The organism is Streptomyces chromofuscus (assembly GCF_015160875.1).
Lineage (GTDB): Bacteria > Actinomycetota > Actinomycetes > Streptomycetales > Streptomycetaceae > Streptomyces > Streptomyces chromofuscus.
Genome location: NZ_CP063374.1, coordinates 7,059,275 through 7,114,960, shown reverse-complemented (window position 1 = coordinate 7,114,960; position 55,686 = coordinate 7,059,275). Strand labels below are relative to the sequence as shown.

Below are 55,686 nucleotides of genomic sequence, written 5' to 3'. Positions count from 1 at the left end.
TGCCCAGCCGCACCAGATCGGCCCAGATCATCAGCTTGCGGGTGCTGAAGCGGTCGGCGACGACCCCGCCGAAGACCACCAGCCCGGCGAACGCCCCGGCCGTCGCCGCCATGGCGAGGCCGACCGCGCCGGCGCCGTACCCGTGCTGGAGCAGGCCGGCGGCCAGGGCCACCGGCAGCATGGTGTCGCCGAGGCGGGCGACGGCCCGGCCGACGAAGAACAGCGCGAAGTCGCGTGACCAGACCGGTGGCGCGCCCGGTCCGCCCGCCTCCCCGCTGCCGGCCCGCCCCTCTTCGGCCTCCCGCGACTCGGCAACGTTGTCCGGCGTCCCGCCCATCCGCTCGCGCTCCCCTCCCCACGGCTCCACGAGAGCCCCCGGCCGCCTCAGCGACCGGGGCCCCACCCCCCTCACCCCTGCGGATCATGCCACCTCCCACTGACAACGCCGGGGGAATTTCATCCCCCTGAAAGCGGGGGCCGCACGTCTCACTCCCCGGCCGGCAGCCCCAACTCCGGGTACGCCTCCAGGAGCCGGGTCGGCGCCGCCTGCCGCCAGGAGTCGGCGAGGATGTCCCGCAGCTCCTCCTCGTCCTCCAGCGCGGCCAGCCGTGCCCGCACCCAGGCGAACTGCGCCTCGTGGTCGGCGATCCAGAACTTCTCCGGCTCGGCCATGACCAGTTCGTCGCGCTCCTCCTTGGGGCAGCGCACGGCGAGGGAGGTCTCGTCCTCCGGCAGCGTGGCGAACATCTTGCCCGCGACCCGGAACGTGGGCATGCTCCAGGCGATCTTCTCGGTCGTGTCCGGCAGGGACAGGGCGATACGGCGTACGTCTTCGGCGTCCGGCATGAGACGCAAGGTAGCGCCTCCCACTGACAGTCACGCGGCGCGAGCGCCCGCTCCGACCTGCTTGTAGTAGATGGTGGTCGGCCGCAGCACGCCCGCCGGGCTCGCCGCGTAGTCGGGGATCTCGCCGAGCCGGGTCCAGCCCGCAGCCCGGTAGAGGTGCTCGGCGGGGCTGTCGGTCTCGGTGTCCAGGTGGAGCAGCGTGACACCGGCCGCGACGGCCGCCCGCTCGGCGGTGTCCAACAGGCGCCGCCCCAGACCGCGCCCGCGTGCCTCGCGGTGCACCATCAGCTTCACCAGTTCCGCCCGGTGCCGGCTGTTGGGCTTGTCCGGGAAGACCAGGCTCACGGTACCGACCACCCGCGTCCCCTCGTACGCCGCCCAGACGGCGAGCTCGCCCGTGGCCATCGCGGCGGCCCGTCCACGCCACCAGGCCAGCGCCTGCGCGGCGTCGAGCGGCGCGAGGAAGCCCACCGACGCGCCGCCCTCGACCGAGTCGACCAGCAGCGCCGCCAACTCCTCGGCACGATCGAGCAGTCGGGCCTCGTCCAGCGGTTCGGTGATCACGGCAGCACCACCGCCAGCAGGTACCGAGCCTCCTCGTCCCCCGCGCACCGGAACAGCGTCGCCCCCCACACCCGCATCCGCAGACAGTCCCCGGCGTCCAGGCGGTGCTCGACGCCCCGCACGGTCACCGCGAGGGCGCCGTCCAGTACCCACACGTGCTGCTCCAGACCGGGCACGGGCGGCCGGTCGTAGGCGATGTCCGCGCCCACCGCGAGCCGCGCCTCGACGAGTTCGCCGCGCAGCCCGGTGTGCGGCGGCGACACGGACCGCCGGACGAGTCCGGAGGCCCGGTCCTGCCACACCGGCTGCTCAGCCGGCCGCACCAGCAGCGGGGACTCCCCCTCGACCTCGCTGAGCAGCTGGGACATGGTGCGCCCGAAGACGGCGCACAGGCGGTTCAGCGTGGATGCCGTGGGACTGATCTCCGCCCGCTCCGCGCGGGACAGCGTCGACCGGCTCACCCCGCTGCGCTCCGCCAACTCGCCCAGCGACCAGCCGTGTTCGGCGCGCAGTTCGGCGAGCCGCGCACCGAGCCGGGCGTCGACGCCCTCCAGGGCGTCGAGTTCCTCGTGTTTCACATCCGGGAGGCTATCCCGGATATGAGACAGCGTGGTGACGGAAGGCTCACGCCCGTGCCGCCTGCTCCAGCGCCTGGAGCACCGGCCGGATCAGCGGATGCCCCTCCGCGCCCCGGCGCACGGCGGCGAACACCCGGCGCGTCGGCGCAACTCCGTCCACCGGCCGGACCACGACACCGGTGAGGTCGGTCCCGCGCAGCGCGGAGCGGGGCACGAGGGCGACTCCCACGTCGGCACCGGCCAGCGCCACGACCGCGCGGAAGTCGTCCGAGGAGTGCTCCATGCGGGGCTGGAACCCGGCGCTCTCGCAGGCCAGCACCACCACGTCATGGCAGGGGTTGCCGGGGTAGGGGCCGATCCACGGGTCCTTGGCCAGCTCCGCCAGCGGCACCTCGCTCACGTCGGCCAACCGGTGACTGACCGGCACGACCGCGTCGAACGGCTCGGCGTACAGCGGGACGTGCGCCAGCCGCGGATCGTCGGCGGGCGGAGCCCCGCGGTACTCGACGGCGACCGCGACGTCGACCTGCCGGTCCAGCACCATGGGCAGGCTGGCGTCGCCCTCGGCGTCCCGGACGCGGATGCGTATGCCGGGCGCGCTGTGCGCGAGACGGGCCACGGCCGGCGCGACGACCTGGGCGATGCCGGTCGCGAAGGACGCGACGGTGACCGTGCCGGCGGCGCCCGAGCCGTACGCGGCGAGCTCCGCCTCCGCCCGCTCCAGCTGGGCGAGGACCGCGTTGGTGTGGCCGAGCAGGATCTCGCCGGCCGGGGTGAGCCGGACGCCCTTGGCGCCGCGCTCCACCAGCCGGTGCCCCGTCTCCTGCTCCAGGGCGGTCAGCTGCTGGGAGACCGCGGAGGGCGTGAGGTACAGCGCGGCGGCAGCCGCCGTCACCGTGCGGTGGTCGGCCACCGCACGGAGGATGTGGAGCCGCCGCGCCTCGATCATGCACCCGATTGTCTCAGGTCAGGCGTCCAGCTCCGCGCGGGCGGCGACGAAGGCGTCCACCGCCCGGTTCACGTCGTCCGTCGAGTGCGCGGCAGAGAGCTGCACCCGGATCCGGGCCTGGCCCTGCGGCACCACCGGGTACGAGAAGCCGATCACGTACACACCGCGCTCCAGCAGCAGCTCGGCCATCCGGCCGGCCGTCGACGCGTCGCCGATCATGACCGGGGCGATGGCGTGGTCGCCGGGGAGGATGTCGAAGCCCTCCTCGGTCATCCGGCGGCGGAACAGCGCCGTGTTTTCGGCGAGGCGGACCCGCAGGTCGTCGGCGGACTCCAGCAGGTCGAGGACCTTCAGGGAGGCGGCGGCGATCACGGGGGCGAGGGTGTTGGAGAACAGGTACGGCCGGGAGCGCTGGCGCAGCAGGGCGACGATCTCGGCGCGAGCGGCGACGTAGCCGCCGGAGGCGCCGCCGAGTGCCTTGCCGAGGGTGCCGGTGACGATGTCGACGCGGTCCATGACACCGTGCAGCTCAGGGGTGCCGCGGCCGCCGGGGCCGACGAAGCCGACGGCGTGCGAGTCGTCGACCATGACCATGGCGTCGTAGCGGTCGGCGAGGTCGCAGATCTCGGCCAGCGGGGCCACGTAGCCGTCCATGGAGAAGACGCCGTCGGTGACGATCAGGCGGCGGCGCGCGTCGGAGGCGTCCTTCAGCTGCCGCTCCAGGTCGGCGAGGTCACGGTTGGCGTAGCGCAGGCGGCGGGCCTTGGACAGGCGGATGCCGTCGATGATGGAGGCGTGGTTGAGGGCGTCGGAGATGACCGCGTCCTCGGGGCCCAGCAGCGTCTCGAAGACGCCGCCGTTGGCGTCGAAGCAGGAGGAGTACAGGATCGTGTCCTCCTGCCCGAGGAACGCCGACAGCCGTGCCTCCAACTCCTTGTGCACCTCCTGCGTGCCGCAGATGAAGCGGACGGACGCCATGCCGTAGCCCCAGCGGTCCAGGGCCGCGTGGGCGGCGGCGATCACCTCGGGGTGGTCGGCGAGGCCCAGGTAGTTGTTGGCGCAGAAGTTGAGGACCTCGCCGGGGCGGCCGCCCGCCGAGACGTTGACGGTCGCGGACTGCGGGGTGTCGATGACGCGTTCGGGCTTGTGCAGGCCGGCGGCGCGGATCTCGTCGAGGGTGGCGCGCAGGTCGTCGCGCACGGAGTCGAACATGGGAAGCTCCTGGAGAATGCGGGTGAATGTCGCGGGTGACTTACGCGGCCCAGTCGAGGATGACCTTGCCGCCCTTGCCGCTCGCGGCGTCCGCGAACGCCGCCTCGAAGTCGCGGTAGCCGTAGCGGCCGGTGATCACGGGGGCGAGGTCGAGGCCGGCTTCCAGCAGGACCGACATGGCGTACCAGGTCTCGAACATCTCGCGGCCGTAGATGCCCTTGATGGTGATCATCGAGGTGACGATCCGGGCCCAGTCGACCGGGAACTCCTGCGCCGGCAGGCCGAGCATCGCGATCCGTCCGCCGTGCGTCATGTTCGCGATCATGTCCTGGAGGGCCTCCGCGCGGCCGGACATCTCCAGGCCCACGTCGAAGCCCTCCCGCAGGCCGAGCGCCCGCTGCCCGTCCGCGATCCGCGCGTCGCGCACGTCGAGCGCGAGGCTGACGCCGATCTTTCGGGCGAGGTCGAGCCGCTCCTCGCTGACGTCCGTGATGACGACGTTGCGGGCGCCCGCGTGCCGGGCGACGGCGGCGGCCATCAGCCCGATCGGGCCGGCGCCGGTGATCAGCACGTCCTCGCCGACCAGCGGGAACGACAGCGCGGTGTGCACGGCGTTGCCGAACGGGTCGAAGATCGCGGCGACGTCGAGGTCCACGGGGACGCGGTGCACCCAGACGTTGCTCGCGGGCAGCGCGACGTACTCGGCGAAGGCCCCGTCGCGGCCGACGCCGAGGCCGACCGTGGCCCGGCACAGGTGGCGGCGGCCGGCCAGGCAGTTGCGGCACTTGCCGCACACGAGGTGGCCCTCCCCGCTGACCCGGTCGCCGACGGCGATGTCGGTGACGTCACGGCCGGTCGTCACGACCTCGCCGACGAACTCGTGCCCGAGCACGAGCGGGGTGCGGATCGCCTGCTGCGCCCAGCCGTCCCAGGCGTGGATGTGCAGGTCGGTGCCGCAGATGCCGGTGCGCAGCACCTTGATCAGTACGTCGCCGGGTCCGACCTCGGGGTCGGGGACGTCCATGAGCCTCAGTCCCGGCTCCGCCTTCTCCTTGACCAGCGCCTTCACGCTACGGCTCCTGACGGTGAGATCCCTGCCGCGGGCATGCCGAAGGAGCCCCCGGACGGGGAGAGCAGTGGAATCGGACAGCAATCTGCCGTACCCCGCCGTGCTGGTCCATCGAGACTTTCTTAACCGCCGCCGCAGCTTTCCTTCACGCCCGCCGACCCGGGCTCCGCCCTGCGCGGGCTGCTCGGAACGCACGACCGCACGGACCTCTCAGAGCGGGAGCCCGCCGGTCTCGGGCGCCTCGAGCCGTACGACGAGATCCGCGGCCGTCGCCTTGATGCTCTCCAGGCCGGACCGTCCCCAGGCCCGGGGTGAGACGTCGGCGACGCAGACGGTGCCGAGCACCATGCCCGTGGTGTCGATCAGCGGCGCGCCGAGGTAGGAGTGGATGCCGTACTCGTCGACGACCGGGTTGCCAGCGAACCGCGGATAGTCGCGCACGTCCTCCAGCACCAACGCCTTGTGCCGGACCACCACATGGGGGCAGAACCCGTGGTCGCGGGGCAGAAAGCGGCCCATCACCGGCCGCGTCCCGTCCTCCCTCGCGACGAGTCCGACGACGGGCGCGTGCAGGCCCGCGAAGAACTGGCCGTGCTCGCCGAGGAAGTTGACCATGGCGTACGGCGCACCGGTCAGCGACGCCAGCCGGCTCGCGAAAGCGTCGAGGGCGGGCTCAGGGCGCTCCCCCAGGCCCAGGAGGCGCAGTCGCCGCGTCCTCTCGGGCGCCTGCTTGTCCTCGGGGGTGAGCAGCAGCCGACCGGCCGGGCGCGGCGGGTCGTACCTCATGGCCGGGTCCCGTCGCTGTGGGCGTACGTCATATGCGGCTCCGGTGCGGTGTGTGCGGGTGTCACATGTGGGCGCCGTGGCTGGGCGCGGGAGTGACGGGTGCGTGGGCGATGAGATGGCGGACGAGGGTGAGCAGGGTCTGCACGCCGGAGGCGGAGATCCGGGCGTCGCAGCGCACGACGGGGATCTGGGGGTCGAGGTCGATGGCGGCGCGCACCTCGTCCGGGTGGTAGCGGTGTGCGCCGTCGAACTCGTTGACGGCGACGATGAATCCGAGTCCGCGCTCCTCGAAGAAGTCGACGGCCGCGAAGCAGTCCTCCAGGCGGCGGGTGTCGGCGAGGATCACCGCGCCGAGGGCTCCCTCGCAGAGCTCGTCCCACATGAACCAGAACCGCTCCTGTCCGGGTGTGCCGAAGAGGTACAGGACGTGGTCCTGGTCGAGGGTGATGCGGCCGAAGTCCATGGCCACCGTCGTCTCGACCTTGTTCTCGATCCCTTCGAGGTCGTCGGTGGCGGCGCTGACCGTGGTGAGCAGCTCCTCCGTGCTGAGCGGCGCGATCTCGCTGACGGCGCCGACGAAGGTCGTCTTGCCGACCCCGAACCCGCCCGCGACCAGGATCTTGAGCGCGGTGGGGAACGGGTCGGCGCCGTCGTCGTGGTCGCCGTCGTAGCCGTGATCAGAGCTGTCGTCGTAGTCCATCGAGCACTGCCTCCAGAAGGGCCCGGTCCGTCGGATTGTGGTGGAACTCCGGGGGTTTGGTGGTGAGCGCCCCGCAGTCGACGAGGTCCGCCAGCAGCACCTTGGTGACCGCCGCCGGCAGCTTGAGGTGGGCGGCGACCTCGGCGACCGAGACGGGCGCCCGGCACAGGTCCAGTGCCTGGGCGTGCTCGGGGCCGAGGTAGCCGAGGGGGGTGGCCCCGGTGACCATCACCTGGGAGATGAGGTCGAGCGCGACGGTGGGGCGGGTGCGACCGTTGCTGACGGTGAACGGGCGCACCAGCCGTCCGGCCGCGTCGTCGAGCCAGGGCCCGTCGCCGGCCGCCGTCACGCTCAAGGCCTCATCGCCGTGGGTTCGACGGACTGCTGCCGGGGAGCGGTGACCAGGTAGGGGCGGACGCTCTTGACCAGCATGGCCATCTCGTAGCCGAGCACCGCGGCGTCGGCCTCGCGGCCGGCCAGCACGGCGAGGCACGTGCCGGAGCCGGCGGTGGTGACGAACAGCAGGGTCGAGTCGAGTTCGACGACGACCTGCCGGACCTCACCGCCGTCGCCGAAGCGGACTCCGGCGCTGCGGCCGAGGGAGTACAGACCGGAGGCCAGGGCGGCCATGTGGTCGGCGCTGTCGGGGTCGAGGCCGTGGACCGATTTCACGAGCCCGTCGCACGAGAGGAGCACCGCGCTGGTGGTGTGCGGTACGCGCTGGACGAGACCGCTCATCAGCCAGTCGAGATCGGAAACATGGCCGGTGGGGGCATCGGTCGCCATGGTGGATCGACTCCTTGGGGTACGTGGGTTCGCGGGCGCGCCCGTGGGTGCGCCGGCGGTCATTGCGGTGGGGGTGGCGGCGGCGGCAGCTGCGGTGGTCATCCGGCTGGTCCGCTCCCGTCGTGCCGGGCGGGGTGGTCCGGGGGCACGGGTGCGGCTTCCCTGTGCGAGGGCGCGTCCGCGTGGGTCCCGTCCCGGTGAAGGGGGACAGCCCCGCGGGTCCCGTCCATGTGCTGTACGCCCGCCTGCGGTACCTCCCTGTGCGGTCCGTCCCTGTGCGATACGGCCAGGGGGACTTGTGTCGGCATGGGGGTCGGGTCTGTGCGGTGGGCATCCGGCGAGGAGGCCGACGGGGTGTGCATGCGCTCCATGTGCGAAGGGTCCACGTGCGGGTGCTCCATGTACGGAGGCTCCACGTGCCGGCGCTCCGCGTGCGGTGGGGCCACGTGCGGTGGGGCCGCGTGCGGTGGGGCCGCGTGCGGTGGGGCCGCGTGCGGGCGCTCCGTGTAGGCGGCATCCGCATGCGGGGGGTCCGTATGCAGGGGCTCCATGTGCGAGGGCGCGACGTGCGCGTGCTCCGCGTGCGGGGGCGCGACATGCACGGGCTCCATGTGCGGGGGCGCGACATGCACGGGCTCCATGTGCGGGGGCCTCACCTGACCGGAGTCCGCATGTGCCTGCGAGGGCTGCGCATGCGCCTGCGGGGGTTCCACCCGCGTCGGCGTCGGCTGGGCGGACTGTGCCTGCTGCTGGGCCTGGTGCTGGGCCTCGGCGAGGCCGATGCCGCGCTGGAACGCCGCCATCAGGCCGGGGTCGTGGCCGACGGGGTGCTCGGCTTCCGGGCGCGGGGCCGGCCCACCGCGCAGCTGGGGCACGATGTGCTGCTGGGCACGGCGCCGGGGCAGTTGGGGCTTGTCCATGGTGCCGCGGACGACGCCGGCGCGCGGGGCGAGCGGCGCGGCGGTGTGCTCCTCGACGACCGGCCGGTCGTCGGGCCGGATGCCGGGGACGGCCTCGGCCGGGTTCGGCCGCTCGGCGTGACTGTCGCGCACCGGCAGGGACGTGGGTCCGGGGCCGACGGGAGCCGGTGACGTCGCGGCGCCGGGTGCGGGCGGCTGGTGCTGCGGGGACGCGACCGGGCGGTCGGCGTCGGGCCGGCTGCCGAGCAGGGCCTGCGGCACGACGAGGACGGCCTGGACACCGCCGTAGATGTTGGTCTGCAGGCGGACGGTGATGCCGTGCCGCCGGGCGAGCTGGGAGACGACGAACAGGCCGATGCGGCCGTCGGCGAGCAGACGGGCGACGTTGACCTGGTCGGGGTCGGTGAGCAGGGCGTTCATCTTGTTCTGCTCGGCGACGGGCATGCCGAGGCCGCGGTCCTCGACCTCGACGGCGAGCCCGGAGGTGACGAGGTTGGCGCGCAGCAGCACCTGGGTGTGCGGCGCGGAGAACACCGTGGCGTTCTCGACGAGTTCCGCCAGCAGGTGGATCACGTCGGCGACGGCGTGGCCGCGCAGGGTGCCGTCGATCGGCGGCACGAGACGCACCCGGGAGTACTGCTCGACCTCGGCGATGGCCGAGCGCAGCACCTCGGTCATGGAGACCGGGTTGCTCCACTGGCGCCGGGAGACGGCGCCGCCGAGCACGGCGAGGTTCTCGGCGTGGCGGCGGATGCGGGTGGCGAGGTGGTCGACGTGGAAGAGGCCCTTGAGCAGGTCGGGGTCCTCGATCTCGTTCTCCAGCTCGTCGAGGATCGCGATCTCGCGGTGCACCAGCGACTGGAGGCGCCGGGCGAGGTTGACGAAAACCTCCAGCTTCTGCTCGCTGCCGGCCTGGCTGGAGAGCTGGGCGGCCTGCACGACGGCGGTGACGGCGCCGTCGTGCGCGCGGGCAAGGTCGGCGGCGAGCAGCTCGAAGTCGTCCGCGTCCTCGGGCGGACCGCCGCGCGCCTTGCGCTGCGGTGGCGTCTCGCCGCGGCGCAACGCCTCGACGAGCGTCCGCAGATCGGCCTCGCGGCGGGCGCTGCTGCGGCGCAGCGCGCCGACACGTTCGTGCACGGCCCGGGCGGTCCGGCCGGCGGCGATCGCGGCGATCCCGATGCCGGCGAGCGTCACGCACACCGCGCAGCCGAGCACGGCCCACAGGGTGAGGCCGGTGCGGGCGCCGGTGGAGCGGACGGTGAACAGCACGGCCGCGCAGGCGCTGAGGGCGACCGCGATCGGGGGCAGTACCGCGAGACGCAGCAGCTGGGGCCGTATGTGCGCCTCGGGCAGCGAGGGAACGGGGCGGGCGACCGGCCGTCCGTGCCGCCCGCCCTCGCGGCGGTCTGCGCGTGCGGCCGATGCGCGGAGGTGTGACATCGGGCGTCCTCGTACTGGTCCAGCGGTTGGGGGCCGGGGCGGGCCCGGTCTGACGCGACTCGGGCATGCGGCGGCTCGGTGCCGGTCGACGACGCCGAGGAGTTCGGCCCTGCGTCGCCCGACGGACACTGACAGTAGTCGGCAACCCATCATGTGCGGTGGGCAGTTGACAAAGTCCTACGGCAAGCGTCCCGCTCTGGTATGAGGCCTCGTACGACAGGCCGATAAGCGCGTCAGGGCGATGACGCAAACGCCGTAAACAGTCGATCCGACCCGATCAGAATGGGTCGCCGAGGGTGCGCCCAGGAAAGCCTTCACCGTCACGCACCACAGCCGGCAAAGGCCCGTCACCGCACCACGAGCGGCCCCGAGCGCACGGAATTCGGTGCGCTCCAGGCAGATTCCGGTGCGCGGCGAGGCAACTCCGGCCGTGCCGACTGACGCCCTGCCACCTCGCCCTCGGGCACGTCTTCGTGGCCGACATGACCGGCAACGTGGTCTTCCTGAGAGTTCGCGCCGGCGCGTTCGGACGAGTTGTCCGCGCCCGCCTCGGTGGTGTCGCTCGCGGCGTTCCTCGCCGGGGCGCCGGCGGGCGGCCGGCCGGGCGCGCGCTTCGCCGGCCACCGCGGCCGGCTGCTGGGCGCGGCCTCGGCCGTGCAGTCGGTACTGGTCGCGGTCGATCGGCCGCGGCTCACCGGTCTCCGCGCCGCCCACGTGGCCCGTGTGACGGCCGGGTCCGCTACCGGTCGCCCGCGAGGTCGAGGTCGCCCTGGGCGGCCGGCGCGTCGTCGGCACCCGTGGCGCGGAGCCAGTGACGGGCGACAGGCGCGGAGACCGTACGCCACCACGGGTCCGCCGGAAGCTTTCCGGCCGGCTCGAAGGGCTCGCCGGGCCGCGGCAGCGCCACCGCCGCTCCGGCCGCCCCGGCGGCGTCCTTCGTCCACTCCCCGGGCTCGGCGTAGGGGTGCGGCGCGAGGTTGAAGGTCCCCCAGTGGATCGGCAGCAGCACACCGGAGGCGGCGTCGCCGCGCTGCAGGTCCAGATGTGCGTGCACGCCCTCGTCGGGAGTCATGTGGATGTCGGGCCAGAACTCGCTGTACGCGCCGATCTGGATCATCGTGGCGTCGAACGGGCCGTGGTCGGCGCCGATGTCCCGGAAGCCGTCGAAGTACCCGGTGTCACCGCTGTGGAATATCCGGTGCTCCTCGCCCGCGACGGCCCAGGAGGCCCAGAGCGTGTGCTGGGTGTTGCGCAGGCCGCGACCGCAGAAGTGGCGGGCCGGGGTGGCGGTCAGGGTGAGCCCGCCGACCTTGGTCGACTCCTGCCAGTCCAGCTCGCGCAGCCGGTCGGCGGACACCCCCCAGTGTTCGAGGTGGGCGCCGACGCCGAGCGGCACGGCGAACAGCGTGTCGGTGCCGGCCAGCGCCTTGATCGTCGGCATGTCCAGGTGGTCGTAGTGGTCGTGCGAGATGACCACGGCGTCGACCGGGCCGAGCGCCGTCAGGGGCAACGGCACCGGGTGCAGCCGCTTGGGCCCGGCGAAGGCGAAGGGGGAGCAGCGCTCGCCGTACACGGGGTCGAAGAGCACCCGCTGCCCGTCGATCTCGGCGAGGACGCTGGAGTGCCCCAGCCAGGTCAGCCGCAGGCCGGTGGCGGGCGGCCGGGCGAGGTCGGCGGCCGTGGTGGGGTGCAGCGGGATCGCGCCGTGCGGGGTGCGGCGGTTGCGCGCGTCCTTGTCGAAGTAGGTCTTGGCGAACTCCACCGTCGAACCCGACGGGCGGATCCGCGAGGGACCTCCGGGGTTCTGGAAGACGCCGTCCCGGAAGTGGGGCGATCTGCGAATGCGCGCCATGCGCTCACCGCTCGGATCCACACCGAAGGCCGCGGGCCGCAACGCCCGGAGTCCGGAACGCGAAGAACGGGAGCCGGCCACGGTACCTCCAGTGGAATCGGTGAAGACCTCCATTATGGTCCGCCCCACCGACACCACCCGGCGCCCGGGGGCCGATACTGACAGATACTGACTCAGTATTCAGTAAATGGGCCTCACCGCGGGGTGAACGCCCTCGGCCGCAAGGAGCTTCCGTGACCGCCCCTCTCCTGTCGCTCACCTGGACCGACGACGTCACCGGCCGCCAGGGTTTCCTGGTCGTCGACCGGTTGGTACGCGGCGTGGCCAGCGGCGGGCTGCGGATGCGCCCGGGCTGCACGCTGGACGAGGTCGCCGGGCTCGCCCGCGGGATGACCGTGAAGGAGGCCCTGCACTACGACCCCGGGGCCCGCTACGTCCCCCTCGGCGGCGCCAAGGGCGGCATCGACTGCGACCCGCGGGATCCGGCGGCGTACGGGCTCCTGGTGCGCTATCTGCGGGTGATGCGGCCGTACATCGAGACCTTCTGGACCACCGGGGAGGACCTCGGCCTCACCCAGGACCTGGTGGACCGGGCCGCCGCCGAGGTGGGGCTCGTCTCGTCGATCCAGGCGGTGTATCCGCTGCTCGAGGACGAGACGGCGGCCCGGAAACGGCTCGCCGAGGCGTTCCGGGTGCGGGTGGACGGGATCGGGCTCGGTGAACTGGTGGGCGGCTGCGGGGTCGCGGAGTCGGCCCTCGCGGCCCTGGACCGGGCCGGCGTGCCGTACGCGGGCACGCGGGTCGCCGTGCAAGGGTTGGGCACCATGGGCGGGGCCACGGCACGCTTCCTCGCGCGCGCGGGCCTCACGGTCGTGGCCGTCGCCGACATCAGGGGAACGATCGCCAACCCGGCCGGCCTCGACGTCGACGCGCTGCTCGACGCGCGGGACCCCTACGGCACGGTGGACCGCTCGCGGCTGCGGCCCGGTGACCGCGAACTGCCCGGCGAGGCCTGGCTGTCCGCCGACGTGGAGGTCCTGGTGCCCGCCGCCGTCTCGTACGCCATAGGCACCGCGCACCAGGACCGGATCACCGCCCGCTGGATCGTGGAGGCGGCCAACATGCCCGTCGTGCCCGAGGCGGAGGCGCTACTGACGGCACGCGGGATCACGGTCCTGCCCGACGTGGTGGTCAACTCCGGGACGAACGCCTGGTGGTGGTGGACCCTGTTCGGCGACATCGACGCGGACGCGGCCGAGGCGTTCGCGTACACCCGGCGCTCGATGCGCGCCCTGACCGACCTGGTGCTGGCGCGCGCGGAGGCCGACGGCAGCACGCCCCGTGCCGCCGCGCACGCGGTGGCCGCGGACCGGCTGCCGCTGCTCGCCGAGCGCTACGGGACGTACCGCTGACGGGGACGTCACCGCCCGGCAACCGCCCGGACGCGGCCCGTTAGGGTGACCGGGTGGCCAGAGTGCGTTTGAGCGTGGCGGAGCGGCGCGAGGAGTTGCTGCGTGCCGCCGTGGAGCAGATCGAGGCGCGGGGCGTGGCGGCGGTGCGGATCGCCGATGTGGCGTCCGCGCTCGGTGTGAGCAACGCGCTGGTGCTGTACCACTTCTCCACGAAGGAGAAGCTGGTCGCCGCCGCGTTCGCGTACGCCGCCGAGAGCGACCTCGCCCATCTGGGCAAGCTGCTCGGCCGGCGCACGACGGCCCTGCGCCGGCTGCGGTCGGCGGTGCGCTGGTACGCGCCGACGGGCCAGGCCAAGGGCTGGCGGCTGTGGATCGAGGGCTGGGCCGCGGCGCTGCGCGAACCCGCGCTGCGGGAGGTCACCCGGGATCTCGACAAGCGGTGGAAGGCGGCCATCGCCGAAGTGATCGCCGAAGGCGTGGCGGCCGGCGAGTTCCGCTGCCCCGACCCCATGGGCGCGGCCCTGCGCCTGACCGCCCTGCTCGATGGGCTGGCCGTGCAGATGACGTCCTACTCCGGAGCGGTGTCACGCGCGCGTGCGCAGGAGTGGGTCGACGAGGCACTGGGCCGGGAACTGGGTCTGGCGGAGACGACGACACCCCGGCACGGGTGAGCCACTGCCCGATTTACACCATTTGTCGGTCACTTTGCGACTGCTTCCGCGGCTCACTTCGTTGCCGCGTCCGCGAGTCGGCTTCGTGGCGGCTTCCGCGGCTGGCTCTGCGGCGGCTCCCGCGGCCGACTTCGTTGCCGCGTCCGCGGGTCGGCTTCGGGGCTTCCGTGGGCGGACTGTGCGGCCGCGTGCGTCGCATGCCCGCCCGTGCCCGGGAGTGCCGTCGCGGGCCGACCCGGCCCCGACGTCCGGGGCGGCCCGCTCCGGGCGCGGCGCCCCGGGGGCCGCCACAGGTGCGCCTCAAGCCACCGACGCGATCCGCACCTTGATGTCGCGCGGCGACAGCGTGCCCTTGGCGGTCACATGGTCGCCCGACGACTCCCCGCGCAGTCGCCGTCCGATCCACGGCACCAGGTGCTCGCGCGCCCAGTGGACGTCGTCCAACCGCACCTCCAGGGTGCCGCGCGGCGGCAGCGGCGGCCAGGACTGCTCCGGGTCGGCGGGGACGGCGAGGCCGAGGGCCCGACCGGCACGCAGCGCCACGCGCGTGTGCCCCTCGGGTGAGAGGTGCAGCCGGTCGTGGTCCCAGGCACGGCGGTCCTGCACGGACTTGAGCGACCACAGGTCGAGCACCGGGCACCCGTACCGGTCGGCGATGGCCCGCACATGCCCGTTGTAGGTGGCGATCTTGCCGCGCAGGTGCCTCAGGAGGGGGACGCCCCGGGTGTCGAAGCCGGTCGTCACCAGCACGGTGCCCGCGGCGGCGGTCAGGGCGGCGACCGCCCGCTCGAAGCGCTCGGCGACGTCGTCCGGGTCGGTGCCGGGACGGATGATGTCGTTGCCACCTGCGCAGAACGACACCAGGTCCGGCGCGAGTTCGACGGCCCGCGGGACCTGCTCCGCCACGATCTGGTCGAGCAGCCTGCCCCGCACGGCGAGATTGGTGTACTGGAAGTCGCCCTCGGGCCGGCGGTCCGCGAGCAGTACGGCGAACCGGTCGGCCCAGCCGACGAACGCCCCGTCCGGGCCGGGGTCGCCGACGCCCTCGGTGAAGCTGTCCCCCACCGCCACGTACGACCCGATCACTGATCTGCTGTCATTCTTCGAATCGTCTGCCACGTCGGACCATGATTCCTCTTCGAATGTGACCTACGCGACCGTAGGCAAGGCTTGACGGACGGTGAGAAAGGCCACGGCCAAAGGATTGGTCAACTGCGGAATAAGGCCGTCGGCCGACCACACCGAAGGCCGGACCCGGGGAACGGGGTCCGGCCTTCGGAGCCGTGAGGGGCGTGCGTCAGCCGACGGAGACGCCCTTCGACCGGAGATAGGCGATCGGGTCGACGTCCGAGCCGTAGTCCGGCGTGGTGCGGATCTCGAAGTGCAGGTGCGGCCCGGTCGAGTTGCCGGTAGAGCCGGAGAGGCCGACCTGCTGGCCCGCGGTCACGCTCTGGCCGCTGGAGACGGACAGCGAGGACAGGTGGGCGTACTGCGCGTAGTAGCCGTCGGCGAGTTGGATGACGACCTGGTTGCCGTACGCGCCGGCCCAGCCCGCGGAGACGACCGTGCCCGCGCCGACGGCCTTGAGCGGGGTGCCGGTCGGGGCCGCGAAGTCGACGCCCGTGTGGTAGCCGCTGGACCACATGCTGCCCGCGACGCGGTAGGCGGTGCCGACGCCGACGCCGTCCACGGGGGCGGAGAAGCCGGCGGCCGGGGCGGTGTCATCGGTCTGGGTGGAGGTCGAGACCTCGGTGGTCTGCGCGGCGGCCTCGGACGCGCCGGCGGACTCGGACACGTCGGAGGACTGCGACGCCTCGGTCGAAGCGGACGACTCGGACGAGGAGGAGGACTCGGACGAGAGGGGGGACGAGGCGGACTCGTCGCTGCTCGCCGCGGCCTTCTTGCCGATGGTGAGCTTCAGACCGGGGTGGATGAGCGACGGGTCCTCGCCGACGACCTCACGGTTGTCCTCGTAGAGCCGCTGCCAGCCACCGCTGACGTTCTGCTCGTCGGCGATCTTCGAGAGGTAGTCGCCGACCTTCACCGAGTACGTCCGCACGCCCGCCTTCTCGGCGGTGGACTTCTTCACGGCGGCGTTCTGCTGGACGGCCGTCTTGCCGGCCGGGGCGGACTGAACGGCCTTTTCCGCGGCGGTCTCGGGAGTGGCGGCGTGGGCGCCGGCGGCCCCCATCAGCGGGAGGGCGAGTGCGGCGCCACCGGTTCCGGCGACGGCGATGGAACGGGTGAAGCGCTGGGTCTTCGGACGGCGGTGCTTACCCTTCGCGGGCATGGGCGAATTCCTCTCCGGCGCCTGCGAGGTGAGCTGTCGGGTGCGGACTGGAGATGTCCGGCCGCGCCGAAACGCGGCTGTACCCCGAGCCGTTCCGGAGACCGGAACAGGCGTTTCTACCTGTGGGTCCCCCGCTCCTGCCGAACACGGGTGAGTTTGCGCGGGCACCGGGCGGCGGCAGGATTCGGCGTCCGCCCGGATCGGTGTGGAACGTAAGCGAGCAAGACGCAAAGGGACAAGCAAGAGGTTCCGCAGGAACGCCGTTTTCGTGATCCGTTCACCCGAATTCCGGTCACACTCCGTGTATTACGGCGCCGCTCTTTTCCGTAAACGCCCTTGATAGCCTCAGGGATTACGTGCACCTGCCAGGCGACGCTCGGTCACGAATATGACGCTGCTCACTGAGCCTGCTCCAGCTTTCAGCGAAACCAGGCGAGTTCGGCCTAAAGGGCCAATTCAGACAGAGGGCTTAGATGGGGCACGGCAGGAAAACAGCCGCATCGATGCCGTTCTGCAGAGCTCGCCAATAGTCGAGCCGATTGACCCTTTACGTCCGATTTGATGCCTCTTCGTACGTCAAGTGCTGGACTCCCTCGATCGGGTTCCGGGAGTCCGCTCACGCGCGGGGACGATCGGGGTCCGGGACCTGGGGGGCAATGCCTGCGGACAACTCCTTCAACTCCCCGTGACCGCCTGTGGACAACTCATTGCCCGAGGAATCCGTGTCGTATCGTCAAGGCGTGCCCGTCGACGAGCCGCGCCGACGGGGCCGATGGGAGGGAGCCCCCGTGACGCAGCAGGTGCCGTCGACCGAGCCCGAACTGGCCGGAGTGCGCAACTTCCGCGACGTGGGCGGACTGCCGACCGTGGACGGGCGCCGGGTACGGCACGGGGTGCTGTTCCGCAGCGGTCACCTCGCCCACGCCACGGCCGAGGACGCCGCGTTCCTCGCCTCCCTGGAGCTGCACACGATCTTCGACTTCCGCAATGCCGCGGACCAGAGGCTGGAGGGCCCGGACGTCGAGCTGCCGGGCGTGCGCAACGTCAACCTGCCCCTGACGGACCCGGCGGACGGCGCCGAGTTCTGGCAGATGGTCCGGGACGGGGACGTGGAGCAGCTGCGCGGGATCCTGGCGGACGGCAGGGCCGCGGACCGGATGATCACCTCGTACCGCGCGATCATCAAGGAGCGCACCGCCGAGCACTCCCGGGTGCTGCACGCGCTCGCCGAGGACAGCGTCCCCGCGCTGATGCACTGCGCGGCGGGCAAGGACCGCGCAGGGCTGTCGATCGCTGTCACGCTGCTCGCGGTGGGCGTGGAGCACGAGGCGATCCTCGCCGACTACCTGGAGTCCAACGCCAAGCACCGCCGCTACAAGGTGCACCGCAGCGGCAGCGCCGCATCGGCCTACTCCCCCGAGGTCATGGAGCTGCTCAACCCGCTGTTCGACGCGCGGGCCGAGTACCTGCTGGCGGCGATGGAGACCATCGAGGAGACGTGGGGCGGTGTCGACGCCTACCTGGGGCAGGGGCTGGGCCTCGCTCCCGAGACCCGGGAGCGGCTGCGCGAGCGCCTGCTCGACTGATCCCTACTTGGCTCCCACCTCGAACAGCAGGTAGAGGAACGCGGCGAAGAGGTGTCCCGCCACGATGTAGATGAACAACCGGACCCAGATCGCCCGGGGAATCTTCTGCTCGATGTCGCTCATGGTGTGTCTCCCGTGATGGGGCCGAGGCACAGCGCGGCCGTGGGGCTCTGCAACAAGGTGTGGACGAAGAGAAGGTCGACCCCGCCCCGGTCCAGGGCGGCGATGCGGTGCGGGGTCAGTGAGTCGAAGTGGGCGCTGTCGCCCGGGCCGAGCGGGTGCGCGGCGTCCCCGAGGCGCAGCCGCAGCCGCCCGCTCAGGACGTACAGCCACTCCTCACCGGGATGCACCCGCACGATGTCGCCCTGAGAGCCGTACGGCACGTGCACCCGCAGCGCCTGCATGCCCCTCCCCGGGGCACCGGCCTGCCAGTACGTCCAGCCGCCCGCCCCGGTCGGCTCCATGTCGGCGGCGCGCACGACGGCGTCCTGGTCGCCGACCGTCTCGCCGAGCAGCGCCGAGACAGTCGTACCGTAGACACGGGCGAGCGCCAGCAGCATCGGCAGCGAGGGCTGACGCTGTCCCGTCTCCAGCCGGGACAGATGGGCGGGCGACAGCCCGGCGGCACGCGCGGCGGCCTCCAGGGTGAGGGAGGCTCGGCGGCGCAGGTCGCGGAGTCGCGGGGCGAGCACCGGCAGGCCGCCGGCCGTCTCGTCCCCGGGCTCGGAGGAGGAGCTCATGCCTCCATTCAGCCGGATGCTTGCCCCTCAGGCAAATTTCTTGCCTGTGAGGCAAACCCTGCCGTCGCGTGCGCCAGTCAGCGGTGGGCCACCGCCTGCTTCACGAGGGTCCTGCCGAAGTCCCACACCAGTCCACCGCTGCTGTGCGCGTCGTCCATCACGGCCGTGAAGGCGTCCACGAACCGGTCCACCTCCCGCTCCCCGACGATCAGCGGCGGAATCAGTTTGATCACCTCCAGGTGGTCGCCGGAGACCTGGGTGAGGATCCGGTGCCGCTGGAGCAGCGGTACGACGACCATCTGCGCGAACAGCCCCTTGCGGGCGGCCTGCAGCATGGCCCAGCGGCTGCGCAGCTTCAGCGACCGGGGCCGCCCGAACTCGATGCCGATCATCAGCCCACGGCCGCGCACGTCGGCGAGCATCTCGTACTTGTCGATCAGCGCGGCGAGCCGGGACCTGAGCAGTTCGCCCGTGGCCCGGGCGTTCGCGACGATCCGCTCGTCCGCCATGACGGACAGCACCGCCAGGCCGGCCGCCATGGCCTGGGCGTTGGACCCGAAGCTGGCCGAGTGGACCAGCACCCGGTCCATGGACGAGTAGACCTTCTTGAAGATCCAGTCCTTGCCGAGTGTGGCGCCCACCGGCACATATCCGCCGGACAGCGCCTTCGCCACGCAGACCAGGTCCGGCTCGACGCCCTCCTCGTGCTGGTAGGCGTAGAAGTCGCCGGTGCGGCCGAGGCCCGTCTGCACTTCGTCCGCGATGAGCAGCGCCTTGTGCCGGTGCAGCAGCTCCTGCGCGGCCCGCAGATAGCCGGACGGGGCCTCGTGCACGCCCTTGCCCTGGATCGGCTCCACGATCAGCGCGGCGACGTCGCCCTTCTTCACCTCCCGCGCCAGAGCGTCGAGATCGCCCAGCGGTACGGCCGTGTCGGGCAGCAGCGGGTCGAAGCCGTCCCGGAAGCCGGCCTCGCCGTTCACGGACAGCGAGCCGGTCGTCAGGCCGTGGAAGGCGTGCGCGCAGTAGAGGATCCTGGGTCTGCCGGTGACGAACCGGGCGAACTTCAGTGCCGTCTCCACGGCCTCGGTGCCGCTGTTGCCGAAGAACACACGGTCCAGGTGAGGGCTGTGCGCGAGCAGCCGTTCGGCCAGCAGCCCGGGCAGCGGCTGGCAGTCGAACCGGGTGAGGTCGGCGAGCCGGGCGTCCAGGACGTCGTGCAGCGCCTTGCGGACGACGGGGTGGTGGCGGCCCAGGCCCATCACCCCGAACCCGGCGAGCATGTCCAGGTAGTCGTTGCCGTCCGCGTCCCAGAAGTAGGCGCCCTCGGCCCGCTCGTACACCTTGTCGAAGCCGATGGTGTGCAGCATGCGCGGCAACTGGTGGTTGAGGTACCGGGCGTGCAGCTCGTAGCGCTCGGCTCCGCGCTCGGCGAGCAGCGCGCCGAGGTCGAACCCGCCGTCGGACGGCGAGGGCGGGGACGCGGATTCGGCGGTGGTCATGGGTGGCTCTCCTCGGACAGCGGTTTCCCGGCGACGGTCTCCTTGGACGACTGTCCCGGCACAACGGTCTCGCGGGACGGTTCCGCCTGCACGGCCAGGCTCGCGCTGATCCGCCCGGCGATCTCGACGGCGGTGAGGCCGATGTCGGCCAGCACCTCGGCCCGCTTGGCGTGCGCCAGGAACTGCTCCGGAATGCCGAACCGCCGTACCGGCACATCCACGTCGGCATCACTCAGCGCCAGCGCCACGGCGGCGCCCACCCCCGCCGCCCGGCTGTTGTCCTCGACCACGGCCACCAGCCGGTGCCCGGCGGCCAGACCGGGCAGCGCGGGATCGACGGGCTTGACCCACCGCGGGTCCACCACCGTGCACCCGATGCCCCGGGCCCGCAGCAGTTCGGCGGCCTGCAGGCACACCGGTGCCATCACCCCGACCGCGACGAGCAGCACCTCGGGCGCCTCGCTCCGGTGCAGCACGTCGATGCCGCCCACCCGGTCGATCGCCGGGACGCGCGGGCCCACGGACTCCTTCGGGAAGCGCACCAGCGTGGGCGCGTCGTCGACGGCGACCGCCTCGCGCAGCTGCGCCCGCAGCTGGTCGGCGTCCCGCGGCGCCGCGATCCGCAGCCCGGGCACGACCTGGAGGATCGACATGTCCCACATACCGTTGTGCGAGGGACCGTCGACGCCGGTCACCCCGGCCCGGTCCAGGACGAACGTCACCCCGCAGCGGTGCAGCGCGACGTCCATCAGAAGTTGGTCGAAGGCGCGGTTGAGGAAGGTGGCGTAGACGGCGACGACCGGGTGCAGTCCCCCGGTCGCGAGGCCGGCCGCCGAGACGGCCGCGTGCTGCTCGGCGATACCGACGTCCCACACCCGGTCGGGGAACCGCTCGGCGAACGGGCCGAGGCCCACCGGGTGCAGCATGGCCGCCGTGATGGCCACGACGTCCTCCCGCTCCTCACCGATCCGCACCAGTTCGTCCCCGAACACCGAGGTCCAGGACGGTCCGCCCGAGGGCGCCAGCGGCTCGCAGGTCAGCGGGTCCATCACGCCGACGGTGTGGAAGTGGTCCTCCTCGTGCGCGAGGGCGGGCTCGTAGCCGCGGCCCTTGACGGTGAGGCAGTGCACCAGCACCGGCCCGTGGAAGCGTTTCGCGCGCCGCAGCGCCGACTCCACGGCCCGCACGTCGTGCCCGTCGATCGGCCCGACGTACTTCAGGCCCAGGTCCTCGAACATCCCCTGCGGCGCGAAGGCGTCCTTGAAGCCCTTCTTGGCGCCGTGCAGCGCCTCGTACACCGTGTGCCCGACGACCGGCGTGCTGAGCAGGACGTCCTTCCCCCAGGCCAGCACCCTCTCGTAGGAGTCGGTGGTGCGCAGCGCCGCGAGGTGGTTGGCGAGGCCGCCGATGGTGGGGGCGTACGAGCGCTCGTTGTCGTTGACGACGATGATCAGCGGCCGGTCCTTGGCGGCCGCGATGTTGTTCAGCGCCTCCCAGGCCATCCCGCCGGTCAGCGCGCCGTCGCCGATCACCGCGACGACATGGCCCTTCTCCCCCTGCACCTGGCGGGCCTTGGCGAGCCCGTCGGCCCAGCCGAGCGCGGTGGAGGCGTGGCTGTTCTCGATGACGTCGTGCTCGGACTCCTCGCGCGAGGGATAGCCGGACAGACCGCCCTTGCCGCGCAGCTTGGAGAAGTCCTGGCGCCCCGTCAGCATTTTGTGCACGTAGCTCTGATGGCCGGTATCCCACAGGATGCGGTCGACCGGTGACTCGAAGACCCGGTGGAGGGCGATGGACAGTTCCACCACGCCCAGATTGGGCCCGAGATGGCCGCCGGTTCTGGCGACCGCGTGCACCAGGAACTCCCTGATCTCTTCGGACAGCTCGCCAAGTTGCGCCTCGGACAGCGCCTTCAGGTCGCGTGGTCCCCGGATGCTCTCAAGAATCGACACGCTCGGGCCCCCTCTCGGTCCGTGCCTTGCGTCAGCTCACAGTCACTTCTGGTTTCCCTGTGACGTCGGGTGCGCCCGTGGCTGCCCCGTCCCGCTCCATCCGCTCGGCGATCTTCATCGCCTCTTCGATCAGCGTCTCGACGATCTTCGACTCGGGAACGGTCTTGACGACCTCGCCCTTGACGAAGATCTGCCCCTTGCCGTTGCCGGAGGCGACGCCGAGGTCCGCCTCGCGGGCCTCGCCGGGGCCGTTGACGACGCAGCCCATGACGGCGACGCGGAGCGGGACCTCCATGCCGGTGAGGCCGGCCGTGACCTCTTCGGCGAGCTTGTAGACGTCGACCTGGGCGCGGCCGCAGGACGGGCAGGAGACGATCTCCAGGCCGCGCTGCCGGAGGTTCAGCGACTCCAGGATCTGGATGCCGACCTTGACCTCCTCGACGGGCGGGGCCGACAGGGAGACGCGGATGGTGTCGCCGATCCCCTGGCTGAGCAGCGCGCCGAAGGCGACCGCCGACTTGATCGTGCCCTGGAAGGCGGGGCCGGCCTCGGTGACGCCCAGGTGCAGCGGGTAGTCGCACTGCGCGGCGAGCTGCCGGTAGGCCTCGATCATCACGACCGGATCGTTGTGCTTGACGGAGATCTTGATGTCCCGGAAGTCGTGCTCCTCGAAGAGGGAGGCCTCCCACAGCGCCGACTCGACCAGCGCCTCCGGAGTCGCCTTGCCGTACTTCTGCAGCAGGCGCCGGTCCAGGGAGCCCGCGTTCACGCCGATGCGGATCGGGGTGCCGTGCTCCTTGGCGGCCTTGGCGATCTCCTTGACCTTGTCGTCGAACTGCTTGATGTTGCCGGGGTTCACACGGACCGCGGCACAGCCCGCCTCGATCGCGGCGAAGACGTACTTGGGCTGGAAGTGGATGTCGGCGATGACCGGGATCTGCGACTTGCGAGCGATGGTGGCGAGGGCATCGGCGTCGTCCTGGGTGGGGCAGGCGACCCGCACGATCTGGCAGCCAGAAGCCGTCAGCTCGGCGATCTGCTGGAGGGTCGCACCGATGTCCGACGTACGGGTCGTGGTCATGGACTGCACCGAGACCGGCGCGTCCCCGCCGACCGGCACCGACCCGACCTGGATCTGCCGGCTCTTGCGGCGCTCGGCGATCGGGCGCGCCGGTACCCCGGGCACGCCCAGGGGGATGGCGGTCATGGCGTCACTCCCGGTTTCCGGAGACCGTCTCGCGCATGGCGCGCAGGGACTCCTTCAGCGACCCCATGGTGGCGAGCACGGCGGTGGGCTCGTAGCCGCAGTGCGCCATGCAGTTGGCGCAGCGCGGGTCCTTGCCCCGGCCGTACCTGTCCCAGTCGGTCTCCTCGACCAGTTCGCGGTACGTCGGCACGTACCCGTCGCTCATCAGGTAGCAGGGGCGCTGCCAGCCGAAGAGCGAGTAGTTGGGGATGGCCCAGGCGGTGCACGGGAAGTCGACCCGGCCCTCCAGGAAGTCCAGGAAGAGCGGCGAGTGGTTGAGCCGCCAGCGGCGCCGGTTGCCGCCCGCGAAGGCCTTCCTGAACAGCTCGCGGGTCTGCTCCACGCCCAGGAAGTGCTCCTGGTCGGGCGCCTTCTCGTAGGCGTAGGCGGGCGAGATCATCATCTCGTCGACCTTGAGGTCGTCGTTGAGGTAGTTGAGCACCTCGATGACGGTCTGCGGGGTGTCCGTGTTGAAGAAGGTGGAGTTCGTGGTGACCCGGAAGCCGCGCCGCTTGGCCTCCTTGATGGCCGCCACCGCCTCGTCGAACACGCCCTCCTTGGCGACCGACTCGTCGTGCCTCTCCCGCAGGCCGTCGATGTGCACGGCGAAGGCGAAGTACGGGGAGGGCTGGAACTTGTCCATCTTCTTGCGCAGCAGCATGGCGTTGGTGCACAGGAAGACGTACTTCCGCCTGGCCACCAACTGGCGCACGATCTCGTCGATCTGAGGATGCATCAGCGGCTCGCCGCCCGCGATCGACACCATCGGCGCACCGGACTCCAGGACCGCTCCCACGGCCTGCGCCACCGGCATGCGCTGCTTCAGGACCCCTGCGGGGTGCTGGATCTTGCCGCAGCCCTCGCACTTCAGGTTGCAGGCGAAGAGCGGCTCCAGCTCGACGATGAGCGGGAACTTGTCCCGCCGGCGGAGCTTCTGTTCGGCCAAGTATGTAGCGACCTTGATGGACTGGCGCAGCGGCATGGCCATCGGGCTCACCTCCTGGGGAGCAGCACATTACGGTGCCATTCAAAGAATGCGGGAAGAATGGAACGAAGGACGCGGAAAGCCGATATTCCACCGCGCACCGTGCCGATACGGACGAGTTCATGTTCCGGAGCGTCCACGACCACCCGGACGGCCGCAACCGGACGTGCTCCTGTGCGCCCGGCGCTCAGAAGCGTTGCGGCCGACTCCATGTCGGCCGCGATCGCGCCGGTGGCCAGCAGGTCGGCCCGCTCCTGACCGCGTACGACGTGGTCGGAGCCGGTGACCGGGCCGGTGTGGACCGTGCGGCCGGGCGCCGCACGCGTGAGTTCCCTGACGAGCAGTTCGGTGCCCACGCAGGGCGTGCTGCCGCGCGGGTCCCGGGTCTCCTCGGCGACCACGAGGTCGCCGGGGTGCATGCCGGGCGCCAGCCCCGCGCAGAAGCCGGTGGCGAGCACGGCGGCTCCGGCGAGCGCCGGGTCGGCCAGCGCCCGCGCGACGGAGCGCTCGGCCGCGCCGGGTCCCATGCCCGTGCGCAGCACGGTCACCGGCCCGCAGGCGGCGTGACGTTCGCCCAGCCGCAGCGCCAGCCGCTCGATGCCGAGCGCGCAGGCGATCAGCAGCGGCGCCGGCGCGGCGGGCGAGCTCATCCGGCCACCTTGGCCTCGGCGAGCGACGTCGGGGCGAACGGCTCACCGTGCACGTACCGCCCCAGCGCGGTGAGCGGGAAGACCTGCCGGTAGAGGTGGTAGTTGATCGAGAAGTCCCACGGGAAGCCCGTCCCCGTGAAGTACACCTCGTCCCAGGAGCCGTCCTCCCGCTGGGTCGCGGCCAGCCACTCGATGCCGCGTTCGACCGCCTTGGAGTCCCGCTCCCCCGCCGCCAGCAGCGCCATCAGCGCCCAGGCGGTCTGTGAGGCGGTGGAGGCGCCTCGGCCGCTCCACTCCTTGACGTGCCGGTAGGAGCGCAGGTCCTCGCCCCAGCCGCCGTCGTCGTTCTGCACGCTCTCCAGCCAGGCGACCGCACGCCGGATCGCCGGATGCGAGGCGGGCAGTCCGGCGGTGGTGAGCGCGGGCACCACCGATCCCGTGCCGTAGATGTAGTTGACGCCCCAGCGTCCGAACCACGAGCCGTTGGGCTCCTGTTCGGCGAGCAGCCACTCGATGCCGCGCCGGGTGCGCGGGTCGTGGGCGAGGCCCTCCACCGCGAGCATCTCCACCACGTGCGCGGTCACGTCGGCGGACGGCGGGTCGATGACCTCGCCGAAGTCGCAGAAGGGCAGCCGGTTGGGGAAGGGGCTCGTGTTGTCGACGTCGAAGGCACCCCAGGCGCCGTCCTTCGACTGCATGCCGAGGTTCCAGCGCACCCCGCGTGCGATGGCCTTCTCCACCCGCTCGGGATCGTGGTGTTTCACACGACGCAGCGCGAGGACGACCTCGGCGGTGTCGTCGATGTCGGGGTAGTTGTCGTTGTGGAACTCGAACGCCCAGCCGCCCGGCGTCAGTCCGGGGCGGCGCACGGACCAGTCGCCGGGCCGCACGACCTGCTCCCCCAGCATCCAGTCGGCCGCCTTCACCAGCTGCGGATGGTCGGCGGGGACCCCCGCGTCGACGAGCGCGACGGTCGCCAGGCAGGTGTCCCACACCGGCGACTGGCAGGCCTCGATCATCCGGGCTCCGTCCCCGCGCTGGACGGCGTACCGGTCGAGGGACTCCAGCCCGGCGCGCATCACGGGGTGCCGCAGGTCGTAGCCCAGCAGGTGCAGGGCGATGAGCGAGTACACGGCCGGCGGCTGGATGCCGCCCCAGCAGCCGTCGTTCTCCTGCCGCTCGATGATCCAGCGCGCGGCCGACCGCATCGCCGCGCGGCGCAGCTTCCTCGGCACGACCTTGCGCAGGGCGTGCAGGCCCTTGTCGAGCCGCTGGAAGGCGCCGTCCCACGTCGCGGCCGGGGCCAGTGGCTTCACCGGGTTGGGGTGGTCGGGGTCGGTGTGCAGTTCGTCCAGCGGGAACGGCGCGGGCCGCACCGGGCGTTTGGCGGAGACGATGGTCAGCGGGACGATCGTCTGCCGGGCCCAGCACCCGAAGTCGTAGATGTTGAGCGGCATCCACTTCGGGAAGTAGATGAGTTCCGGAGGCAGTTCGGGCAGGTCCTCCCACTTCCACCAGCCGAACAGGGCGAGCCAGATGCGGGTGAAGACCCGGGAGGCCGCGATGCCGCCCTGGGCGCGGATCCACTCCGCCGCCTTCGCCATGTGCGGCGCGTCCGGCGCGTCACCGGCCAGGCGCAGGGCGACGTACGCCTCGATGGTGGTGGAGAGTTCGCCGGGTCCGCCGTGGAAGGTGGCCCAGGTGCCGTCCTCGCGTTGCTCGCCGCGGATGAAGAGGGCGGCGGCCAGGGTCGTCGACTCCTCGCGGATGCCCAGGAACTGGCGGAGCAGAAGGTCCTCGGCGTCCATGGTGACGTTCGTCTCCAGGTCGCCCTTCCACCAGCCCTCGGCGTCCTGCCGGGACAGCAGGAAGTCGGTGGCGCGCCGGACGGCGTGTACGGCGGCTTCGTGGACCCCGGCCGCCACCGGGGTGGTGCTGTCGGTTTCGCTGGCCGCGGCAGCGCGGGGCGGCAGGGCCCCGGTGCTTCCGTCGGTCGTCGCTGTCATGGCTTCCCCTTCGTGCAGTGCTGCAAGTGGTGCGTCTGCTGTGGGTCCGCCGTCGGCCGGTGCGCACGAATCCGCGGCACCGGCCGGCGACTACGCGAGGGCTATTCGACCGATAGTGATCATCTCTTTCGTACGACGACGAAGTCGGCGAGCGCCGCGAACCGGTCCCGCACCCGGTCGGGCATGTCGACGGCGTCGAGGGCTTCGATGGCGATGGTGTGCTGACGGCGGGCTTCCTCGGCGGTCCACTCGCGGCCGCCGGCCTGCTCGATCAGGGCGGCGCGGGCGGCGAACTCCTCCTCGGAGAAGGTCTCGACGTCGCTGCTCTTGGCGTCGGCGGCGAGCAGCTCGGCGAGCTGCTCGGAGGCGCCGCCCCCGGCCGCGAGCGCGGCGACGACCGGCAGGGACTTCTTGCGCTGGCGCAGATCGCTCCAGGTCTGCTTGCCGGTGGCCTCCGGGTCGCCCCAGATGCCGAGGAGGTCGTCGACGGCCTGGAAGGCCAGGCCCAGGTGGTAGCCGTACTTCTCCAGGGTGTCGGCGGTGCGGTCGTCCGCGCCCCCGAGCACGGCGCCGATGGAGCTGGCGCAGGCCAGCAGGGCGCCGGTCTTGTTGCCCTCCATCTCCAGGCACTCCTCGACGCTGACGCGGTCGCGGTGCTCGTAGGAGATGTCCTGGGCCTGGCCGTCGATCAGGGCACGGGTCGCGGTGGTCAGGCGGCGGGTGGCGCGGCCCGCCTCGACGGTGCCGAGTTCCAGCAGGATCTCGTTGGCCAGCGCGAACAGGGCGTCGCCGACCAGGATCGCCTGGGCGGGTCCGTGCACCTTCCACACGGTGTCGCGGTGCCGGCGCTGTTCGTCGCCGTCCATCAGGTCGTCGTGCAGCAGCGAGAAGTTGTGGACCAGTTCGACCGCGACCGCCCCGGGGATGCCGACCTCGGGCGCACGCCCGGTGACCTCGGCGGACAGCACGGCGAGTGCGGGGCGCACGGCCTTGCCGCCGTCGCCGTCGGCAGGGTTGCCGGCGGCGTCGATCCAGCCGAAGTGGTAGGCGGCGACGGTGTCCATGGGAGACGCGAGGCGGTCGACGGCCGCCCGCAGTACCGGTGTGGCCAGGGTCCGGCCGCGCTCCAGGAGCGCGGCCACGTCCGCCGCGGTCTCTCGAGCGGCCTTCGAGGCCGGGGGCACAGTGGGCACAGTCTCTCCTCTTGTTGCGGTACCAAAGGTGCGGGGGCCTGCCGCGCGCCGCTCGGTCGTCACGCCGCCTCCTCGACGTCGAAGAGATGGCGGGGGCGGGGCCGGCCGAGGGCACGCAACGCGGCGTCCGCCGCGCCGATGCCACTGCGGACCGCACTCTCCATGGTCGCGGGCCACCCGGTGGCGGTCCACGCTCCGGCCAGGTACAGGCCGGATGCCTTGGTACGGGCGCCGGGCCGCAGCCGTCCGACGCCGGGGGCGGGAGCGAAGGTCGCGGTGCGCTCCCTGGTCACGAAGAAGTCCTTCACCTCGGCGCCGCGGGCCGACGGCAGCAGGCGCTCCAGTTCGGGCAGGTACCGCTCGCGCAGCGCGGCCACGGGCGCGTCGATCTCGTCCTGCGCGGCCGACTGCGACAGCGCGAGGTACTGGCCGCTCGTGAGCCCGGAGGCGTCGGTGCGGTCGAAGACCCACTGCACGGGTGTGCCGAGCGCTGTGAGGAAGGGTGTGCCGACGACCTTGCGGTCGTAGACGACGTGGATGTTGAGGATCGGCGCGGTGCCGATGCGCAGCAGCCGCTCCGGGTCGTCGAGCGCGCCCTGCGGCAGCAGGTCGTAGGTCTCGCGCTGGGGCACGGCGAGCACGATCGCGTCCGTGTCGACGACCTCGCCGGGAACCTGGACCCGCCAACGGCCGTTGTCGAGTGGGGAGATGGAGGTGACGCGTGAACGGATCCTGGTACGAACGCCGGCGGAGTCGAGCGCCCTGCGGGCCAGCCGGTCGTGCAGTTCACCCAGCGGGACACGCGCCCAGCCGATGTCGGCGGCGCCCGGGTCGGACAGCAGACCGGTCTTGAACACCATCGCGGCGAGCCCCAGGGAGGCGTCGCCCGCGACCGCGTTGAGGGTGGCGACCCCGACCAGGTCCCACAGGGCCTCCACGGCACGCGCCGACTGACCGTGCGCGGTCAGCCAGCTGCCGAAGTCCTGTGCGTCCAGCGTCGGATCGGTGAGGTCGAGGCCCTTGAGCGCGAGCGCGGCCCGGCCGACCCTGGCGCGCTCGGCGAGTGAGAGATGCGGGTACGTCGCGAGGCTGCGCCCCAGATGCAGGGGCACCGGCAGCGCGTCCCGGCGCAGCCTGCCGAGCCGCCGGCCCTCGGGCCTGGTGACGTCGAGAACGGGCACGTCGAGACGATCCTGCAGCGGAGCCAGCGCCGCGCCGTTGATCCGGTCGAGGAACCAGCGGTAGGCGGTGCAGCAGCGCAGATAGACGTGCTGGCCGTTGTCGACGGTCAGCTCGCCGCGCTGGAAGGAGAAGGCCAGGCCGCCGAGTCTCGGCCTGCCTTCGAGCAGGGTGACGCGCACCCCGGCGTCGGCGAGCGCGAGCGCGGCGGTGATTCCGGCGAGCCCTCCGCCGACCACCACCGTCTCCCGTGCGGGCCCGGACCGCATGCCGTCCGTCATCGCGCACCCTCCCCTGCGCACCCGCCGCGGCACGGGGACGCGCCCCGGCAGGCCGTTGCAGTCAGGGACGCGACCCGGCGGCGGAGGGTTGCCTGCCGCTTGTCGCCGTCGGCGTCACTGTGCTCCGCGGTGTCCATCAGGCGCGCCTCCTGACGACCCGTCGGGTGACGTGCCGGGCGTCCAGACCGGACAGGCCGCGCACGGCGACGTAGGCCTTCTCGCGTCCGGGCAGCGAGACCCGGCCGCGCAGCACCGCCTCGGGGTCGCGCTCGATGCGGTCGAGGAGGCGGCGGTAGATGCCGGCCATGGCGGCGACGCAGGCGCCGCTGCGCCGGTCGAGCATGGGCAGCAGTTGGTAGCCCTCGGCGAACAGGGCGCGGGCGCGGCGCACCTCGAAGTGCACGAGGCCCACGAAGTCGGAACCCTCCGGTGGGTTCGGCCCGCCGAACCCGGCCGAGCAGCCGAACTTGGCCAGGTCGTCGGCGGGCAGGTAGGTGCGCCCGCCGACGGCGTCCTCGCGGACGTCCCGCAGGATGTTGGTGAGCTGGAGCGCAAGCCCGAGCGTGTCGGCGTACTCGGGCGCGCGCTCGGCGCCACGGGCCCCCGGTTCCGTGCCGAACACGCCGAGCGAGAGCCGGCCGATGGCACCGGCCACGCAGCGGCAGTAGGCCTTCAGGTCGTCCCAGGTCTCGTAGGTCTCGCCGCGGACGTCCATCAGGACGCCGTCGATCAGTTCGTCCAGGCCGTCCAGCGGGATCGGGAAGTGCCGGGCGGCATGGGCGAGGGCGACGCCGACCGGGTCGGTGTCGTCCTCGCCGACCGCGTCCTCGCGGATGCGGGTGAGCAGCGAGCGGGTCTCCTGGAGCCGGGCGAACTTCACGTCGTCGGTGAGCGCGCCGTCGCCGATGTCGTCGACCCGCCGGGAGAACGCGTACAGCGCCGACATCGCGCGGCGCTTGGGCGCCGGCAGCAGTCTGATGCCGTAGGCGAAGTTCCGGGCCTGCTGCCCGGTGACGGCCTCGCAGTAGCTGTAGGCGGCGAGTACCGGTGCGGACACGTGTGGCGCAGACTCCACGCTCCGGATCACCCCTCTCCTCGCAGGGTCACGCCCACCTCACGCAGCAACCGGAGCTTGCCGGGTCGGGGCGGGCCGGGAAGTACGTCGTGGTCGGCGGCGGCGATCGCCTGGACGGCCGCCCTTCCCCCCGCCACGAATCCCGCGAGCAACAGCCTCAGCCTGCCGTGGACGCTACCCACGAGGGGGGCGCCTTCATTCAGGAGGTCGCGGGCGCGTTGTGCTTCGTGGGCGACCAGTGCGCGCACCGACGCGCCGGCGGTCGCCGCGGCGAGATCCGCCTCCTGGACGTGGAAACGTTTCATGTCCTCGGCAGGCAGGTAGATGCGGTCACGGGCGAGGTCCTCGGCGACGTCCTGGAGGTGCTCGACGATCTGCAGGGCCGTGCAGATCGCGTCCGAGCGGCGGATCCGCTCGGGGGTGGAGGTGCCGGTCACGGCCAGCACGAGCCGGCCCACGGGGTTCGCGGACAGTTCGCAGTAAGCGAGGAGGTCGTCGTAGGTCTCGTACCGCTTGACGAGCTGGTCCTGGCGGTTTGCGGCGATCAGGCCCAGGAACGGCTCGGGGGTGAGCGAGTGGCGGCGGACGGTCGGCTGGAGCCGGCGCAGCAGGGGGTGGCGCGGGGTCGAGTCGAAGACGCGGCGCAGGTCGGCCTCGAAGGCGTCCAGCAGGGCGAGCCGGTCCTCGGCCCGCTCGGGCGACACGCCGAGCAGGCGGGCGTCGGCGCCGCCGGGGGCGAGGTCGCCGTCGCCGATGTCGTCGACGAGGCGGGCGAAGCCGTAGACGGCCATGAGGTCGGTGCGCCAGGCTCTGGGCAGGAAGAACGGGGCCACGGGGAAGTTCTCGGAGGTGGCCTTGTCGAGGGTCGCGCGCTCCGGGTCGTCCGTGCGCGTCGTGGCGGTTCCCGTCACCGTTCGCTGCCCAGGGCGGGGACGGCACATGCTTCGCGGAGCTGGGGAGTTTCCGTAGCCATTGCCGTCACATCTCCCGTTCTACACTGCCGACCCAATACGCACTATTTCGGACACGCCGCCCGGTGTTCCGGTGGCGGCCCCGGGGGCGGGTGTCGCGCATTATCGCCCTACTTGCCGTGTTTCGGCACCGGTACAGCTTACGTTGTACAGCGCGGCGCGGACCGAGGGGGTGTCCAGCGCATCACAAGAACACACCGATTGGCTTCAAGATTCCTACGCCCAACCAGAGTTGACGTTTCCTTTGCGGGCGGCACAGGTGCCCTTTGCCGACGACGCAGGGCTCTGCCGGAGCAGTTCCGGCAGAGCCCTGAACGGCTTTCTACTTGCCCGTGAACTTCTCGTACTCCTTGAGGACCTCGTCGGTGGGTCCGTCCATGCGCAGCTCGCCCCGCTCCAGCCACAGCACGCGGTCGCAGGTGTCGCGGATCGACTTGTTGTTGTGGCTGACCAGGAACACCGTGCCGGCCTGCTTGCGCAGCTCGCGGATGCGCTCCTCGGAGCGCTTCTGGAACTTGCGGTCGCCGGTGGCGAGGGCCTCGTCGATCATCAGGACGTCGTGGTCCTTGGCCGCGGCGATGGAGAAGCGCAGGCGGGCGGCCATGCCGGAGGAGTACGTCCGCATCGGCAGGGTGATGAAGTCGCCCTTCTCGTTGATGCCGGAGAAGTCGACGATCTGCTGGTAGCGCTCCTTGATCTGCTCACGGGTCATGCCCATGGCCAGGCCGCCCAATATGACGTTGCGCTCACCGGTCAGGTCGTTCATCAGGGCCGCGTTCACCCCGAGCAGCGAGGGCTGCCCGTCGGTGTAGACCTTGCCGCTCTCGGCGGGCAGCAGCCCGGCGATCGCCCGCAGCAGGGTCGACTTGCCGGAGCCGTTGGAGCCGATCAGGCCGATGGCCTCGCCCCGGTAGGCGGTGAAGGACACCCCGCGCACGGCGTGCACCTTGCGCACCCCGCGCGCGTCGTCGCCGGAGCCCCGCCTGAGCATGCGGCTGAGGGCGGCGGTGGCGCTGCCCTTGCCGGTCTTGGCGCCGTTGACGCGGTAGACGATGTGCAGATCGTCCGCGATGACGGTGGGGACGTGTCCCTCGGTCGTAGGGTCAGCCACGGCCGTACCTCTCCTCCGCCTTCCAGAAGTACACGAAGCCGCCCAGGGCGAACAGGACGGCCCAGCCGCCGGCGATGGCCCAGACGTGGTCCGGGAGGTTCTCCGAGCCGTAGCCGTCGATCAGCGCGAACCGCATCAGGTCCATGTAGATCGCGGCCGGGTTCCACTGCAGAACGTTGGCGATCCAGGACGGCTTGTCGGCCAGCATGATCGGGATGGAGTACATGACGCCGGAGGCGTACATCCACGTGCGCATCACGAACGGCATCAGCTGCGCCAGGTCCGGGGTCCTGGCGCCGGCCCGGGCCATGATCAGGGCGAGGCCGGTGTTGAAGCAGAACTGCAGCGCCAGCGCGGGGACGATCAGCACCCAGGACAGGTCCGGGTAGCTGCCGAAGGCACTGGTCACGGCGAACAGCACGATCATCGAGAACAGCAGCTGCTGGAGCTGCTGGAGCGCGAAGGAGACCGGCAGCGAGGCGCGCGGGAAGTGCAGCGCGCGCACCAGGCCGAGGTTGCCGGAGATCGCCCGCACGCCCGCCATCACCGAGCTCTGCGTGAAGGTGAACACGAACACCCCCGTCACCAGGAAGGGGATGTACACCTCGCGCGGCATGCCCCGGTCGGCCTCCAGGATCACGCCGAAGACGAAGAAGTACACGGCCGCGTTCAGCAGCGGCGTGACGACCTGCCACAGCTGGCCGAGCTTGGCCTGGCTGTACTGGGCGGTCAGCTTCGCCCGCGAGAAGGCGAGGATGAAGTGACGCCGGTCCCAGAGCTGGCGGACGTACTCGACGAGGGAGGGCCGGGCGCCGCTCACGGACAGCCCGTACTTCGCGGCGAGCTCCGCCGCGGTCAGTCCCTCGTCGGGCGACACGGGCGCGGTCACCGCGACTGTGCCGTCGTGTGTGGTCTCACTCACTAGTTGAAACTTTCGTCTTCGAGATGCACGGCCTGGGGGCTGGGTGCAGCCGGGAGCCGAGCGTTACGCCCCGAATGCTCTCAGGGACGAGCTTGTCAGATGACAGGAGGTCGGCCCAGTCGAGTCAGCCGCCACACCGTACGCCACTTCATGGGCCGGCGGGGGCCGCAGGGCGACGTCCAGCCTTCCCGGAAGCCGCCGAACCATGCCCGCAGGGCCGGCCGCGAAGGGCGGCGCAGCAGTGTCAGGGCGAGCCAGATGCCCAGGTAGACCGGGACGAGGGCGGCCGGCAGGTTGCGCCGGGCGAGCCAGACGCGGTTGCGGGCCACCATGCGGTGGTAGACCGCGTGCCGGGAGGGCGCGGTCGTCGGATGGTGGAGCACCATGTCGGACCGGTAGTCGATCAGCCAGCCCGCGTCGAGGGCCCGCCAGGCCAGGTCGGTCTCCTCGTGAGCGTAGAAGAACTCGTCCGGCAGGCCGCCGACCTCGGCGAACACCTGGGTGCGGACCGCGTTGGCGCCGCCGAGGAAGGTGGTCACGCGCGAGGAGCGCAGCGGGTCTGAGGCGCGCAGCCGGGGGACGTGGCGGCGCTGGGTGACGCCGGTGTCCGGGTCGGCTATGCGGAAGCTGATGATGCCCAGCCTGGGGTCGGCCTCGAACGCCTGGCGGCACAGCTGGGCGGTGTCGGTGCGGGCGAGCAGGCCGTCGTCGTCGAGGAACAGCAGGATGTCGACGTCACGGCCGCTGGGGCCGAAGGCCTCGATGCCGACGTTGCGGCCGCCGGGGATGCCGAGGTTCTCCGGCAGTTCGACGGTGCGCACGCCGACGGGGACCTCGGGCACGGGCGAGCCGTTGCCGACGACGACCACGTCCACCGGGTCGCCGTCCTGCTTGGCGACCGACTCCAGCAGCGCGCGCAGTTCCTCGGGACGGTTGCCCATCGTGATGACGACCGCGCCGACCCGCATCCCCGGGCTCACCGGAGCCTGCTCGACACGAGGATGGAGACCAGGTGCAGCACCGTCTGCAGCAGCGCGATCCCGGCGAGCACGGCGACGCCGAGCCGGGTGAAGAACAGGTCGCCGCGCATCGCGTCCGCGATCGCCAGGGCGAGGATCAGCAGGGACGCCTCGATGCCGAGGATCAGGCGGTGGAACTTCAGCGCCGCGGCGGCCCGGCGGGCCAGCGCCATGCCGGAGGAGCGCGGCTCGGACGCGGCCTCCTTGACCGGCGGCAGCCCACCCTGGTGCCGGGCGACGCCGACCAGGTCGGTCTCGGCCTTGATCAGGATCGCGCCGAGGGCGGCCAGGGTGCCGAGGAAGGCCCACAGCCAGTCGATCCGCCCGGAGCCCCACAGGTCGGCGGCGCGCAGCCCGAGGCCGACGAGCACGGCCGCGTCGGTCAGGTAGGCGCCGACCCGGTCCAGGTAGACCCCGCCGAGCGAGAACTGCTGCTTCCAGCGGGCGATCTCGCCGTCGACGCAGTCCAGCAGGAGATACAGCTGGACCATCACCACGCCGAGCACCGCGCCCCAGACGCCCGGCACCAGCAGGGCCGGGGCGGCGAGCACGCCGAAGAGGGTCATCAGGTACGTGAGCTGGTTGGGCGTGACCCTGGTGTTCACCAGGTAGCGGTCGACCCGCAGCGACACCTCACGCATGTAGAGGCGTCCCGCCCAGTGCTCACCGCTGCGCCGGTCCTTCACCCCGGCGGGGTGGACGACGGGGCGGAGTTCAGCTACCGATGGCCTTGACATAGTCGGCGTAAATGTCCTTGATCTGGTGGGTTTGCAGGTCGAGGTGTTCGAGGATCGTGTAGCGGCCGGGCCGGGTCTCCGGGGCGTACTCCACGACCCGGACGAACTCGTCCGGGGTGAAGCCGATCTCCTCCGGCAGCACCGGCAGCCCGTGCCGGCGCAGCACCCCCGCCATGTACGCCGACTCCTCGTGCGCGCCGCGCAGGTACATCGCGAAGGCCGCGCCCAGTCCGCACTGCTCGCCGTGGGCGGCCGCGCGCCGGGGGAAGAGCAGGTCGAAGGCGTGGTTGATCTCGTGGCAGGCGCCGGAGGACGGGCGGGAGTCGCCCGACACCGACATGGCGATGCCGCTGAGGACGAGCGCCTCGGCCAGCACCTGGAGGAAGTCGTTGTCGCCGATGCCGCCCGGGTGCCGCAGCACCGCCTCGCCGGCCTGGCGGGCCATGGCGGCGGCGAGGCCGTCGATCTTCTCGCCCTTGACGCGGTGGGCGAGTTCCCAGTCGGCGATCGCGGAGATGTTGGAGACCGCGTCGCCGATGCCGGCCCGGACGAAGCGGACCGGGGCCTCGCGGATGACGTCCAGGTCGATGAGGACGGCGATCGGGTTGGGCACGCCGTACGAGCCGCGGCCGGCGTCGTTGTCGAGGGTGGCGACCGGGGAGCACAGGCCGTCGTGCGCGAGGTTCGTCGGTACGGCGACCAGCGGGAGGCCGACGCGGGCAGCGGCGAACTTGGCGCAGTCGATGATCTTGCCGCCGCCGAGCCCGACGAGCGCGTCGAAGTGGCCCGCCTTCATGTCGGCGGCCAGCCGGACGGCGTCGTCGAGGGTGCCGCCGTCCACCTCGTACCAGGTGGCGCCGGGCAGCTGCGGGGCGACGCGGTCGCGCAGCTTCGCGCCGGAGCCGCCGCTGACGGCGACGGCGAGCCGGCCCGAGTGGGATATGCGCTCGTCGGCGAGCACGCCGGCCAGGTCGTCGAGGGCACCCGGGCGGATGTCCACGACGACCGGCGACGGGATGAGCCGGGTCAGTAGCGGCACGCGATCTCCCGTCCCCGGGCCAGGTCGTCGTGGTTGTCGATCTCGACCCACGGCACGTCACCGATCGGGGCGACGTCGATCCGGAAACCGCGGTTGACGAGCTCCTGGTAGCCGTGCTCGTAGAACTGCTGCGGCTCGCTCTCCCAGACGGTCCGCAGTGCGTCCGCCAGTTCGGGGGCGGCGTCGCCCTCGATGAGGGTGACGCCGATGTACTCGCCGGTGGCCTCGGCGGGGTCCATCAGCTTGGTGATCCTCCGCACGCCGTGCTCGGGGTCGGCGACGACCTTCATCTCCTCGTCGGCCAGCGACTTGACGGTGTCGAGGGCGAGGATGATCCGCTTGCCGTCGCCACGCGCGGCGAGCAGCGTCCTCTCCACGGAGACCGGGTGGACGGTGTCGCCGTTGGCGAGGATCACGCCGTCCTTGAGCGCGTCACGGCCGCACCACAGGGAGTAGGCGTTGTTCCACTCCTCGGCCTTGTCGTTGTCTATCAGGGTGAGCCTGAGGCCGTACTTCTTCTCCAGCGCGTCCTGGCGCGCGTACACGGCCTCTTTGCGGTAGCCGACGATGATCGCGGCCTCCGTCAGGCCGATCTCGGCGAAGTTGGCGAGGGTCAGGTCGAGAACCGTGGGACCGTCCTCGTCGCCCGCGGGCCCCACCGGCACCAGCGCCTTGGGCAGGGTGTCGGTGTAGGGGCGCAGACGCCGGCCGGCGCCGGCCGCCAGCACGAGGCCGATCATGCGGGTTCTCCTTCGTCGTGTACGGCGGGTGCCCCAGCGGACACCCAGAACCGGATGCTCTCCAGGAGCACCACCAGGGCGACGGCCACGGCGAGGACCGTGAGCGCGACCTGGAACTGTGCGGCGGTCAGCGACACGGCGAGCGCCACGACCACCAGCGTCCGGCCCTCGTGCCCCCCGATCGCCCGCACCAGCCAGTGCGGGGGCGCACCCGCGTTGCCGCGGATGCGGTAGACCGTGTCGTAGTGATGGTAGGCGACGGCCGCAACCAGCCCGAAAGCAGCGGGAAGTGCTCCGTTCACCTCCGATTCAGCTGCCAGGATCAGCACGGTCCCGTACTCGGCGGCCCGGAAGAAGGGCGGAACCAGCCAGTCGAGGGCGCCTTTGAGGGGGCGTGAGACGGCGGCCGCCGACAGCACGACATGGGCGAGCGCGGCGAGCAGGGTCGGCCAGGACGCGCCCCAGACTGCGGCGGAGGTCACTACGAGGAGACCGCCGACGGCGGCGCAGAGCGGGGCGGCCGGGGCGCGGACCGCGCGCGCGAGCAGCTCCACCAGCGGCCCGCTGTCCGCGAGGTCGGCCAGCGCCCGCGCCGCGCGGTCGGTGCTCCCCCAGTGCTTGACGCCCGGGGGGACCCCCATGGGCCTGCGGGTCAGCGACCGCAGGAGACGGCCCGCCGTGGTGTAGGCGGCGGCGAAGGCGCAGCCGGCCAGCAACGCGTAGAAGGTGATGCGCGGGGTCGTGACGGCGGTGAGGACGGCGATCAGCGCCCAGCGTTCGCCGATCGGCAGGACGATCATCCGGCGCAGCCACACCGTCCAGCCCACACTGTCCAGTTTGTCCGAAAGTGCGGCTGTCGGGCTGGTGTTGGCGGCGGCGTCGTGGTTCGCCTCGTTGAAGGAGAAGTCGACGACGTGCCGGCAGGTCTGCAGCACCATCGCGCCCAGGGCCAGGGCCCAGACGTCGTCTCCGCCGCGGGCCGCACCGAGGGCGAGGCCCGCGTAGTAGGCGTACTCCTTGGCCCGGTCGAAGGTGGCGTCGAGCCAGGCGCCGAGGGTGGAGTACTGCAGGGAGTAGCGGGCGAGCTGGCCGTCGGTGCAGTCGAGGACGAAGGAGGCGATCAGCAGCACGCCGGCGGCGACGAAACCGCCACGGGTGCCGGTGGCCGCGCAGGCCGCCGCGATCAGCGCGGTGAGCAGGGAGGCGGTGGTGACCTGATTGGGGGTCAGTCCGCGCCGGGCGCACCAGCGGGCGATGTAGCGGGAGTACGGGCTGACGAAGAAGGTGGTGAAGAAGCCGTCGCGGGCCTTGACGGCCGACTTCAGGCGTACGGCCTCGTCGTCGACGGCGGCGACGGCCCGGCGTGCCTCGTCGCGGGCCTGCGGGTCGGCGGGGACGACCGCGACCAGGCTGCCGAGCTCGGGCCGGTGCACGTCGACGTCGAGCGCGCCGGTGATCCGGTCGGCCAGGCCGTCCACCAGCAGCGTGCCCCGGGCGGAGGTCTCGCGGGCCAGCGCACGCGTCAGGGCCTGGCGGCCGGCGGGCTGGGCCGTCACGGCGCCGGGGATCGCGGCGAGCGGGAAGCGCGGGTCGGTCAGGCCGAGGCGCAGGGCGTGCAGGTGGCCGACGAACCGGGCGTCGACGACGGCGACGCGCCGGTCGGCCGGCACCTGGGCGAGGACGGCCTCGGTGTCGGCGGGGTCGGCGGCGATGCGCACCTCGAAGCCGAGCGACCGCAGATCGCCCTCGATCGACGATCCGGGGACCGGCGAGCCGGTGAGGATGGCGGTCGACAACCGAACTCACTCCCTGGGGGCCGACGTTTCCGCCGGTCGCGTGCATGGTGGGGTGTCCTGTGGGGCAGGCGGAGCTGCACCGGCGGACGGCATGTCGGCAGAGGCTATCGGATGATAGGAAGACCGTGTTCACCGCCCGTTAACGGTCCGGTCGACACGGTCTGCCGGCACCTGCGCGGCGATCATCATCGTGGATGCCCTGGCCGGCGTACAAGATCGCACTGACGGATGCGGGCATTCCATGGCGTTCGGGACCGGTGCGGGAGCCATCCGCGCGCCGGGCGGATTAGGGTGGGCCACCATGACATGGCTGATCACCGGCGGTGCCGGATACATCGGGGCGCATGTGGCGCGGGTCATGGCCGGGGCCGGGGAGCGCGTCGTCGCGCTGGACGACCTCTCGGCCGGGGTGCCCGCGCGGCTGCCCGCGGACGTACCCCTGGTGCGGGGCTCGTCCGGGGACGCCGAGGTGCTGAAGCGGGTGTTCGCCGAGCACGCGGTGACGGGTGTGGTCCACCTCGCGGCGCGCAAGCAGGTCGGCGAGTCCGTCGAGCAGCCGACGCGGTACTACGAGGAGAACGTCGGCGGTCTCGCGACCCTGCTGGACGCGGTGGCCGGGGCCGGGATCCGGCGTTTCCTGTTCTCCTCCTCCGCGGCCGTCTACGGCAACCCCGATGTGGAACTCATCACGGAGGACACGCCCTGCGCCCCGATGAGCCCGTACGGCGAGACCAAGCTCGCCGGTGAGTGGCTGGTGCGCGCGGCGGGCCGGGCGCACGGCATCGCCACGGTGTGCCTGCGCTACTTCAACGTGGCCGGCGCCGCATCGCCGGAGCTGGCCGACACCGGCGTGTTCAACGTCGTCCCCATGGTCTTCGACCGGCTGACCCGCGACGAGGCCCCGCGGATCTTCGGCGACGACTACCCCACGCCGGACGGCACCTGCGTCCGGGACTACATCCACGTCGCCGACCTCGCCGACGCGCACCTCGCGGCGGCCCGGCGGCTGTCCGCCCCGGACGCCTCGGGCGACCTGACCGTGAACATCGGCCGCGGCGAGGGCGTCTCGGTGCGCGAGCTGGTCACCCTGATCGGTGAGGTGACCGGCGACATCCGTCCCGCCGTCGTCGAGGCGCGCCGCCCCGGCGACGCCCCGCGCGCCGTCGCGTCCGCCGCCCGGGCCGGCCGGGAGCTGGGCTGGACCGCCCGGCGCCCGGTACGCGACATGGTCGAGTCGGCGTGGCGGGGATGGCTGCTGCACCACGGCCGCTGAGCGCCTCCCCATCACCGCGGCGCCCTGACCAGCCCTTCGTTTCCGCAGGTCAGGGCACATGACAACGGTGTTCAGTCCCGCGTTGCCGGGTACCCCCTGCCCGTAGTTCACTGGGTCGGGACCCGAACACAGGAGGCGGCTTTTCATGGGGGCTGGGCACGACCACGGGCACACGCACGCCGCGCCGGTCACCGGTACGGCGGCCGCGGCGTACCGCGGCCGGCTGCGGATCGCGCTGTCCATCACGCTCACCGTCATGGTGGTCGAGATCGTCGGCGGTGTGCTCGCGGACTCCCTCGCGCTGATCGCGGACGCCACGCACATGGCGACCGACGCGCTCGGCCTCGGCATGGCGCTGCTCGCCATCCACTTCGCCAACCTCCCGGCCAGCGCGAACCGCACTTTCGGCTACGCGCGCGCCGAGATCCTCGCCGCGCTCGCCAACTGCGTGCTGCTGCTCGGGGTCGGCGGCTATGTGCTGTACGAGGCGATCCAGCGGTTCATCACGCCGGCCGACACCGAGGGCGGGCTGACCGCGCTGTTCGCCCTGATCGGTTTGGCCGCGAACATGATCTCGCTCACGCTGCTCATGCGCGGCCAGAAGGAGAGCCTGAACGTGCGCGGCGCCTTCCTGGAGGTCGCCGCCGACGCGCTGGGCTCGGTCGCGGTGCTCGTCTCGGCGGTGGTGATCCTCACCACCGGCTGGCAGGCCGCCGACCCGATCGCCTCGCTGCTCATCGGCCTGATGATCGTGCCGCGCACGCTGAAGCTGCTGCGCGAGACGCTCGACGTCCTGCTGGAGTCGGCGCCCAAGGACGTCGACATGGCGGAGGTACGGGCCCACATACTGGCGCTCGACGGCGTCGAGGACGTGCACGACCTGCACGCCTGGACGATCACCTCGGGCATGCCGGTGCTGTCCGCGCACGTCGTCGTCCGCTCCGAGGTGCTGGGCGCGATCGGGCACGAGAAGATGCTCCACGAGCTGCAGGGGTGCCTCGGCGACCACTTCGACGTGGAGCACTGCACGTTCCAGCTGGAGCCGAGCGGCCACGCGGAACACGAGGCCGGCCTGTGCCCCTGAGGGCCGTGCGGCGGGCGGACGGCGGAGCTCCGACAGCGCGCGACCGCCGCTCACGCCCCGGCGCGCACCGGTCCGGCGCGCGCCCCCGTCCTTCCCACACAGCCCGTGCCCGACGGTTCCTCGCGCGGCGGGCCGGGCACGATCACCTACCGGGTCCCTCTTCCGGTGCCGACGCGCCGGGAAGTGCCGGGAGTGCCGGATTCGTACGGCAGACTGGGGCGCGAGGAACGAGGCGAAGGATGGGTATGCCGATCACACCTGCCACCGCGACGGACAGCTCGTCGAACGGCACCGCGGAAGCGATCCTGCTGGAACTGGTCGACGAGAACGGCGTGACGATCGGTACCGCGGAGAAGCTCGCCGCCCATCAGCCGCCGGGTCGGCTGCACCGGGCGTTCTCGGTGTTCCTGTTCGACGAGTACGGCCGGCTGCTGCTCCAGCAGCGGGCGCTGGGCAAGTACCACTCCCCCGGCGTGTGGTCCAACACCTGCTGCGGCCACCCCTACCCGGGCGAGGCCCCCTTCGCGGCGGCGGCCCGCCGGACGCACGAGGAACTCGGCGTCTCCCCGTCGCTGCTCGCCGAGGCGGGCACCGTGCGCTACAACCACCCGGACCCCGCCTCGGGTCTGGTGGAGCAGGAGTACAACCACCTCTTCGTCGGACTGGTGCAGGCGCCGCTGCGGCCGGCCCCGGAGGAGGTGCACGCCACGGCGTTCGTCACCCCGGACGAGCTGGCGGAACGGCACGCCAAGGACACGTTCTCGTCCTGGTTCATGACGGTGCTGGACGCGGCCCGTCCCGCGATCAGGGAGCTGACCGGCCCGTCCGAGGGCTGGTGATTCTCAGAGCAGCCGGACGGGGTTGAGCGGCAGGGCGGCCCAGATCACCTTGCCGCCGCTCGCCGTGTGCTCGACGTCGCACACCCCGCCCAGCTCGTGGGTGATCTCCCGCACCAGCAACAGGCCCCGGCCTCCGGTGCGACCGTGGTCGGTCTCCAGGGCGGTCGGGCGGTAGGGGTGGTTGTCCTCGACGGACACCCGCACCCACTCGGCGCCGACGGCGACCTCCACGGCGAGCATCGGGGAGAGCACGGCCGCATGCCGTACGGCATTCGTGACCAGCTCGGAGACGATCAGCAGCAGCCCGTGGACCACGTCGTCCACGACCGGCACCCGCTGACGCATCAGCAGGTCCCGTACGGCGTGCCGGGCCTGCGGGACCGAGGCGTCGAGGGCCGGAGCGGTGAACCGCCAGACGCCCTCGTACGGCAGGGGCTCGCGCGTCATCGGCTCGACGGGTGTCCCAGTGTCGCCTTCTGGGCGTGGGGCGGGCCCGCGCCCGTGGTCGTCCATCGTCCGGTCGCCACCCTTGTGCTCGATTGTCGCCACACGTCGAGTGTTGGTATCCCACCGGTCGCCGCCGGAGGACTGAACACAAGTCAGCGACTATCGAGCGCTTCTGACCGCCTGCGTATGACACGGTCACGTGTGGGACTGCATCCTGTCCCGCCGGTGCCGCCTTCGCGAACTATTCGGCTTGTACGGGTTTCGGGGCGTCTCCGTCGCCGGCGTCACCGCCGCGCGCGGCGTCCTCGACCAGGCCCACGATCCGGCGGCCGCCGAAGCCGGTGGCGATCAGGCCGAGGCCGTCGAACAGCAGGGCCAGCGAGAAGAACGTGCCGATGACGTACTGGCTGCTGCTCGGCCAGGAACCCAGCACCAGGACGCCCAGCAGCAGGTCGAAGGCGCCCAGCAGCAAGGTCCAGCCGAACTGCGGCCCGCGCACCACCAGGCCGCCCACCAGGCGGAAGATCCCGGCGGTCAGGAAGAGCAGGGCGGCGAACATGGCCAGCGCGTCGGCGGTCGCGTCGGGGGTCCACAGGACCACGACACCGGCCGCGATGTTCAGGGCCGCGACGATCACGGCGAGCCAGAAGAAGTTGCTGCCGCGTCCCTCGATGGCGTGCAGCAGGCCCACCACGCCGCCGATCAGCAGCAGCCAGCCGAACAGGACCATCGACGTCAGGGTGGCGACGCCGGTGTAGACGAGCCCGACGAGACCGGCGACGACCAGGAGCACTCCCAGCGCGACCAGCCTGCCGAAACCGCGCCGCAGTTTCGCCTTCTCGTCCTTCGCGGGTCGGGCCATCGGGCCGCCTCCTCTCACCAACCCCCTCGTCGATGGTACGGAGCGGGGGTACGGCTAGCATCCCGCGCATGGAGCCCCAGCTGCTGCACCACGTCGCCGACTCGGTGGCGACCGTCGTCATCGCCCATCCGGCCAAGCGCAACGCCATGACGGCCGGGATGTGGCGGGCGCTGCCCGAGCTGCTGGACGCCCTGGCGGCCGATCCGGTGGTGCGCGCGCTGGTGCTGACGGGCGAGGGCGGCACGTTCTGCGCGGGCGCCGACATCTCCACGCTGCGCGCCTCGCCCGCCGAGGCCCAGGGGCTGTCCGTGCTGGCGGAGGAGGCGCTCGCCGCGTTCCCGAAGCCGACGCTGGCCGCGGTCCGCGGGCACTGCGTGGGCGGCGGGGCACAGCTCGCGGCGGCCTGCGACCTGCGGTTCGCGGAGGAGGGGTCGCTGTTCGGGGTGACGCCGGCGAAGCTGGGGATCGTGTATCCGGCGTCCGCGACCCGGCGGTTGGTGTCCCTGGTCGGTCCAGCCACCGCCAAGTACCTGCTGTTCTCCGGTGAGTTGCTCGGCGCCGACCGGGCGCTGCGCACCGGGCTGGTCGACGAGGTGCTGCCGGAGGGTGAACTCGGCAAGCGGGTCGCCGAGTTCACCCGGATCCTGGTCTCCCGCTCGCAGCTGACGCAGGCCGCGGCGAAGGAGTTCGCCGACGGTCGCACCGACCGGGACGCCCACTGGGCCGGGCTGGCACGCGGCAACGCCGACACCGCGGAGGGCGTCGCCGCCTTCCTGGAGCGCCGGCAGCCGCGCTTCACCTGGACGGTGCCTACGTCAGGATGAATCGGCTCCGCGCGCGGATCTCCTCGACGATCGGCGCGGGCGCCTTCTGCGGCGACCCGGCGTCGTAGGGCGGCTGCGGGTCGTACTCCGTGGCCAGCTGTACCGCCCGGGCGTAGTCGTCGCCGGCGATCCGGCCGAGCAGGGCGAGCGCCATGTCGATGCCGGAGGAGACACCGGCGGCCGTGACGTACTTGCCGTCGAAGACGACCCGCTCCTCCGTCGGTGCGGCCCCGTACCGCTCGAGGTGACCGAGGGCGAGCCAGTGGGAGGTGGCACGGCGTCCGGTGAGCAGGCCGGCGGCGGCGAGCAGCAGGGACCCGGTGCAGACGGAGGTCGTCCAGGTGCTGGTGGCGTCCACGCCGCGCAGCCAGTCGATCAGGACCTGGTCCTCCATCAGGGCGCTCTGTCCGGGGCCGCCGGCGACGACCAGGACGTCCGGGTGGGGCACCTCGTCGAGCGCCTTGTCGGCGGTGAGGGCCAGCGCTCCGGTGTCGGTGCGGACGGGGCCCGCCTCCTTGCCGACGAAGACGATCTCGGCGTCCGGGATGCGGCAGAGGATCTCGTACGGGCCGACGGCGTCGAGTGCGGTGAACCGGTCGTAGACGAGCAGGGCGATCTGCATCGGGGGCCTTTCGGTCGGAGTGTGCGGTTGGCGGGTGCGGTCGGAGGGTCGGGCCGTGGGTGTGCGCCGGGGGCGGTGGGGCTGTTGGCCGGTGCGGGGTGAAGATGGCCGCGGGGCTCGGCGCGCCGGCGGGGCGCGAGTGGGCCGGGCCGGTGAGGTGTGCGGCCCAGAACCCGGTGGGCCGGTCCGTCAGTGGGCCTGGCGCGGGTGATGCGCGCGGTGGGGTGTCAGTGGGCCGGATGCCCGAGAGGCCGGCGAGTGGGCCGGGTGTTCGGTCGGCTGTTGGCTGTTGGCCGGGGTCGGGCGGGAGTTCAGTGGGTCGGTCTCGGGTGAAAGCGGCTGCGGTATGCGGCGGGGGGTGTCCCCAGGGTGTTGACGAAGGCGCGGCGCATGGCCTCGGGGGTGCCGTAGCCGCTCGCGCGGGAGATCTCCTCGATGCCGTCGCCCGTGTCCTCCAGCAGACGGCGGGCGTGTTCGAGTCGGACGCGGTCCACGTAGCGGCCGGGTGTCATGCCGGTCTCGGCGCGGAAGGCGCGGGCGAAGTGACGCGGTGAGAGGCGGGCGCGGGCGGCGAGCGCCTCGACGGTCAGCTCACCGGCGGGATGCTCGGTGATCCACTGCTGAACCTCGCGCAGCGGCTCGCGCCGGGCGGTCTGGGCGGCGAGCTGGGCACTGAACTGGGCCTGGTTGCCGGGGCGGCGCAGGAAGACCACCAGGTGCCGGGCGACGGTGAGGGCCACCTCGCGGCCCAGGTCCTCCTCGACCAGGGCGAGGGCGAGGTCGATGCCCGAGGTCACGCCGGCCGAGGTGGAGACGTGTCCGTCCCGCACGAAGATCGGGTCGGCGTCCACCCGCACGGCCGGGTGGTCACGCGCGAGCTTGCCGGCGTACGCCCAGTGGGTCGTGGCGCTCCGGCCGTCCAGCAGACCCGCCTCGGCGAGCAGGATCGCCCCGGTGCACACGGACACCAGGCGTTCCGCCCGCCGCCCGTGCGCGCGCAGCCACGCGACCAGCCGCGGGTCGGGCCGACGGGTGCCCCGCCCGCCCGGCACGACCAGGGTGTGCGAATCGGAGGTGTCGGCCAAGGGCTCGTCCGGTACGAGGGTCAGCCCGCTGGAGGCCCGGACCGGGCCGCCGTCCAGACCGGCCGTGCGGATGCGGTAGCTCCCCGGGACGAGCGCCTCGGCCCCGGCGAAGACCTCCGCGGGACCGGAGACGTCGAGGCTCTGCACGCCGTCGAAGAGGACGACCAGAACGGTTCGCTGCGCCATACAGGCGATTCTTGGCGCGTCCGGGCATGGCCGCAATGACGAGTTCCCCACCTTTCCTGCCATCGCCGCGCCGTCCCTCCACGGCATGCGGGCAGGGGCACGCGCGCGTGTGCCCCGCCGCCGGGCATGACACGCGGCGAACGCGGTACCCGGAGGTCACCTGGTCGCCGGGAAGGACGCGAGCAGGAGACGAGAAGCCAGAGGAAAGGGGATTCACGTGTTCCGTGCCATCGCGGATGTCCTGCGGCAGATCGGCGGTGCCGTCGCCACGGTGGTGACGCTGCCGTTCCGGGCCGTGGCCCGCCTCCTCGGCGGCGCCTCCGGGGCCGGCCGGCGCGGCGCGCGCCGGGCCTGACGGGCCGACGCCCCGCCACTTGCCGCCCTGCTCCCCCGTTGTCGGTGCCACCTGCCACAATTGCCGCGCAACCCGAAGTGGAGAAGGCGGTACCGGATCGTGACGACACCCGGGTCCCTGGCAGTAGGGTCCATCGAAGGCAGGATCGCCGAGGAACTCGGCGTACGGGAGCGGCAGGTCAAGGCCGCCGTCGAGCTGCTCGACGGCGGTTCGACGGTGCCCTTCATCGCCCGCTACCGCAAGGAAGCGACCGAGATGCTCGACGATGCGCAGCTGCGCACGATCGAGGAGCGGCTGCGCTATCTGCGGGAGCTGGAGGAGCGGCGGGCGGCGATCCTGGAGTCGGTGCGCGAGCAGGGCAAACTCACCGAGGAGCTCGAGGCGCGGATCCGGGGTGCCGAGACGAAGGCGCGCCTGGAGGACATCTACCTGCCGTACAAGCCCAAGCGGCGCACGAAGGCGCAGATCGCCCGTGAGGCCGGTCTTGAGCCACTGGCCGAAGGGCTGCTCGGCGACCCGACCGTCGAGCCCCTCGCGGCCGCCGCCGCGTTCGTGGACGCCGACAAGGGCGTGGCCGATGCGCAGGCCGCCCTGGACGGCGCCCGGTCCATCCTCACCGAGCGCTTCTCGGAGGACGCCGACCTGATCGGCGAGCTGCGTGAGCGCATGTGGGTGCGCGGGCGGCTGGCCGCCAAGGTGCGGGAGGGCAAGGAGGAGGCGGGCGCCAAGTTCGCGGACTACTTCGACTTCGCCGAGCCGTTCACGGAGCTGCCCTCGCACCGCGTCCTGGCGATGCTGCGCGGCGAGAAGGAGGAGGTCCTCGACCTCGTCCTGGAGCCGGAGGAGCCGACGGAGGGGCCCTCGTCCTACGAGGGCATCATCGCCGCCCGGTTCGGGATCGCCGACCGCGGGCGTCCCGCCGACAAGTGGCTGACGGACACCGTCCGCTGGGCCTGGCGCACCCGCGTCCTGGTCCACCTCGGCATCGACCTCCGCCTCCGGCTGCGCACCGCCGCCGAGGACGAGGCGGTCGGCGTGTTCGCGGCGAACCTGCGGGACCTGCTGCTGGCCGCTCCGGCCGGTACGCGCGCGACGCTCGGCCTCGACCCCGGCTTCCGTACGGGGGTGAAGGTGGCCGTCGTGGACGCGACCGGCAAGGTCGTCGCCACCGACGTCGTGTACCCGCACGTCCCGGCCAACAAGTGGGACGAGGCGATCGCCAAGCTGGCCCGGCTCGCCAAGGAGCACGCGGTGGAGCTGGTCGCGATCGGCAACGGCACGGCGTCCCGCGAGACCGACAAGCTGGCGGGTGAACTGATCGCGAAGCACCCGGAGTTGCAGCTCACCAAGGTGATGGTGTCCGAGGCGGGCGCGTCCGTGTACTCCGCCTCCGCGTTCGCCTCGCAGGAGCTGCCCGACATGGACGTGTCGCTGCGCGGCGCCGTGTCGATCGCGCGCCGGCTCCAGGACCCGCTGGCCGAGCTGGTGAAGATCGACCCGAAGTCCATCGGCGTCGGCCAGTACCAGCACGACCTGTCCGAGGTGAAGCTGTCGCGTTCGCTGGACGCGGTGGTCGAGGACTGTGTGAACGGCGTCGGCGTCGACGTCAACACGGCGTCCGCGCCGCTGCTCGCGCGCGTCTCGGGCATCTCCTCCGGGCTCGCCGAGAACATCGTGGCGCACCGGGACGCCAACGGCCCGTTCACGTCCCGCTCGGAGCTGAAGAAGGTGGCGCGGCTCGGGCCGAAGGCGTACGAGCAGTGCGCGGGCTTCCTGCGCATCCGGGGCGGCGACGACCCGCTGGACGCGTCCAGCGTGCACCCGGAGGCGTACCCCGTCGTCCGGCGGATGGTGAAGACCACCGGCCAGGAAGTGGCCGCGCTGATCGGCAACACGGGCGTGCTGCGGTCGCTGAAGCCGCAGGACTTCGTGGACGAGACGTTCGGTCTGCCGACGGTCGGCGACATCCTCAAGGAGTTGGAGAAGCCGGGGCGCGACCCGCGGCCGGCGTTCAAGACGGCCACCTTCAAGGAGGGCGTCGAGAAGCTGTCCGACCTCGAGACGGGCATGGTCCTGGAGGGTGTGGTCACCAACGTGGCCGCGTTCGGGGCGTTCGTCGACGTCGGCGTGCACCAGGACGGTCTGGTGCACGTCTCCGCGATGTCGAAGACGTTCGTCAAGGACCCGCGGGACGTCGTCAAGCCGGGTGACATCGTGAAGGTGAAGGTGCTCGACGTCGACATTCCGCGTAAGCGGATCTCCCTGACCCTCAGGCTGGACGACGAGGCCGCGCCCCAGGAGCGGGGCCCCGGCGAGCGCCGTCCGCAGCGGGGCGGGCGGCCGCCGCAGCAGCGGCAGGGCGGCCGGGGCGGCCACGGAGGCGGGGCCGCCCGCCAGGCGCCGGCTCCGGCGAACAGCGCGATGGCCGACGCCCTGCGGCGGGCGGGTCTGCTCGACCCCAAGAAGGGCGGACGGGGCTGAGACGGGCGGGCCCGGATTCCCGCTGTTGCGGGGGGTTCGGGCCCGGTCGGCGCCTCAGGGTGGCGCGACGTGCGGCGTCCGACTCCGACCATAGGGTGGCGGTATGACCACTTCGCGTGCGGTGACCTGGGACGTCATCGCGAGCCATGGCTACGAGACCGCCTGGGTCACGTTCGACGGGGAGTCCCTGCGGGCGCGGGGGCGGGCGGTGGGGACGGATCCGGAGCCGTACTGGGTGTCGTACGAACTGCGGACCGGCGACGGATACGTGACGCGGCGGCTCCAGGTGACCGCCGAGACGGCGGAGGTGACGCGGACGCTCGATCTGCGGCACGACGGGCGGGGCGCGTGGACCGCCGACGGGGAGCAGGTGCCGGACGTGCACGGGGCGCTCGACTGCGACCTGGGGCTGTGTCCCCTGACCAACACCATGCCCGTGCTCCGGCACGGTCTGCACCGGACGGCCGGTGAGCGGGAGTTCCTGATGGCCTGGGTGTCGGTGCCCGACCTGACCGTACGGCCGTCGGTGCAGACGTACACGCACCTCGCCCGCACCGACGGCGGCGGGCGGGTGCGGTTCGCGTCGGGTGACTTCACCAGCGAGCTGGACTTCGACGCGGACGGCCTGGTCGTCGACTATCCGGAGCTGGCGGCCCGGCTGACGCCTCGTTAGCGCTCGGTCACCTTGCCGTCCGCGACCTCCAGCCGGCGGGTGACGCGCACGGCGTCCAGCATACGGCGGTCGTGGGTGACCAGCAGCAGTGTGCCGGTGTAGGCGTCGAGGGCCGACTCCAGCTGTTCGATGGCGGGCAGGTCGAGGTGGTTCGTGGGCTCGTCGAGGACCAGGAGGTTGACACCCCGGCCCTGCAGGAGGGCGAGGGCGGCACGGGTGCGCTCGCCGGGCGAGAGGGTGGCCGCCGGGCGCAGGACGTGGTCCGACTTCAGGCCGAACTTGGCCAGGAGCGTACGCACCTCGACCGGTTCGGTGTCCGGCACGGCGGCGCGGAACGCGTCCAGCAGCGCCTCGGGGCCGTGGAACAGCTTGCGGGCCTGGTCGACCTCGCCGACCAGCACCCCGGAGCCGAGGGCGGCGTGCCCCGCGTCGAGCGGGACGCGGCCGAGCAGGGCGCCGAGCAGCGTCGACTTGCCCGCGCCGTTCGCGCCGGTGACCGCCACCCGGTCCGCCCAGTCGATCTGGAGGGTCACCGGGCCGAGGACGAAGTCGCCGCGCCGCACCTCGGCGTCGCGCAGGGTCGCCACGACCGCACCGGAGCGGGGTGCCGAGGCGATCTCCATGCGCAGCTCCCACTCCTTGCGGGGCTCCTCGACGACCTCCAGCCGTTCGATCATGCGCTGGGTCTGCCGGGCCTTCGCGGCCTGCTTCTCGCTGGCCTCGCTGCGGAACTTGCGCCCGATCTTGTCGTTGTCGTTGCCCGCCTTGCGCCGGGCGTTCTTCACGCCCTTGTCCATCCAGGAACGCTGCATCTGCGCGCGGTCCTGCAGGGCGGTCCTCTTGTCGGCGTACTCCTCGTAGTCCTCGCGCGCGTGCCGCCGGGCCACCTCGCGTTCCTCCAGGTAGGCCGCGTAGCCACCGCCGTAGAGGTTGATCTGCTGCTGGGCGAGGTCGAGTTCGAGGACCTTCGTGACCGTGCGGGTGAGGAACTCGCGGTCGTGGCTGACGACGACCGTGCCGGCGCGCAGTCCGCGCACGAAGCGTTCGAGGCGCTCCAGGCCGTCCAGGTCGAGGTCGTTGGTGGGCTCGTCCAGCAGGAAGACGTCGTAGCGGGAGAGCAGGAGCGAGGCGAGGCCGGCGCGGGCCGCCTGGCCGCCGGAGAGGGACGTCATCGCCTGGTCGAGGCCGACGGCGAGGCCGAGCGAGTCGGCGACCTCCTCGGCGCGTTCGTCGAGGTCGGCGCCGCCGAGGCCGAGCCAGCGCTCCAGGGCGCCGGCGTAGGCGTCGTCCGCGCCGGGCGCTCCTTCGACCAGGGCCTCGGTGGCCTCGTCCATGGCCCGCTGCGCGTCGGCGACGCCGGTACGGCGGGCGAGGAACTGCCGTACCGTTTCGCCCGGCCGCCGTTCGGGCTCCTGCGGCAGGTGACCGACGGTCGCGGTGGGCGGGGACAGGCGCAGTTCGCCCTGCTCGGGGGCGTCGAGCCCGGCGAGCATCCGCAGCAGCGTGGACTTCCCGGCGCCGTTGGCACCGACCAGCCCGATCACGTCGCCGGGCGCGACGACCAGGTCGAGTCCGGTGAAGAGCGCGCGGTCGCCGTGGCCGGCGGCGAGGTTCTTGGCGACGAGGGTGGCAGTCATCAGACCGCCGATCCTAATGGCCCTCCGGCCCGGATCTCGCGTCGGTCCTCACCGTGCCATCGCCTCCACCAGCACGCTTCCCGCCGTCCTCGCCACCACGTACGACTCGCCCTTCACGGCCCTGGCGTCCAGGGGGATACGGTGGCGGCCCGGTTCGAGGAGCCCGTCGAAGACCTCGTGGGTGCGGGTGCGGGAAAGACGGTCCAGACGGTAAGCGGTGAGCCGGACCCGGCAGGCCGAGGTGACCTCGACGCCCGCCTCGCCGTCGGCGGTGACCAGGCGGGTGAGGCGGCGCTGCTCCACCGGGCTGCGGTCGAGGGCGTGTTCGATCTGGGCGACGAGCAACGGGACGATCGGGGCGAGTCCGTCGACGTACGCCACCTCGACCCCGGCGCGTTCGAAGGCCCGCCGCACGGCCGCGCGCTCCTCCTGGCCGGCCTCGCGGCCGAAGGCGACGGCGCCGTAAGCGCGCAGCTCGTCGGCGGGGACGCGGTCGGCGTCGCGGGTGATGTCGGCGCCGATGCCGATGGTGCGCAGGGCGGCGGCCAGTCTGGCGAGCACGGCGACGCGGGCGCCGATCAGCAGGACGCGGCGGCGGCCGCCGGGACCCTGGGCGTCCAGCAGGGAGTGCAGCGCCGTGCGGTAGGCGTCGCCGTGGAAGCGGAACGGGCCGATGCCCCGGTAGCCGTTCAGCTCCAGGTCGACCTGTTCGCCGGTCTGCCAGGCGAAGTCCCGCCAGACGTAGTCGTCGCCGGCCCGCTCGATCACCGCGGTGACCGCGCCGCACGCCACGTCGGCGCACTCGGGACAGCCGTAGATGACGTGCCGCCCCCCGGCCAGCGGAGCGTCGGCCTCCAGCAGCAGGCCGCGCACCTGGGCGGTGAAGATGGCGGGCGGGACGTCGGAGGCGAGCGGGGAGACGGCGTCCAGGTCCGAGAGCCGGAACAGCAGCGGGCGCCCGTCGACGATGAAGTCCACGAAGTCCCGGTGCACCTGGAAGCCACCGTCCGCGAGAACTTCACCGGCACGCATCGCCGGTGCCAGGCCGAAGGTCGCGTACGCGGCAGACATACGGTGAGTATCCCCACAGTTACGGCACTCTGATCGCAGCATGACACATTCCGCTACCGTCCCCGCATGAGCAGCGACGCGAAGGGCGACGTGATCGTCGTCGGCGGGGGTGTCATCGGGCTGACCACGGCCGTGGTGCTGGCCGAGCGGGGCCGGCGGGTGCGGGTGTGGACGCGGGACCCCGCCGAGCGCACCACCTCGGCGGTCGCGGGCGCGCTGTGGTGGCCCTACCGCATCGAGCCGACCGAGGCGGCGCGCGGCTGGGCGCTGCGCTCCCTGGTCGTCTACGAGGAGCTGGCCGAGCGCCCCGAGTCCACCGGCGTACGCCTGGTCGAAGGGGTCATGGGTGAGACGGGCCTGGACGAGACGGGCTCCTGGGCGGCGGGCCGGCTGAAGGCGCTGCGCGCGGCGACGCCCGAGGAGTACGCCGGGCCGGTGGGGCTGTGGGCGCGGCTGCCGCTGATCGACATGTCGACCTATCTGCCGTGGCTGCTGGGGCGGTTGGCGGCTGCGGGCGGGGTGGTGGAGCGGCGCACCGTGTCGGCGCTCACGGAGGTGGACGCGCAGGTCGTGGTCAACTGCACGGGGCTGGGCGCGCGGGAGCTGGTGCCGGACGCGTCCGTGCGCCCCGTGCGCGGCCAGCTGGTCGTGGTGGAGAACCCCGGGATCCGTACGTGGGTCGTGTCCAAGGACGTCTCCGGCGAGCTCGCGTACGTCTTCCCGCATCCGGGGCGGCTGGTGCTGGGCGGCACCTCCCAGCAGGACGCGTGGTCGCTCGAGCCCGATCCGGCGGTGGCCGAGGCGATCGTACGGCGGTGCGCGGCGCTGCGGCCCGGGATCGCGGGGGCGCGGGTGCTGGAGCACCGGGTGGGGCTGCGACCGGTGCGGGACGCCGTCCGGCTGGAGCGCCAACCGCTGCCGGACGGGAGGGTGCTGGTGCACCACTACGGGCACGGCGGTGCGGGCGTGACCGTTGCGTGGGGATGTGCCGAGGAGGCGGCCGACCTGGCCGGTCCGGCCGCCTCCGGGTGAGACGCGACGACGCAGGCGCCCCTCGTGGTGAGGGGCGCCTTTCGGCGGCTCAGTCGGTGGTGCGGGGGCCGGGCACGCGCTCGGCGGGGCGCGCGTCGTCGACTCCTCGGAGCGTTTCGTGCGGCGCCGGGGCCGGGGCCGTCGCGGTGCCCGCCGTGGCCCGGGCGAACGCCGCCGTGCCGCCGGCCAGCGGGACCCGGGCGGAGGTACGGGCGAGGTCCAGCGCGAGCGTCGGCCTGTCGGCCGGAGGGTCGATCAGGTCCTTGTCGGTGCCCGCGACGATCAGGGCCAGCCGGTGTCCGGCCGGGACGACGTGGTCGGTCGCGGCCAGGTCGAGGGTGATGGTGTACCGCTCGCCCGGGGTGAGCGGGCGGCCCGTCAGGTCGGAGGCGTGGTTGCCGAGGTCGGCCCAGCCGCGGCTGACGACGGTGTGGTCGACGTCGGTCCTCTTGGCCTCGGTCTCCTTGAAGCAGGCGCTGTCGCCGCTGGTGGACGCGCCCCAGCAGGTGCGGTCGGGCAGGGTGGTGATGCCCTCGGCGGCGTCGGCGTAGTCGCGGATGGTGGCGGGGCCGAGGTCCACGAGGACGGCCGACAGGTGGGCCGTGGGCGTGCTGGGGGTCACGGTGACGGTGACCTCGGAGGAGCCGGACAGGCGCAGGTCGCGGGTGAGCGGGCCCGTGACGAAGCCGGCCTTGTCCGGGGTGGTGTGGTCGATCCACGCGGCCCAGTCGGTCTCGCCGCGCCCCGGGTCGTCCGTGAAGGTCTCGGTGCCCCGGCCGGCGCGCAGGCCCAGGCTGCCGACGCCGGGCCGGGCGCCATGAGCGGGCCTCAGACGCACGGTGTCGGTGCCGCGTGGCGGCCAGACCTTCGACGTGACCCATTGGTCGGGGTGGCGTTCGATGTCGGCCATCGGCTCGCGGTCGATGCCGTTGTCGTAGCCGAGCAGTTCGTGGTCGAACCAGCGGTGCAGGGTCTCGACCCAGTGGGCGCGGCGGAAGTCGAACGGGTCGACGTGGCCGGTCTGGGAGAGCCAGATCTTGCGCTCGACGCCGTTCCTGGCGAGGGCGTCCCACCACGGTCCGACGTGCTGCATGCGCACGTTGAGGTCCTGCGCGCCGTGGACCAGGAAGACACTCGCCCTGACCCTGCTCGCGTCCCGCACGTGGTCGCGTTCGCTCCACAGCGGCGTCCAGTCGCCGGTGCGCGGGGCGCCGTCGGCGAGTCGCCGCTGGACGGCGGCGCACTTGGCGCGGGCGTCGGGGCTGTTGACGTAGTTCGACAGCCAGTCGGGGCCGGAGCCGTACAACGGGGCGCCCTTGGCGAAGTAGTAGTCGTACCAGGAGGAGATGGCGCCGATCGGCACGATGGTCTCCAGGCCCTCGACGCCGGTGGCGGCGACGCCGTTGGCGACGGTGCCGTCCCAGCTCTTGCCGATCATTCCCGTCCGGCCGTTGGTCCAGCCGGCCTCGGCCCTGGCGGTGCCGGTGCGGGTGGTGTAGGCCGTGCCGCGCCCGTTCAGCCAGTCGACGACGGCCTTCGCGGACTGGACGTCGGAGCGGCCGCCGACGTCGACACAGCCGTCGGACCGGTTGGTGCCGGCGAGGTCGACGGCGACGAAGGCGTAGCCGCGCGGTACGAAGTAGTTGTCGTAGTACAGCGGCATCCGGACGATGTCGCCCTCGGCGTCGTACGTCTTGCGCTGGCTCTCGTTGCCCCGCCCGCAGCACGAGTAGTACGGGCTGGCCTCCATGATGACCGGCACCTTGCGGCCCTGCTGGGCGGGTTCGCGCGGGCGGACGATGTCGACGGCGACGCGGTCGGTCCTGCCGTCGCCGTCGCCGTCGAGGCCGGTGTCCACCCAGACGGCCTCACGGACGGCGGTGTCGTACGAGTAGACGGGACGGCTCTCCCGCGGGGCGCCGTGTGCGGCGGCCGGGGTGAGCAGGGTGGCCGTCAGGGCGGCGGTGGCCGCCGTCGCGAGCGGTCTCCAGGTCGTGCGGCGCATACGTGTCGGCATGCGCCGGACGGTACCGCCGTCAACTGCCGTGCATAAGGGTGCGTCTGAGTGCACCTCAGGGTGGCCGGAAACCGGTGTGGGCCGTCCGGGTGCATGACGGCCGAATGGCGATCTCATGACAGCGGTTGTTGTGGACAGGGCAGTCACGGCCGGGCCTGAATAGGCTCCGAACGGACCCTCGCCCCCCCACGACTCGGAGTTTCCGTGCACCGCAGAATCACGACGCCGGGCGCGCTCGCCGCCGCCTCCCTGCTGCTGGCGGTCCCTGCATCGGCCGCGAGCCACTCCCCCGGCGCTCCGGGTGTCGGCGACCCCTACTACCCGGCGTACGGCAACGGCGGTTACGACGTCTCCCACTACGACCTCCGGCTGAAGTACCAGCCCGCGGAGGACCGG

54 protein-coding genes and 1 riboswitch (2 of these 55 only partly in view) are annotated in these 55,686 nt (G+C 72.3%); of the genes, 12 read left to right on the top strand and 42 right to left on the bottom strand.

The window, feature by feature from the left end:
- The 13 genes from IPT68_RS31850 to IPT68_RS31790 all read right to left on the bottom strand — a co-directional run.
- A protein-coding gene (locus IPT68_RS31850; protein WP_189701075.1) for an MFS transporter crosses the window boundary here: on the bottom strand, positions 1 to 337 show its 5' end (the start). 1,028 nt of this gene lie to the left of the window's left edge; the window shows 337 of its 1,365 coding nt (coding positions 1-337); the start codon lies at positions 335 to 337; its stop codon lies beyond the left edge, outside the window.
- A 149-nt stretch (positions 338 to 486) separates the two neighbouring features.
- Positions 487 to 846, bottom strand: coding sequence for an MmcQ/YjbR family DNA-binding protein (locus tag IPT68_RS31845; protein ID WP_189701076.1), 360 nt, complete (start codon positions 844 to 846; stop codon positions 487 to 489).
- 30 nt (positions 847 to 876) lie between these two features.
- Positions 877 to 1,410 (bottom strand): GNAT family N-acetyltransferase, encoded by a 534-nt coding sequence (locus IPT68_RS31840; RefSeq protein WP_189701077.1) that lies wholly within the window; start codon positions 1,408 to 1,410, stop codon positions 877 to 879.
- Positions 1,407 to 1,988 carry a helix-turn-helix domain-containing protein gene (locus tag IPT68_RS31835; protein WP_189701078.1) on the bottom strand — a complete coding sequence of 194 codons (582 nt, stop codon included), beginning with the start codon at positions 1,986 to 1,988 and terminating at the stop codon, positions 1,407 to 1,409. Before IPT68_RS31835 ends, IPT68_RS31840 begins: the two co-directional genes overlap by 4 nt.
- Before the next feature lie 46 nt (positions 1,989 to 2,034).
- Positions 2,035 to 2,937, bottom strand: a complete 903-nt coding sequence (locus tag IPT68_RS31830) for a LysR family transcriptional regulator (protein WP_189701079.1) — start codon at positions 2,935 to 2,937, stop codon at positions 2,035 to 2,037.
- Between the two features lie 18 nt (positions 2,938 to 2,955).
- Positions 2,956 to 4,149 (bottom strand): glycine C-acetyltransferase, encoded by a 1,194-nt coding sequence (locus tag IPT68_RS31825; protein ID WP_189701080.1) that lies wholly within the window; start codon positions 4,147 to 4,149, stop codon positions 2,956 to 2,958.
- A gap of 40 nt (positions 4,150 to 4,189) precedes the next feature.
- Positions 4,190 to 5,218 (bottom strand): L-threonine 3-dehydrogenase, encoded by a 1,029-nt coding sequence (tdh, locus tag IPT68_RS31820; RefSeq protein WP_189701081.1) that lies wholly within the window; start codon positions 5,216 to 5,218, stop codon positions 4,190 to 4,192.
- Positions 5,219 to 5,428: 210 nt separating this feature from the next.
- Positions 5,429 to 6,004, bottom strand: a complete 576-nt coding sequence (locus tag IPT68_RS31815) for a GAF domain-containing protein (protein WP_189701082.1) — start codon at positions 6,002 to 6,004, stop codon at positions 5,429 to 5,431.
- Between the two features lie 61 nt (positions 6,005 to 6,065).
- Positions 6,066 to 6,704 carry a GTP-binding protein gene (locus IPT68_RS31810; RefSeq protein ID WP_189701083.1) on the bottom strand — a complete coding sequence of 213 codons (639 nt, stop codon included), beginning with the start codon at positions 6,702 to 6,704 and terminating at the stop codon, positions 6,066 to 6,068.
- Positions 6,682 to 7,053 (bottom strand): DUF742 domain-containing protein, encoded by a 372-nt coding sequence (locus IPT68_RS31805; protein WP_189701098.1) that lies wholly within the window; start codon positions 7,051 to 7,053, stop codon positions 6,682 to 6,684. The genes IPT68_RS31810 and IPT68_RS31805 overlap by 23 nt, the downstream gene beginning before the upstream one ends.
- A 2-nt stretch (positions 7,054 to 7,055) precedes the next feature.
- A complete protein-coding gene (locus IPT68_RS31800; protein ID WP_189701084.1) occupies positions 7,056 to 7,490 on the bottom strand; it encodes a roadblock/LC7 domain-containing protein in 435 nt (144 codons plus the stop codon).
- Between the two features lie 98 nt (positions 7,491 to 7,588).
- Complete coding sequence (locus IPT68_RS31795) at positions 7,589 to 9,850, bottom strand: sensor histidine kinase (RefSeq protein WP_228040058.1); 2,262 nt, start codon at positions 9,848 to 9,850, stop codon at positions 7,589 to 7,591.
- Positions 9,851 to 10,589: 739 nt separating this feature from the next.
- Complete coding sequence (locus IPT68_RS31790) at positions 10,590 to 11,783, bottom strand: MBL fold metallo-hydrolase (RefSeq protein ID WP_189701085.1); 1,194 nt, start codon at positions 11,781 to 11,783, stop codon at positions 10,590 to 10,592.
- Between the two features lie 152 nt (positions 11,784 to 11,935).
- On the opposite strand from IPT68_RS31790, the gene IPT68_RS31785 reads away from it, so the two are divergent.
- Positions 11,936 to 13,114: a Glu/Leu/Phe/Val dehydrogenase dimerization domain-containing protein gene (locus IPT68_RS31785; protein WP_189701086.1), complete on the top strand. Its 1,179-nt coding sequence runs from the start codon at positions 11,936 to 11,938 to the stop codon at positions 13,112 to 13,114.
- Positions 13,115 to 13,167: 53 nt separating this feature from the next.
- Positions 13,168 to 13,785, top strand: a complete 618-nt coding sequence (locus tag IPT68_RS31780; protein WP_308438824.1) for a TetR family transcriptional regulator C-terminal domain-containing protein — start codon at positions 13,168 to 13,170, stop codon at positions 13,783 to 13,785.
- 300 nt (positions 13,786 to 14,085) lie between these two features.
- Here IPT68_RS31780 and IPT68_RS31775 read toward each other — a convergent pair whose 3' ends face one another.
- Positions 14,086 to 14,871, bottom strand: a complete 786-nt coding sequence (locus tag IPT68_RS31775; RefSeq protein ID WP_189701100.1) for an SGNH/GDSL hydrolase family protein — start codon at positions 14,869 to 14,871, stop codon at positions 14,086 to 14,088.
- A 211-nt stretch (positions 14,872 to 15,082) separates the two neighbouring features.
- Positions 15,083 to 16,075: a LysM peptidoglycan-binding domain-containing M23 family metallopeptidase gene (locus IPT68_RS31770; RefSeq protein ID WP_189701087.1), complete on the bottom strand. Its 993-nt coding sequence runs from the start codon at positions 16,073 to 16,075 to the stop codon at positions 15,083 to 15,085.
- A 3-nt stretch (positions 16,076 to 16,078) separates the two neighbouring features.
- A riboswitch (cyclic di-AMP (ydaO/yuaA leader) is annotated at positions 16,079 to 16,238 on the bottom strand.
- A 625-nt stretch (positions 16,239 to 16,863) separates the two neighbouring features.
- Here IPT68_RS31770 and IPT68_RS31765 point away from each other — a divergent pair.
- On the top strand, positions 16,864 to 17,661 hold the full coding sequence (locus IPT68_RS31765) for a tyrosine-protein phosphatase (RefSeq protein WP_189701088.1): 798 nt from the start codon (positions 16,864 to 16,866) through the stop codon (positions 17,659 to 17,661).
- A gap of 3 nt (positions 17,662 to 17,664) precedes the next feature.
- Here the strand turns inward: IPT68_RS31765 and IPT68_RS31760 are convergent, their stop codons facing one another.
- From IPT68_RS31760 to IPT68_RS31670, 20 genes are all read right to left on the bottom strand, one after another.
- Positions 17,665 to 17,784 (bottom strand): DUF6126 family protein, encoded by a 120-nt coding sequence (locus tag IPT68_RS31760; protein WP_189701089.1) that lies wholly within the window; start codon positions 17,782 to 17,784, stop codon positions 17,665 to 17,667.
- Positions 17,781 to 18,401, bottom strand: a complete 621-nt coding sequence (locus tag IPT68_RS31755; RefSeq protein WP_189701090.1) for a helix-turn-helix domain-containing protein — start codon at positions 18,399 to 18,401, stop codon at positions 17,781 to 17,783. The genes IPT68_RS31760 and IPT68_RS31755 overlap by 4 nt, the downstream gene beginning before the upstream one ends.
- Positions 18,402 to 18,478: 77 nt before the next feature.
- The gene (locus IPT68_RS31750; protein ID WP_189701091.1) at positions 18,479 to 19,900 is read right to left on the bottom strand and encodes an aspartate aminotransferase family protein; all 1,422 of its coding nucleotides are present in this window, start codon (positions 19,898 to 19,900) and stop codon (positions 18,479 to 18,481) included.
- Complete coding sequence (gene dxs, locus IPT68_RS31745) at positions 19,897 to 21,852, bottom strand: 1-deoxy-D-xylulose-5-phosphate synthase (RefSeq protein WP_189701092.1); 1,956 nt, start codon at positions 21,850 to 21,852, stop codon at positions 19,897 to 19,899. Before dxs ends, IPT68_RS31750 begins: the two co-directional genes overlap by 4 nt.
- A gap of 31 nt (positions 21,853 to 21,883) precedes the next feature.
- A complete protein-coding gene (ispG, locus tag IPT68_RS31740; protein WP_194074030.1) occupies positions 21,884 to 23,059 on the bottom strand; it encodes a flavodoxin-dependent (E)-4-hydroxy-3-methylbut-2-enyl-diphosphate synthase in 1,176 nt (391 codons plus the stop codon).
- 4 nt (positions 23,060 to 23,063) lie between these two features.
- Entirely contained in the window at positions 23,064 to 24,086 is a 1,023-nt protein-coding gene (hpnH, locus tag IPT68_RS31735) for an adenosyl-hopene transferase HpnH (RefSeq protein ID WP_189698015.1), read from the bottom strand.
- Positions 24,087 to 24,091: 5 nt separating this feature from the next.
- The gene (locus IPT68_RS31730; protein WP_189698016.1) at positions 24,092 to 24,733 is read right to left on the bottom strand and encodes a 5'-methylthioadenosine/S-adenosylhomocysteine nucleosidase family protein; all 642 of its coding nucleotides are present in this window, start codon (positions 24,731 to 24,733) and stop codon (positions 24,092 to 24,094) included.
- Positions 24,730 to 26,739 (bottom strand): squalene--hopene cyclase, encoded by a 2,010-nt coding sequence (gene shc / locus IPT68_RS31725; protein WP_189698017.1) that lies wholly within the window; start codon positions 26,737 to 26,739, stop codon positions 24,730 to 24,732. Before shc ends, IPT68_RS31730 begins: the two co-directional genes overlap by 4 nt.
- 119 nt (positions 26,740 to 26,858) lie before the next feature.
- Positions 26,859 to 27,923: a polyprenyl synthetase family protein gene (locus IPT68_RS31720; RefSeq protein ID WP_373300568.1), complete on the bottom strand. Its 1,065-nt coding sequence runs from the start codon at positions 27,921 to 27,923 to the stop codon at positions 26,859 to 26,861.
- Positions 27,924 to 27,991: 68 nt separating this feature from the next.
- Positions 27,992 to 29,392, bottom strand: coding sequence for a hydroxysqualene dehydroxylase HpnE (hpnE, locus tag IPT68_RS31715; protein ID WP_189698019.1), 1,401 nt, complete (start codon positions 29,390 to 29,392; stop codon positions 27,992 to 27,994).
- Complete coding sequence (locus tag IPT68_RS35120) at positions 29,389 to 29,529, bottom strand: DUF6380 family protein (RefSeq protein ID WP_228040056.1); 141 nt, start codon at positions 29,527 to 29,529, stop codon at positions 29,389 to 29,391. The genes hpnE and IPT68_RS35120 overlap by 4 nt, the downstream gene beginning before the upstream one ends.
- Positions 29,529 to 30,479 (bottom strand): presqualene diphosphate synthase HpnD, encoded by a 951-nt coding sequence (hpnD, locus tag IPT68_RS31710; RefSeq protein WP_189698020.1) that lies wholly within the window; start codon positions 30,477 to 30,479, stop codon positions 29,529 to 29,531. Before hpnD ends, IPT68_RS35120 begins: the two co-directional genes overlap by 1 nt.
- Positions 30,476 to 31,408 (bottom strand): squalene synthase HpnC, encoded by a 933-nt coding sequence (hpnC, locus tag IPT68_RS31705; RefSeq protein ID WP_373300558.1) that lies wholly within the window; start codon positions 31,406 to 31,408, stop codon positions 30,476 to 30,478. The genes hpnD and hpnC overlap by 4 nt, the downstream gene beginning before the upstream one ends.
- A 352-nt stretch (positions 31,409 to 31,760) precedes the next feature.
- A complete protein-coding gene (locus IPT68_RS31700) occupies positions 31,761 to 32,549 on the bottom strand; it encodes an ABC transporter ATP-binding protein (protein WP_189698022.1) in 789 nt (262 codons plus the stop codon).
- Positions 32,542 to 33,471, bottom strand: a complete 930-nt coding sequence (locus tag IPT68_RS31695) for an ABC transporter permease (RefSeq protein ID WP_189698023.1) — start codon at positions 33,469 to 33,471, stop codon at positions 32,542 to 32,544. Before IPT68_RS31695 ends, IPT68_RS31700 begins: the two co-directional genes overlap by 8 nt.
- 95 nt (positions 33,472 to 33,566) lie before the next feature.
- The gene (locus tag IPT68_RS31690) at positions 33,567 to 34,439 is read right to left on the bottom strand and encodes a glycosyltransferase family 2 protein (protein WP_189698251.1); all 873 of its coding nucleotides are present in this window, start codon (positions 34,437 to 34,439) and stop codon (positions 33,567 to 33,569) included.
- An 8-nt stretch (positions 34,440 to 34,447) separates the two neighbouring features.
- Positions 34,448 to 35,227, bottom strand: coding sequence for a CDP-alcohol phosphatidyltransferase family protein (locus IPT68_RS31685; RefSeq protein ID WP_189698024.1), 780 nt, complete (start codon positions 35,225 to 35,227; stop codon positions 34,448 to 34,450).
- Positions 35,205 to 36,266, bottom strand: a complete 1,062-nt coding sequence (locus tag IPT68_RS31680; protein ID WP_189698025.1) for an iron-containing alcohol dehydrogenase family protein — start codon at positions 36,264 to 36,266, stop codon at positions 35,205 to 35,207. Before IPT68_RS31680 ends, IPT68_RS31685 begins: the two co-directional genes overlap by 23 nt.
- Positions 36,254 to 37,006: a phosphocholine cytidylyltransferase family protein gene (locus tag IPT68_RS31675; protein WP_189698026.1), complete on the bottom strand. Its 753-nt coding sequence runs from the start codon at positions 37,004 to 37,006 to the stop codon at positions 36,254 to 36,256. The genes IPT68_RS31680 and IPT68_RS31675 overlap by 13 nt, the downstream gene beginning before the upstream one ends.
- A complete protein-coding gene (locus IPT68_RS31670) occupies positions 37,003 to 38,802 on the bottom strand; it encodes a DUF5941 domain-containing protein (RefSeq protein WP_189698027.1) in 1,800 nt (599 codons plus the stop codon). The genes IPT68_RS31675 and IPT68_RS31670 overlap by 4 nt, the downstream gene beginning before the upstream one ends.
- 301 nt (positions 38,803 to 39,103) lie before the next feature.
- On the opposite strand from IPT68_RS31670, the gene galE reads away from it, so the two are divergent.
- From galE to idi, 3 genes are all read left to right on the top strand, one after another.
- Positions 39,104 to 40,075, top strand: a complete 972-nt coding sequence (galE, locus tag IPT68_RS31665) for a UDP-glucose 4-epimerase GalE (protein ID WP_189698028.1) — start codon at positions 39,104 to 39,106, stop codon at positions 40,073 to 40,075.
- A gap of 145 nt (positions 40,076 to 40,220) precedes the next feature.
- Positions 40,221 to 41,159: a cation diffusion facilitator family transporter gene (locus IPT68_RS31660; protein WP_189698029.1), complete on the top strand. Its 939-nt coding sequence runs from the start codon at positions 40,221 to 40,223 to the stop codon at positions 41,157 to 41,159.
- Positions 41,160 to 41,404: 245 nt separating this feature from the next.
- Positions 41,405 to 41,998 carry an isopentenyl-diphosphate Delta-isomerase gene (gene idi / locus IPT68_RS31655; protein WP_189698030.1) on the top strand — a complete coding sequence of 198 codons (594 nt, stop codon included), beginning with the start codon at positions 41,405 to 41,407 and terminating at the stop codon, positions 41,996 to 41,998.
- 3 nt (positions 41,999 to 42,001) lie between these two features.
- On the opposite strand, the gene IPT68_RS31650 is transcribed toward idi, so the two are convergent.
- A complete protein-coding gene (locus tag IPT68_RS31650; protein ID WP_189698252.1) occupies positions 42,002 to 42,511 on the bottom strand; it encodes an ATP-binding protein in 510 nt (169 codons plus the stop codon).
- Between the two features lie 175 nt (positions 42,512 to 42,686).
- On the bottom strand, positions 42,687 to 43,307 hold the full coding sequence (locus IPT68_RS31645; protein WP_189698031.1) for an HdeD family acid-resistance protein: 621 nt from the start codon (positions 43,305 to 43,307) through the stop codon (positions 42,687 to 42,689).
- A 68-nt stretch (positions 43,308 to 43,375) separates the two neighbouring features.
- Here IPT68_RS31645 and IPT68_RS31640 point away from each other — a divergent pair, with 68 nt between their 5' ends.
- Positions 43,376 to 44,131, top strand: coding sequence for an enoyl-CoA hydratase/isomerase family protein (locus IPT68_RS31640; protein WP_189698032.1), 756 nt, complete (start codon positions 43,376 to 43,378; stop codon positions 44,129 to 44,131).
- Here the strand turns inward: IPT68_RS31640 and IPT68_RS31635 are convergent.
- Positions 44,118 to 44,753 (bottom strand): DJ-1/PfpI family protein, encoded by a 636-nt coding sequence (locus IPT68_RS31635; RefSeq protein WP_189698033.1) that lies wholly within the window; start codon positions 44,751 to 44,753, stop codon positions 44,118 to 44,120. The two genes, IPT68_RS31640 and IPT68_RS31635, sit on opposite strands and share 14 nt — an antisense overlap.
- A 311-nt stretch (positions 44,754 to 45,064) precedes the next feature.
- Positions 45,065 to 46,024, bottom strand: coding sequence for a GlxA family transcriptional regulator (locus tag IPT68_RS31630; protein ID WP_189698034.1), 960 nt, complete (start codon positions 46,022 to 46,024; stop codon positions 45,065 to 45,067).
- Between the two features lie 217 nt (positions 46,025 to 46,241).
- Here IPT68_RS31630 and IPT68_RS31625 point away from each other — a divergent pair, with 217 nt between their 5' ends.
- The 3 genes from IPT68_RS31625 to IPT68_RS31615 all read left to right on the top strand — a co-directional run bounded on the left by IPT68_RS31625 (position 46,242) and on the right by IPT68_RS31615 (position 49,533).
- Positions 46,242 to 46,379: an LPFR motif small protein gene (locus IPT68_RS31625; RefSeq protein WP_189698035.1), complete on the top strand. Its 138-nt coding sequence runs from the start codon at positions 46,242 to 46,244 to the stop codon at positions 46,377 to 46,379.
- A gap of 99 nt (positions 46,380 to 46,478) precedes the next feature.
- Positions 46,479 to 48,860, top strand: a complete 2,382-nt coding sequence (locus IPT68_RS31620) for a Tex family protein (protein WP_189698036.1) — start codon at positions 46,479 to 46,481, stop codon at positions 48,858 to 48,860.
- Positions 48,861 to 48,963: 103 nt separating this feature from the next.
- Complete coding sequence (locus IPT68_RS31615) at positions 48,964 to 49,533, top strand: putative glycolipid-binding domain-containing protein (RefSeq protein ID WP_189698037.1); 570 nt, start codon at positions 48,964 to 48,966, stop codon at positions 49,531 to 49,533.
- Here the strand turns inward: IPT68_RS31615 and IPT68_RS31610 are convergent.
- Both IPT68_RS31610 and IPT68_RS31605 read right to left on the bottom strand, forming a co-directional pair.
- A complete protein-coding gene (locus tag IPT68_RS31610; RefSeq protein ID WP_189698038.1) occupies positions 49,530 to 51,170 on the bottom strand; it encodes an ABC-F family ATP-binding cassette domain-containing protein in 1,641 nt (546 codons plus the stop codon). The two genes, IPT68_RS31615 and IPT68_RS31610, sit on opposite strands and share 4 nt — an antisense overlap.
- Before the next feature lie 48 nt (positions 51,171 to 51,218).
- Positions 51,219 to 52,241 (bottom strand): oxidoreductase, encoded by a 1,023-nt coding sequence (locus tag IPT68_RS31605; protein WP_189698039.1) that lies wholly within the window; start codon positions 52,239 to 52,241, stop codon positions 51,219 to 51,221.
- 66 nt (positions 52,242 to 52,307) lie between these two features.
- Here IPT68_RS31605 and IPT68_RS31600 point away from each other — a divergent pair, with 66 nt between their 5' ends.
- Positions 52,308 to 53,273 carry an FAD-dependent oxidoreductase gene (locus tag IPT68_RS31600; RefSeq protein ID WP_189698040.1) on the top strand — a complete coding sequence of 322 codons (966 nt, stop codon included), beginning with the start codon at positions 52,308 to 52,310 and terminating at the stop codon, positions 53,271 to 53,273.
- Positions 53,274 to 53,322: 49 nt separating this feature from the next.
- Here the strand turns inward: IPT68_RS31600 and IPT68_RS31595 are convergent, their stop codons facing one another.
- The gene (locus IPT68_RS31595; RefSeq protein ID WP_189698041.1) at positions 53,323 to 55,290 is read right to left on the bottom strand and encodes a Xaa-Pro dipeptidyl-peptidase; all 1,968 of its coding nucleotides are present in this window, start codon (positions 55,288 to 55,290) and stop codon (positions 53,323 to 53,325) included.
- Positions 55,291 to 55,494: 204 nt separating this feature from the next.
- Here IPT68_RS31595 and IPT68_RS31590 point away from each other — a divergent pair, with 204 nt between their 5' ends.
- Positions 55,495 to 55,686, top strand: the 5' end (the start) of a protein-coding gene (locus IPT68_RS31590) for a M1 family metallopeptidase (protein ID WP_189698042.1). Its footprint extends 1,326 nt past the window's final position; the window shows 192 of its 1,518 coding nt (coding positions 1-192); it begins with the start codon at positions 55,495 to 55,497; its stop codon lies off the right edge, out of view.

Excerpts from the sequence above, each read along its gene's own strand:
- IPT68_RS31845 (WP_189701076.1), bottom strand. The coding sequence starts at position 846 with ATGCCGGACGCCGAAGACGTACGCCGTATCGCCCTGTCCCTGCCGGAC.
- IPT68_RS31830 (WP_189701079.1), bottom strand. The coding sequence starts at position 2,937 with ATGATCGAGGCGCGGCGGCTCCACATCCTCCGTGCGGTGGCCGACCAC.
- IPT68_RS31825 (WP_189701080.1), bottom strand. The coding sequence starts at position 4,149 with ATGTTCGACTCCGTGCGCGACGACCTGCGCGCCACCCTCGACGAGATC.
- IPT68_RS31815 (WP_189701082.1), bottom strand. The coding sequence starts at position 6,004 with ATGAGGTACGACCCGCCGCGCCCGGCCGGTCGGCTGCTGCTCACCCCC.
- IPT68_RS31810 (WP_189701083.1), bottom strand. The coding sequence starts at position 6,704 with ATGGACTACGACGACAGCTCTGATCACGGCTACGACGGCGACCACGAC.
- IPT68_RS31800 (WP_189701084.1), bottom strand. The coding sequence starts at position 7,490 with ATGGCGACCGATGCCCCCACCGGCCATGTTTCCGATCTCGACTGGCTG.
- IPT68_RS31795 (WP_228040058.1), bottom strand. The coding sequence starts at position 9,850 with ATGTCACACCTCCGCGCATCGGCCGCACGCGCAGACCGCCGCGAGGGC.
- IPT68_RS31770 (WP_189701087.1), bottom strand. The coding sequence starts at position 16,075 with ATGCCCGCGAAGGGTAAGCACCGCCGTCCGAAGACCCAGCGCTTCACC.
- IPT68_RS31760 (WP_189701089.1), bottom strand. The coding sequence starts at position 17,784 with ATGAGCGACATCGAGCAGAAGATTCCCCGGGCGATCTGGGTCCGGTTG.
- IPT68_RS31755 (WP_189701090.1), bottom strand. The coding sequence starts at position 18,401 with ATGAGCTCCTCCTCCGAGCCCGGGGACGAGACGGCCGGCGGCCTGCCG.
- IPT68_RS31750 (WP_189701091.1), bottom strand. The coding sequence starts at position 19,900 with ATGACCACCGCCGAATCCGCGTCCCCGCCCTCGCCGTCCGACGGCGGG.
- ispG (WP_194074030.1), bottom strand. The coding sequence starts at position 23,059 with ATGACCGCCATCCCCCTGGGCGTGCCCGGGGTACCGGCGCGCCCGATC.
- hpnH (WP_189698015.1), bottom strand. The coding sequence starts at position 24,086 with ATGGCCATGCCGCTGCGCCAGTCCATCAAGGTCGCTACATACTTGGCC.
- IPT68_RS31730 (WP_189698016.1), bottom strand. The coding sequence starts at position 24,733 with ATGAGCTCGCCCGCCGCGCCGGCGCCGCTGCTGATCGCCTGCGCGCTC.
- shc (WP_189698017.1), bottom strand. The coding sequence starts at position 26,739 with ATGACAGCGACGACCGACGGAAGCACCGGGGCCCTGCCGCCCCGCGCT.
- hpnE (WP_189698019.1), bottom strand. The coding sequence starts at position 29,392 with ATGACGGACGGCATGCGGTCCGGGCCCGCACGGGAGACGGTGGTGGTC.
- IPT68_RS35120 (WP_228040056.1), bottom strand. The coding sequence starts at position 29,529 with ATGGACACCGCGGAGCACAGTGACGCCGACGGCGACAAGCGGCAGGCA.
- hpnC (WP_373300558.1), bottom strand. The coding sequence starts at position 31,408 with ATGTGCCGTCCCCGCCCTGGGCAGCGAACGGTGACGGGAACCGCCACG.
- IPT68_RS31690 (WP_189698251.1), bottom strand. The coding sequence starts at position 34,439 with ATGCGGGTCGGCGCGGTCGTCATCACGATGGGCAACCGTCCCGAGGAA.
- IPT68_RS31685 (WP_189698024.1), bottom strand. The coding sequence starts at position 35,227 with ATGTCAAGGCCATCGGTAGCTGAACTCCGCCCCGTCGTCCACCCCGCC.
- IPT68_RS31675 (WP_189698026.1), bottom strand. The coding sequence starts at position 37,006 with ATGATCGGCCTCGTGCTGGCGGCCGGCGCCGGCCGGCGTCTGCGCCCC.
- galE (WP_189698028.1), top strand. The coding sequence starts at position 39,104 with ATGACATGGCTGATCACCGGCGGTGCCGGATACATCGGGGCGCATGTG.
- IPT68_RS31660 (WP_189698029.1), top strand. The coding sequence starts at position 40,221 with ATGGGGGCTGGGCACGACCACGGGCACACGCACGCCGCGCCGGTCACC.
- idi (WP_189698030.1), top strand. The coding sequence starts at position 41,405 with ATGCCGATCACACCTGCCACCGCGACGGACAGCTCGTCGAACGGCACC.
- IPT68_RS31650 (WP_189698252.1), bottom strand. The coding sequence starts at position 42,511 with ATGGACGACCACGGGCGCGGGCCCGCCCCACGCCCAGAAGGCGACACT.
- IPT68_RS31645 (WP_189698031.1), bottom strand. The coding sequence starts at position 43,307 with ATGGCCCGACCCGCGAAGGACGAGAAGGCGAAACTGCGGCGCGGTTTC.
- IPT68_RS31640 (WP_189698032.1), top strand. The coding sequence starts at position 43,376 with ATGGAGCCCCAGCTGCTGCACCACGTCGCCGACTCGGTGGCGACCGTC.
- IPT68_RS31635 (WP_189698033.1), bottom strand. The coding sequence starts at position 44,753 with ATGCAGATCGCCCTGCTCGTCTACGACCGGTTCACCGCACTCGACGCC.
- IPT68_RS31630 (WP_189698034.1), bottom strand. The coding sequence starts at position 46,024 with ATGGCGCAGCGAACCGTTCTGGTCGTCCTCTTCGACGGCGTGCAGAGC.
- IPT68_RS31615 (WP_189698037.1), top strand. The coding sequence starts at position 48,964 with ATGACCACTTCGCGTGCGGTGACCTGGGACGTCATCGCGAGCCATGGC.
- IPT68_RS31610 (WP_189698038.1), bottom strand. The coding sequence starts at position 51,170 with ATGACTGCCACCCTCGTCGCCAAGAACCTCGCCGCCGGCCACGGCGAC.
- IPT68_RS31605 (WP_189698039.1), bottom strand. The coding sequence starts at position 52,241 with ATGTCTGCCGCGTACGCGACCTTCGGCCTGGCACCGGCGATGCGTGCC.
- IPT68_RS31600 (WP_189698040.1), top strand. The coding sequence starts at position 52,308 with ATGAGCAGCGACGCGAAGGGCGACGTGATCGTCGTCGGCGGGGGTGTC.
- IPT68_RS31595 (WP_189698041.1), bottom strand. The coding sequence starts at position 55,290 with ATGCCGACACGTATGCGCCGCACGACCTGGAGACCGCTCGCGACGGCG.